This window comes from Muribacter muris (assembly GCF_001038205.1).
Lineage (GTDB): Bacteria > Pseudomonadota > Gammaproteobacteria > Enterobacterales > Pasteurellaceae > Muribacter > Muribacter muris.
The window spans coordinates 1-57,671 of the sequence record NZ_JWIZ01000002.1; the positions used below are offsets into that span (position 1 = coordinate 1).

At 44.8% G+C, this 57,671-nt stretch carries 54 protein-coding genes and 2 pseudogenes (1 of these 56 running past the window's edge); 29 read left to right on the forward strand and 27 right to left on the reverse strand.

Annotated elements, in window-relative coordinates:
• Positions 1-22: 22 nt before the first annotated feature.
• The gene (gene asd / locus RO21_RS00250) at positions 23-913 is read right to left on the reverse strand and encodes an archaetidylserine decarboxylase (protein ID WP_047975796.1); all 891 of its coding nucleotides are present in this window, start codon (positions 911-913) and stop codon (positions 23-25) included.
• A 186-nt stretch (positions 914-1,099) separates the two neighbouring features.
• Positions 1,100-2,581 (reverse strand): ketol-acid reductoisomerase, encoded by a 1,482-nt coding sequence (ilvC, locus tag RO21_RS00255; protein WP_047975797.1) that lies wholly within the window; start codon positions 2,579-2,581, stop codon positions 1,100-1,102.
• A 228-nt stretch (positions 2,582-2,809) separates the two neighbouring features.
• Here ilvC and ppa point away from each other — a divergent pair, with 228 nt between their 5' ends.
• The 5 genes from ppa to qseC all read left to right on the forward strand — a co-directional run bounded on the left by ppa (position 2,810) and on the right by qseC (position 6,813).
• Positions 2,810-3,337 carry an inorganic diphosphatase gene (gene ppa, locus RO21_RS00260; RefSeq protein WP_047975798.1) on the forward strand — a complete coding sequence of 176 codons (528 nt, stop codon included), beginning with the start codon at positions 2,810-2,812 and terminating at the stop codon, positions 3,335-3,337.
• A gap of 73 nt (positions 3,338-3,410) precedes the next feature.
• A complete protein-coding gene (locus RO21_RS00265) occupies positions 3,411-4,190 on the forward strand; it encodes a M48 family metallopeptidase (protein WP_047975799.1) in 780 nt (259 codons plus the stop codon).
• A gap of 163 nt (positions 4,191-4,353) precedes the next feature.
• On the forward strand, positions 4,354-4,725 hold the full coding sequence (locus RO21_RS00270; protein WP_047975800.1) for a YgiW/YdeI family stress tolerance OB fold protein: 372 nt from the start codon (positions 4,354-4,356) through the stop codon (positions 4,723-4,725).
• Positions 4,726-4,781: 56 nt separating this feature from the next.
• On the forward strand, positions 4,782-5,453 hold the full coding sequence (locus RO21_RS00275; RefSeq protein WP_047975801.1) for a response regulator: 672 nt from the start codon (positions 4,782-4,784) through the stop codon (positions 5,451-5,453).
• Positions 5,440-6,813, forward strand: a complete 1,374-nt coding sequence (gene qseC / locus RO21_RS00280; protein WP_047975802.1) for a quorum sensing histidine kinase QseC — start codon at positions 5,440-5,442, stop codon at positions 6,811-6,813. Before RO21_RS00275 ends, qseC begins: the two co-directional genes overlap by 14 nt.
• Before the next feature lie 95 nt (positions 6,814-6,908).
• On the opposite strand, the gene RO21_RS00285 is transcribed toward qseC, so the two are convergent.
• From RO21_RS00285 to RO21_RS00325, 9 genes and pseudogenes are all read right to left on the reverse strand, one after another.
• A complete protein-coding gene (locus RO21_RS00285) occupies positions 6,909-7,256 on the reverse strand; it encodes a helix-turn-helix domain-containing protein (protein ID WP_047975803.1) in 348 nt (115 codons plus the stop codon).
• Entirely contained in the window at positions 7,240-7,494 is a 255-nt protein-coding gene (locus tag RO21_RS00290; RefSeq protein ID WP_047975804.1) for a type II toxin-antitoxin system RelE family toxin, read from the reverse strand. Before RO21_RS00290 ends, RO21_RS00285 begins: the two co-directional genes overlap by 17 nt.
• Positions 7,495-7,698: 204 nt before the next feature.
• Positions 7,699-8,196, reverse strand: a complete 498-nt coding sequence (locus tag RO21_RS00295) for a YbhB/YbcL family Raf kinase inhibitor-like protein (RefSeq protein WP_047975805.1) — start codon at positions 8,194-8,196, stop codon at positions 7,699-7,701.
• Between the two features lie 250 nt (positions 8,197-8,446).
• The gene (locus RO21_RS12045) at positions 8,447-9,403 is read right to left on the reverse strand and encodes an SMI1/KNR4 family protein (RefSeq protein ID WP_053067688.1); all 957 of its coding nucleotides are present in this window, start codon (positions 9,401-9,403) and stop codon (positions 8,447-8,449) included.
• Positions 9,404-9,652: 249 nt separating this feature from the next.
• Positions 9,653-12,466 carry a valine--tRNA ligase gene (locus RO21_RS00310; protein ID WP_047975806.1) on the reverse strand — a complete coding sequence of 938 codons (2,814 nt, stop codon included), beginning with the start codon at positions 12,464-12,466 and terminating at the stop codon, positions 9,653-9,655.
• A gap of 602 nt (positions 12,467-13,068) precedes the next feature.
• Positions 13,069-13,650, reverse strand: a pseudogene (locus tag RO21_RS13290) (ATPase); the annotation flags it as partial.
• Entirely contained in the window at positions 13,640-13,810 is a 171-nt protein-coding gene (locus RO21_RS13195) for a hypothetical protein (protein ID WP_167740722.1), read from the reverse strand. The gene RO21_RS13195 and the pseudogene RO21_RS13290, both read right to left, overlap by 11 nt.
• Positions 13,811-14,070: 260 nt before the next feature.
• On the reverse strand, positions 14,071-14,508 hold the full coding sequence (locus RO21_RS00320; protein WP_047975863.1) for a DNA polymerase III subunit chi: 438 nt from the start codon (positions 14,506-14,508) through the stop codon (positions 14,071-14,073).
• A 309-nt stretch (positions 14,509-14,817) separates the two neighbouring features.
• Positions 14,818-15,270, reverse strand: coding sequence for a DIP1984 family protein (locus RO21_RS00325; protein ID WP_047975807.1), 453 nt, complete (start codon positions 15,268-15,270; stop codon positions 14,818-14,820).
• 104 nt (positions 15,271-15,374) lie between these two features.
• Between RO21_RS00325 and lysM the strand changes: the two genes are divergently transcribed.
• The 6 genes from lysM to cysE all read left to right on the forward strand — a co-directional run bounded on the left by lysM (position 15,375) and on the right by cysE (position 20,322).
• Positions 15,375-15,818, forward strand: coding sequence for a peptidoglycan-binding protein LysM (gene lysM / locus RO21_RS00330; RefSeq protein ID WP_047975808.1), 444 nt, complete (start codon positions 15,375-15,377; stop codon positions 15,816-15,818).
• Between the two features lie 202 nt (positions 15,819-16,020).
• Positions 16,021-17,319, forward strand: a complete 1,299-nt coding sequence (gene tig / locus RO21_RS00335; RefSeq protein ID WP_047975809.1) for a trigger factor — start codon at positions 16,021-16,023, stop codon at positions 17,317-17,319.
• A gap of 128 nt (positions 17,320-17,447) precedes the next feature.
• A complete protein-coding gene (locus RO21_RS00340) occupies positions 17,448-17,900 on the forward strand; it encodes a rhodanese-like domain-containing protein (RefSeq protein WP_047975810.1) in 453 nt (150 codons plus the stop codon).
• Between the two features lie 24 nt (positions 17,901-17,924).
• A complete protein-coding gene (secB, locus tag RO21_RS00345) occupies positions 17,925-18,428 on the forward strand; it encodes a protein-export chaperone SecB (RefSeq protein ID WP_047975811.1) in 504 nt (167 codons plus the stop codon).
• A 63-nt stretch (positions 18,429-18,491) separates the two neighbouring features.
• The gene (gene gpsA / locus RO21_RS00350) at positions 18,492-19,502 is read left to right on the forward strand and encodes an NAD(P)H-dependent glycerol-3-phosphate dehydrogenase (RefSeq protein WP_047975812.1); all 1,011 of its coding nucleotides are present in this window, start codon (positions 18,492-18,494) and stop codon (positions 19,500-19,502) included.
• Between the two features lies 1 nt (position 19,503).
• The gene (gene cysE, locus RO21_RS00355) at positions 19,504-20,322 is read left to right on the forward strand and encodes a serine O-acetyltransferase (protein ID WP_047975813.1); all 819 of its coding nucleotides are present in this window, start codon (positions 19,504-19,506) and stop codon (positions 20,320-20,322) included.
• Positions 20,323-20,490: 168 nt separating this feature from the next.
• Here cysE and rpe read toward each other — a convergent pair whose 3' ends face one another.
• From rpe to RO21_RS00405, 10 genes and pseudogenes are all read right to left on the reverse strand, one after another.
• Entirely contained in the window at positions 20,491-21,168 is a 678-nt protein-coding gene (gene rpe, locus RO21_RS00360) for a ribulose-phosphate 3-epimerase (RefSeq protein ID WP_047975814.1), read from the reverse strand.
• Positions 21,169-21,284: 116 nt separating this feature from the next.
• Positions 21,285-21,883 (reverse strand): annotated as a pseudogene (locus RO21_RS00365) (HI_0552 family protein).
• A gap of 82 nt (positions 21,884-21,965) precedes the next feature.
• Positions 21,966-23,117 carry a porin OmpA gene (gene ompA / locus RO21_RS00370; RefSeq protein ID WP_047975815.1) on the reverse strand — a complete coding sequence of 384 codons (1,152 nt, stop codon included), beginning with the start codon at positions 23,115-23,117 and terminating at the stop codon, positions 21,966-21,968.
• A gap of 223 nt (positions 23,118-23,340) precedes the next feature.
• Positions 23,341-27,624: a DNA-directed RNA polymerase subunit beta' gene (gene rpoC, locus RO21_RS00375; RefSeq protein ID WP_047975816.1), complete on the reverse strand. Its 4,284-nt coding sequence runs from the start codon at positions 27,622-27,624 to the stop codon at positions 23,341-23,343.
• A 152-nt stretch (positions 27,625-27,776) separates the two neighbouring features.
• On the reverse strand, positions 27,777-31,805 hold the full coding sequence (gene rpoB, locus RO21_RS00380; protein WP_047975817.1) for a DNA-directed RNA polymerase subunit beta: 4,029 nt from the start codon (positions 31,803-31,805) through the stop codon (positions 27,777-27,779).
• 329 nt (positions 31,806-32,134) lie between these two features.
• Entirely contained in the window at positions 32,135-32,503 is a 369-nt protein-coding gene (gene rplL / locus RO21_RS00385) for a 50S ribosomal protein L7/L12 (protein ID WP_047975818.1), read from the reverse strand.
• A gap of 54 nt (positions 32,504-32,557) precedes the next feature.
• Complete coding sequence (gene rplJ, locus RO21_RS00390) at positions 32,558-33,049, reverse strand: 50S ribosomal protein L10 (RefSeq protein WP_047975819.1); 492 nt, start codon at positions 33,047-33,049, stop codon at positions 32,558-32,560.
• A gap of 440 nt (positions 33,050-33,489) precedes the next feature.
• Positions 33,490-34,212, reverse strand: coding sequence for a 1-acylglycerol-3-phosphate O-acyltransferase (locus RO21_RS00395; RefSeq protein ID WP_047975820.1), 723 nt, complete (start codon positions 34,210-34,212; stop codon positions 33,490-33,492).
• A 10-nt stretch (positions 34,213-34,222) separates the two neighbouring features.
• The gene (hemB, locus tag RO21_RS00400; protein ID WP_047975821.1) at positions 34,223-35,248 is read right to left on the reverse strand and encodes a porphobilinogen synthase; all 1,026 of its coding nucleotides are present in this window, start codon (positions 35,246-35,248) and stop codon (positions 34,223-34,225) included.
• A gap of 79 nt (positions 35,249-35,327) precedes the next feature.
• Positions 35,328-36,971, reverse strand: a complete 1,644-nt coding sequence (locus RO21_RS00405; protein WP_084724220.1) for a ShlB/FhaC/HecB family hemolysin secretion/activation protein — start codon at positions 36,969-36,971, stop codon at positions 35,328-35,330.
• 155 nt (positions 36,972-37,126) lie between these two features.
• Between RO21_RS00405 and lptM the strand changes: the two genes are divergently transcribed.
• The 5 genes from lptM (at position 37,127) to hflX (ending at position 41,312) form a co-directional block, all read left to right on the forward strand.
• Complete coding sequence (gene lptM / locus RO21_RS12355) at positions 37,127-37,240, forward strand: LPS translocon maturation chaperone LptM (RefSeq protein ID WP_047975822.1); 114 nt, start codon at positions 37,127-37,129, stop codon at positions 37,238-37,240.
• A 69-nt stretch (positions 37,241-37,309) separates the two neighbouring features.
• Positions 37,310-38,566, forward strand: a complete 1,257-nt coding sequence (lysA, locus tag RO21_RS00415) for a diaminopimelate decarboxylase (RefSeq protein ID WP_047975823.1) — start codon at positions 37,310-37,312, stop codon at positions 38,564-38,566.
• A gap of 79 nt (positions 38,567-38,645) precedes the next feature.
• Positions 38,646-39,620: a tRNA (adenosine(37)-N6)-dimethylallyltransferase MiaA gene (gene miaA, locus RO21_RS00420; RefSeq protein WP_241482338.1), complete on the forward strand. Its 975-nt coding sequence runs from the start codon at positions 38,646-38,648 to the stop codon at positions 39,618-39,620.
• A 32-nt stretch (positions 39,621-39,652) separates the two neighbouring features.
• The gene (gene hfq, locus RO21_RS00425; RefSeq protein WP_047975825.1) at positions 39,653-39,934 is read left to right on the forward strand and encodes an RNA chaperone Hfq; all 282 of its coding nucleotides are present in this window, start codon (positions 39,653-39,655) and stop codon (positions 39,932-39,934) included.
• 22 nt (positions 39,935-39,956) lie between these two features.
• Positions 39,957-41,312, forward strand: coding sequence for a ribosome rescue GTPase HflX (hflX, locus tag RO21_RS00430; RefSeq protein ID WP_084724221.1), 1,356 nt, complete (start codon positions 39,957-39,959; stop codon positions 41,310-41,312).
• A 40-nt stretch (positions 41,313-41,352) separates the two neighbouring features.
• Here hflX and hutZ read toward each other — a convergent pair whose 3' ends face one another.
• A complete protein-coding gene (gene hutZ / locus RO21_RS00435; protein WP_047975826.1) occupies positions 41,353-41,877 on the reverse strand; it encodes a heme utilization protein HutZ in 525 nt (174 codons plus the stop codon).
• A 14-nt stretch (positions 41,878-41,891) separates the two neighbouring features.
• Complete coding sequence (gene hutX / locus RO21_RS00440; RefSeq protein ID WP_047975827.1) at positions 41,892-42,383, reverse strand: heme utilization cystosolic carrier protein HutX; 492 nt, start codon at positions 42,381-42,383, stop codon at positions 41,892-41,894.
• Positions 42,384-42,612: 229 nt separating this feature from the next.
• Between hutX and secE the strand changes: the two genes are divergently transcribed.
• On the forward strand, positions 42,613-43,023 hold the full coding sequence (secE, locus tag RO21_RS00445) for a preprotein translocase subunit SecE (RefSeq protein ID WP_047975828.1): 411 nt from the start codon (positions 42,613-42,615) through the stop codon (positions 43,021-43,023).
• Position 43,024: 1 nt separating this feature from the next.
• The gene (gene nusG, locus RO21_RS00450; protein ID WP_047975829.1) at positions 43,025-43,606 is read left to right on the forward strand and encodes a transcription termination/antitermination protein NusG; all 582 of its coding nucleotides are present in this window, start codon (positions 43,025-43,027) and stop codon (positions 43,604-43,606) included.
• A gap of 60 nt (positions 43,607-43,666) precedes the next feature.
• Here nusG and RO21_RS00455 read toward each other — a convergent pair whose 3' ends face one another.
• Positions 43,667-44,101 (reverse strand): helix-turn-helix domain-containing protein, encoded by a 435-nt coding sequence (locus RO21_RS00455; protein ID WP_047975830.1) that lies wholly within the window; start codon positions 44,099-44,101, stop codon positions 43,667-43,669.
• A gap of 130 nt (positions 44,102-44,231) precedes the next feature.
• Here RO21_RS00455 and RO21_RS00460 point away from each other — a divergent pair, with 130 nt between their 5' ends.
• The 8 genes from RO21_RS00460 to trkA all read left to right on the forward strand — a co-directional run bounded on the left by RO21_RS00460 (position 44,232) and on the right by trkA (position 51,527).
• A complete protein-coding gene (locus RO21_RS00460; protein ID WP_047975831.1) occupies positions 44,232-44,999 on the forward strand; it encodes a YaaW family protein in 768 nt (255 codons plus the stop codon).
• 96 nt (positions 45,000-45,095) lie between these two features.
• A complete protein-coding gene (locus RO21_RS00465; RefSeq protein WP_047975832.1) occupies positions 45,096-45,419 on the forward strand; it encodes a hypothetical protein in 324 nt (107 codons plus the stop codon).
• 22 nt (positions 45,420-45,441) lie between these two features.
• Positions 45,442-46,347 (forward strand): DUF6892 domain-containing protein, encoded by a 906-nt coding sequence (locus tag RO21_RS00470; protein WP_047975833.1) that lies wholly within the window; start codon positions 45,442-45,444, stop codon positions 46,345-46,347.
• Positions 46,348-46,541: 194 nt separating this feature from the next.
• The gene (gene rplK / locus RO21_RS00475; protein WP_047975834.1) at positions 46,542-46,970 is read left to right on the forward strand and encodes a 50S ribosomal protein L11; all 429 of its coding nucleotides are present in this window, start codon (positions 46,542-46,544) and stop codon (positions 46,968-46,970) included.
• Between the two features lie 4 nt (positions 46,971-46,974).
• A complete protein-coding gene (gene rplA, locus RO21_RS00480; protein WP_047975835.1) occupies positions 46,975-47,664 on the forward strand; it encodes a 50S ribosomal protein L1 in 690 nt (229 codons plus the stop codon).
• Positions 47,665-47,905: 241 nt separating this feature from the next.
• A complete protein-coding gene (gene fmt / locus RO21_RS00485; RefSeq protein ID WP_047975836.1) occupies positions 47,906-48,859 on the forward strand; it encodes a methionyl-tRNA formyltransferase in 954 nt (317 codons plus the stop codon).
• On the forward strand, positions 48,856-50,154 hold the full coding sequence (gene rsmB, locus RO21_RS00490; RefSeq protein ID WP_047975837.1) for a 16S rRNA (cytosine(967)-C(5))-methyltransferase RsmB: 1,299 nt from the start codon (positions 48,856-48,858) through the stop codon (positions 50,152-50,154). Before fmt ends, rsmB begins: the two co-directional genes overlap by 4 nt.
• Positions 50,151-51,527, forward strand: coding sequence for a Trk system potassium transporter TrkA (gene trkA, locus RO21_RS00495; protein ID WP_047975838.1), 1,377 nt, complete (start codon positions 50,151-50,153; stop codon positions 51,525-51,527). Before rsmB ends, trkA begins: the two co-directional genes overlap by 4 nt.
• 36 nt (positions 51,528-51,563) lie before the next feature.
• Here the strand turns inward: trkA and RO21_RS00500 are convergent, their stop codons facing one another.
• Positions 51,564-52,073, reverse strand: coding sequence for a hypothetical protein (locus RO21_RS00500; RefSeq protein ID WP_047975839.1), 510 nt, complete (start codon positions 52,071-52,073; stop codon positions 51,564-51,566).
• Between the two features lie 117 nt (positions 52,074-52,190).
• On the opposite strand from RO21_RS00500, the gene folP reads away from it, so the two are divergent.
• Positions 52,191-53,039 carry a dihydropteroate synthase gene (folP, locus tag RO21_RS00505; RefSeq protein WP_047975840.1) on the forward strand — a complete coding sequence of 283 codons (849 nt, stop codon included), beginning with the start codon at positions 52,191-52,193 and terminating at the stop codon, positions 53,037-53,039.
• Between the two features lie 70 nt (positions 53,040-53,109).
• Here the strand turns inward: folP and RO21_RS00510 are convergent, their stop codons facing one another.
• Positions 53,110-54,042: a DMT family transporter gene (locus RO21_RS00510; RefSeq protein ID WP_047975841.1), complete on the reverse strand. Its 933-nt coding sequence runs from the start codon at positions 54,040-54,042 to the stop codon at positions 53,110-53,112.
• A 131-nt stretch (positions 54,043-54,173) separates the two neighbouring features.
• On the opposite strand from RO21_RS00510, the gene RO21_RS00515 reads away from it, so the two are divergent.
• Positions 54,174-54,536 (forward strand): MmcQ/YjbR family DNA-binding protein, encoded by a 363-nt coding sequence (locus RO21_RS00515; protein ID WP_047975842.1) that lies wholly within the window; start codon positions 54,174-54,176, stop codon positions 54,534-54,536.
• 48 nt (positions 54,537-54,584) lie between these two features.
• On the opposite strand, the gene ompA (RO21_RS00520) is transcribed toward RO21_RS00515, so the two are convergent.
• Positions 54,585-55,703, reverse strand: a complete 1,119-nt coding sequence (gene ompA / locus RO21_RS00520) for a porin OmpA (protein WP_047975843.1) — start codon at positions 55,701-55,703, stop codon at positions 54,585-54,587.
• Between the two features lie 428 nt (positions 55,704-56,131).
• Between ompA (RO21_RS00520) and ydiJ the strand changes: the two genes are divergently transcribed.
• Positions 56,132-57,671, forward strand: partial view of a D-2-hydroxyglutarate dehydrogenase YdiJ gene (gene ydiJ / locus RO21_RS00525; RefSeq protein WP_047975844.1) — the start only. 1,565 nt of this gene lie beyond the right edge of the window; 1,540 of the gene's 3,105 nt are visible here — the first part of the coding sequence; it begins with the start codon at positions 56,132-56,134; the stop codon falls past the right edge of the window.

Sequence of the window (57,671 nt, forward strand, 5' to 3'; positions counted from 1 at the left end):
ATTGCCCTATTGCCCGCTGCGGTCAGTTAAGTGTCGCAAAAAGTTCGCCCATACGGGTCGGCTCACCGGCGGTTAAATGCGGTGCAAGCTCCACCGCCCCTTTCGGAAATAAGTTAATCACCGTTGAACCTAACCGGAATGCGCCCATCTCCTGCCCTTTTTTCAGATGAACAGCGGTTTCACCTTCTGGCAAATAATCGTACTGTACCACCTCTTTGGCACGGGGCGGATTGATCACCCCCGCCCAAACAGTACTGATGCTGGCGGTAATAGTCGCACCAACGAGAATTTGCACCATTGGGCCAAACGCCGTGTCAAACACACAAATCACCCGTTCATTACGGGCAAATAAATTTGGCACGTGTTGCGCCAAAAACGGATTCACCGAAAATAACTCACCCGGTACATAAATCATCTTGCGCAAGGTCGCATCACACGGCATATGCACACGGTGATAATCACGGGGCGATAAATAAGTAGTCATAAATGTCCCGTGTTTAAATTGTTGCGCCAATGCCAGATCATTTGCAAGCAAGGTCTCAAGAGTGAAATAATGCCCTTTCGCCTGCAATAGGCGGTTATCGTTAATCTGCCCTGCTTCGCTAACGCAACCGTCCGCCGGCAAGCATAACGCCTGCGCATCGGCATTGATCGGGCGGGCATTCTCTTTTAATTTGCGAATAAAAAACGCATTGAAAGAGGCATAATCGGCAGGCTGCGATTTTTCCGCTTCCGCCCAATTCACTTGGTATTTTTTCGCAAACAGTTTAATAATGAAATGGCTCACCGCCCCCCATTCACGCTCAGCCAACCAACCGGCTGCACGGGTTAGCCCCAGTTGTGGCATTAAATATTGAAATGCAATTTTCGCTCGCGCCAAATAGGTTGGACGCGGATAAGTTTCTAACGGCATAATCACCCTTTTATTACGGATTTAAATTCAACAAAAGGAATATAGTATCAGTTTCAGATAGGCATAGACAAGGAAAGAAAGGGAGAGCAAGCGGTCAAGTTGCCGATGATTTTTGCAAAAGATCACGCTGAACCTACCGCTTGACGTAAAAAAACCAACCTTTCGGCTGGTTTTATTTTATCCGATTTAACCTTGTGAGGAAATGCGTTTCATATCCGTCATATAGCCGCGTAATTCTTGACCGATAAGTTCAATCGGGTGGTTACGGATCGCATCGTTTACATCACGCAACGTAACATTGTCGATCTCTGCCGCTGGGGTCGGTTCGCCCAAATCGCCTTTTTGTAGCGTTGGGATAATCTCTTTGGCTAAAATCGGGGTGGCTACGTTGGCAAATAAGTAGTTACCATACTCCGCCGTGTCGGAAATCACTACGTTCATTTCATACAAGCGTTTACGGGCAATAGTATTGGCAATCAATGGTAACTCGTGTAAAGACTCATAATATGCCGATTCTTCGTAAATACCGCTTGCCACCATTGTGTCGAATGCTAATTCAACGCCGGCTTTGACCATTGCGACCATTAACACGCCGTTGTCGAAATATTCTTGTTCGCTAATCCGGATACCCTCGCCGTTCGGCGCATTTTCAAAGGCGGTTTTGCCGGTTTCTTCACGCCATTTAAGTAAGTTGGCATCGTTATTTGCCCAGTCTGCCATCATTGTGGCAGAAAACTCGCCACTGATAATGTCGTCCATATGTTTTTCAAACAAGAACGCCAATTTTTCTTTAATTTGTTCGGCAAGCTCGAAAGCACGCAATTTAGCACTGTTGGAGAGGCGATCCATCATTAACGTAATACCGCCTTGTTTTAACGCTTCGGTAATGGTTTCCCAGCCGTATTGGATCAATTTGCCTGCGTATGCCGGATCTTTGCCTTCCGCCACTAATTTATCGTAGCAAACGATAGAACCGGCCTGTAACATTCCGCATAAAATGGTTTGCTCGCCCATTAAGTCGGATTTCACTTCCGCCACGAAAGAGGATTCCAACACGCCGGCACGATGACCGCCCGTTGCCGCCGCCCACGCTTTGGCAATCTCTAACCCTTCGCCTTTCGGGTCGTTTTCAGGGTGAACGGCGATCAGGGTCGGTACGCCAAAGCCACGTTTATACTCTTCACGCACTTCCGTCCCCGGACATTTCGGTGCAACCATCACTACAGTAATATCTTTGCGGATTTGCTCGCCGACTTCGACAATATTCAAACCGTGAGAATAGCCTAACGCTGCGCCCTGTTTGATTAGCGGCATTACGTCCGCCACCACTTTTGAGTGCTGTTTGTCCGGCGTTAAATTGATCACTAAATCAGCCGTTGGAATCAACTCTTGATATGTACCGACTTTAAAGCCGTTCTCTGTCGCACGCACGAAAGAGGCGCGTTTTTCCGCAATCGCTTCCGGACGCAATGCGTAAGCAATATCCAAGCCGCTATCACGCATATTTAAGCCTTGGTTTAGCCCTTGCGCACCGCAGCCGACAATCACGATTTTTTTGCCTTTTAGGAAATCCGCTTCGCTTGCAAACTCGTTGCGATCCATAAAACGGCAACGCCCTAATTGGTCTAATTGCTGACGTAAGTTTAACGTATTGAAATAATTCGCCATTGTGTATTCCTTTCAAAAGATGTTGTGAATTGACGTGAGCCAGTATAGCCAATCTTTTAGATTGCGAAAAGTGATATTATTGAAATTTGTTATTGTGAAATATGCAATTATACTCTCCGTCATATTTTGCAAATTCTGCACGTAATCTTACCGCTTGCTTTCAGATCTGATATGAATCGGCTATAATTCCCCATATTTTCACCTCTTATTCAACAGAAGGAAACCAAAATGGGCTTAGAAAACGTACCAGCCGGTAAAGCATTACCGGACGATATTTATGTTGTGATTGAAATTCCGGCAAATTCTGATCCGATCAAATACGAAGTGGATAAAGAAAGCGGCGCGTTATTCGTTGATCGCTTTATGGCAACGGCAATGTTCTATCCGGCAAACTACGGTTATGTAAACAATACGCTCTCTTTAGACGGCGATCCGGTTGATGTATTAGTGCCAACCCCTTACCCGCTCCAACCGGGTTCGGTCATTCGTTGTCGTCCGGTCGGCGTGTTAAAAATGACAGATGAATCCGGTCAAGATGCGAAAGTGATTGCCGTACCGCACACAAAATTAAGCAAAGAGTACGATCATATTCAAGATGTCGGCGATATTCCGGCGTTACTCAAAGCCCAAATCCAACACTTCTTCGAAAGCTACAAAGCCTTAGAAGCGGGAAAATGGGTGAAAGTGGACGGCTGGGAAGGCGTTGAAGCCGCTCGTCAAGAAATTTTAGACTCTTTTGAACGTGCTAAAAAATAATGCAAGAATGAACTAATACGAAATGCCAAAGCCAAATCTGTTGCTTTGGCATTTTTATTTCAAGGACACCAAAATGATCTTAAAACCTCTCCGTACCCTTGCATTGATTGCAAGTTTTTCGACCCTACTGACCGCTTGCGTAACCACTGCCTCCATCAATAATGATGCGGCACACAACTACGCCCAAGTTAAGCAACAAGCCCAAGCACAAAATGCAGTGGATACCAGCTCCACTACGGCAAAACGCATTCACACCGTCTTCAATCAAATGAAACCCTATGCGGAAAAAGCCAATAAAACCGGCGTGCCGTTTCAATGGGAAATTACCGTGCTAAAATCCAACGAACGTAATGCGTGGGCAATGCCCGGCGGCAAAATGGCATTTTACACCGGCTTAGTTGATGCACTTAACTTAACTAATGACGAAATCGCCGTGGTAATGGGGCACGAAATGGCACACGCACTGGAAGAACACGGGAAATCGAACCGCACCTTTAGCACCGTAACCGGCGTACTGGCACAAGTAGGATCAATCGCATTACAAACACAAGGGATTCAAACCAACTACGGCGGCGTCGATCTTGTCGGTACATTGGCAGATTTAGGCTTAAATAAACCCTTCTCCCGCAGCCAAGAAACCGAAGCAGACGAAGTCGGCTTAATGCTAATGGCACAAGCCGGCTATAATCCGGAAGCCGCCCCAACATTGTGGGAAAAAATGAGCAAAGCCAAAGGCACATCGGACAGCGGATTAGCCAGCCTTGCCTCCACCCACCCAAGCAACGCCAGCCGTCAGGAAAACCTCGCCCGCCTCGTCCCAAAAGCGAAAGCCATTTATCAGGCTCGGCAATAATAACGGACAAGCGGGCAGTTCAGGACGCTTTTTTTGCAAAACCTTTGGGATTTCCAAAGGTTTTTTATTCTTAAGGCTTTTTTAAGATTTATTTGCTTTAATAACCTCAACCAAGCAATAATGCTGAGGTAATTTCAATTTATCACTCTAAAGGAAAGTTATTATGAAAAAGGTTTTTACACTCGTCTCTTTATTTGCCCTATCTTCTTTCGCTAATGCCGGTTTTAACGGAAATCAAGCAGCCGGCGGCGGTTTTTCTCAAGACGGTAAAACGTTACCGAGTGCCATCACCACAGTTGCACAAGCGCTAAAAGCACAGGATGATGCACCGGTACAATTAACCGGCTATATCACCCGCCAAATTGATAACGATGAATTTATGTTCAAAGATAGCAGCGGCGAAATCAAAATTGATGTTGAAGATGAAGCGTGGCAGGGGCAAAATATCACCCCAAAAAACAAAATCACTATCTACGGCAAAGTCGATAAAGATTGGCACAATTCGGTAGATGTTTACCGCATTCAAAAACACTAAACAGATGAAGTGGCAGCAATGCCACTTTTCATTTTTATCACAAACGGAACAGTTTAATGCGCATTTTATTGATTGAAGATGATTCACTCATCGGCGAAGGTCTTAAAATCGGTCTAACCAAAAACGGATTTAGCGTGGATTGGTTCAGCGACGGTAAAACCGGTCTGAATGCACTCACGTCTGCCCCCTATGACGCCGTAGTGCTGGATCTCACCCTACCGAAAATGGACGGTCTGGATATTCTCAAGCAGTGGCGAGGCGCAAACCAAGATGTACCGGTGCTGATTTTAACCGCACGGGATACCCTAGACGAACGCATTGCCGGCTTACAACGGGGCGCTGACGACTACCTCTGCAAACCTTTTGCCCTTGCCGAAGTCGTTGCCCGCCTACAAGCTCTTATTCGCCGACGCTACAGTCAGCTCAATCCAATCATTGAACATAGTTCGGTTAAATTTGATCCTAACCAACGTAAAGTCTATCTCAACGAGCAAGAAATTGCTCTCACCACCAAAGAATACACGCTGCTCGAACTCTTTATGCTCAATAAAGAACGGGTGCTCACCCGCAACACCATTGAAGAAAAACTCAATAGCTGGGACGAGGAAATGAGCAGCAACGCTCTGGAAGTGCATATTTACAATCTGCGCAAAAAGCTCGGTAAACAATTTATTCGCACGGTACACGGTATCGGCTACGCATTAGGGCAAACCGATGACACTGATTAAAAATGCCAGCCTGCGTTTTCGCTTAATTGTCGTTATCTCATTGACAGCGTTGATAATTTGGACGATCTCCACGACTGTTGCGTGGTTTCAAGCCCGCCAAGAGATCAACACGGTATTTGACGCTCAACAAATCTTATTTGCCAAGCGGCTGGCATCGTCTAATCTACACACTCTACTTACTGATCACCCTCCAACCCATAAAATCAAAAAACCGAAAAAGCGGAAACGCCACCTCGATTTTGACGATGATGCGTTGGCATTTGCCGTCTTTACTGAAGATGGCGAAAAGGTGCTGAGCGATGGACATAGCGGCAATTATTTTAATTATGCCAGTTACACCCCTGAAAATGATTTTTCGATCGCCCGCTTAGACGGCGATGATGACGACTGGCGGATTTTTTGGCTACCAACTGCCGATCACCTTGTCATTGCCGTCGGGCAAGAAATTGATTATCGAGATGATATGGTCGAAGAAATGGTACTCAGCCAAATGTGGATTTGGTTTGCCAGTTTACCGTTACTGATTGGGTTGGTAATTTGGATTATCAATCGGGAACTGCACAGCCTCAAACAAGTGAGCCAACAGTTGCAGCAACGCACACCGGAAGATAACCAAGCGCTCTCAACAGATGTGCCGACTGAAATTCTGCCATTGGTACAAAATCTCAACCGCTTTTTCGATCGCACCGCAACAATGCTCTTGCGGGAACGGCGTTTTACGTCCGATGCCGCCCACGAGCTGCGTAGCCCCTTGGCTGCGTTAAAAATCCAAACGGAAATTGCTCAAATTGCCGGTGATGACACACTTCTACGGGAAAAAGCCCTCAACAACCTCACTCAAGGGATTAACCGAGCAAGCCAACTAATCGAGCAACTGCTGACCCTATCTCGACTGGATAATCTCACTGAATTAGACGGGCTGGAAGCAATCCATTGGGAAAAACTCCTGCCTTCACTACTGGGCGAACTCTATTTCAACGCACAAAAACGCCATATCGATCTTGCCTTTGAGCCGCTTGCCGCCCCGAAAACACAACAAGGACAACCGTTACTTTTAGCTTTGATGGTACGAAATCTAGTCGAAAATGCGATCAAATATTGCCCCGAAGGGACGCAAGTGTGCCTTTTTCTCGAAAAGGATAAACTAATCATTGCAGACAACGGCGGTGGCGTGGACGAGCGGGATCTCACCAAACTCGGACAACGCTTCTTCCGTCCGGCAGGGCAAAATGAAAAAGGCAGCGGGTTAGGGTTATCCATTGTTCACCGCATTGCCGAGCTTCACCATTATCAACTCAAAATCGAAAACGGTTATGAAATTAATGGACAAAAAGGCTTAAAAATCACCCTTTTTTTCTAAAAGCAAGTGGTGATTTGAAGCGACAATTCGATATGCGAGAGAATTTTACTCCTAATGGTGATCCACAAGACGAGCTTATCCATATTCAAACTAAACTAAAAATCAAGTTGATCGGGGTGTAGCCCAAGAGCCGCTGCAATTTTCTCACGGCTTTTTTTGCGCAATGTTTGCGCACTTTCCTGCTGACTGTAGGCGGATTGGCTAATACCCAGCCGCTGTGCAACTTCTGCTTGAGTTAAACCTAAATGCTCACGCCACGCACGCACAGCGGAGTAATTGTTATCAAGCGTAATAGCAGCAACGCTATCGGGTATGCCTGTTTCAAGCGGGTTATTAAAACCCGCTTTCTGTTTGAGCCATTCTAACGTTGCGATCGGCATAACAGCAAATTCAGGCATACCGTTTGAGCCGTTGATATATTGGACATTAGTAAGTGCGTTCATCTCGTTTTTTTACCTCTTCAACGGAAATAATGTTCATTGTTTGTCCGACCAAGTTAAACATAACACGGTAGTTCCCTACCCGAAAGCGATACATATATTGGTGATTCACCAGTGGCTTGACATTCTGACAAAACGGAAATTTACCCAATTCCTCACTGCATTTACGGCGAATATCTGCCCCTGTTGGGATTTTTCTAAGCTGTTTTAAGGCTTTCTTCTGAAAAATGATCGCTTTCATTAGGCATATCTATATTAGTTTTAATGACTTTATTATAAGTTATTTTATAAGTTTTTAAAGGTTTTTATATGAGTATTGTGCGTGAATTAGTCACGAAGCCGACTTATGCCTACAATAATTCGGGGTTAAAAAATTTGTCGCTGAAGCCAAGCGAGCTAGAAAGACCATTTAAACCAACGTAGCTAATATAGATAGAAAGCAATATTACACATCATAGCACCCCATTACACTGGCTTGGGCGAGTATATGCCCTTGCATTGCGAAATGGAGATCGTTAAAGCGAAAGCCCTGCGCTAAATCCAATTTGGTATCTAAGGCATAGACGATCAACTCATAACGGTGCAAACAGTTTGGGGGCGCCATTCCACCATAGCTGGACGCTTCCGCCACATCGAATTTACCCAACACACTCGCCCAACTGTTTGCCCCTTGCAGATAATCGGCTGCGGTTAAACTTTCATTTTCTTGCACCGAAGTACGCTCTAGGTTAGCAATCAGCCAGTGAATCCACACAAAACCGCTGGCGGTAATTGCATCTTTATCTTCCAATACCACTGCAAAGGATTTTGTCCCTTCCGGCGCATTTTGAATTTCAAAGGGAATGGAATAGGTCGGCATACCATTCGGGCTAAATTGCGAACCTCGCTTGCCGTATTTATCCTCAAACACCCCGTTTTGAATTGCAGAACTGGTAACAATCATCATAGACTCCTTACTGGTTAAAATTAAAATACGTGGCTATCATACCTTGCAAGCGGTGAGTTTATCACTTTTTCTTGCAAAATTATCAAAATAAGAGCTGAGCGATCCGCCATTTAAAATTTGATGAAAAAGAAATAGCATTAATATAAAACTTAACTTTATAAATTCAAATATAATTAGGTAATTTGATAATCTCCTAATATAAGTCGTTGAGCTTTTTGATTAATGTTATAGTTGCATATTTTTCTCATTAACTAACCGCTTGTTTAACATCTTTTTTATTATCAATTCGTTTATTTAATCTATTTAAAGCAGATTCAGCAACATCTTTATGCTTATCATTGGCTAATCTTTCTAAAATATGTATTGGGCATTTTGCATTTATTGCTATCCTTTGCCGAACAGTATAATTCTTATCATTAGATAATAATTCAAAGGTGTCTAATAAAATTCGGCGTTTTGTAGCAACTTCGTAACGAATATCATCATCTTGACTATATGCTAATTTTGCCAGAACGAAAGGAGGGACAAAATATTGAACAATAACATATTCTAATTCAGGATATTTATCAATAATATCCAACCAAATCTGCTCATCATCTATTTCTACTTTGGGGAAATGGGGTAAATCAAGACTTTCATCCCATATCCTTTTAAAATCTTCAGCACTTTCTACTCTGTTATCTCTATCTTCTGTTAAACGCTCTAACAACTCGGTGAAACTGTTGCAGACAAGTTCCAAAGGTTCGCCTTCATAGTAGGGTATTTCGTGGTCGAAAAAATAGATTTTGCCATCGGGGGATAGTACGATAAAATTTCCACCAACCGTAGTTGCAATAGGAAGTCCGTAATATTTGATTTCTTCCAGAATTTCAACATCTGTGTTTGAATAAATATCAACTAAAGAGGCAGATTTATCTTCCGATTTAAAACAAAGAAAATAGCTAATAACATCTAATTCGCTAATACAGGGTTTTGAGGGAACGCCACCATTAAATTTAAGTAGAAACTGTACATAATCAATAGGTAGTTTATAGCCGATCACACATTCAAAATCAGCTATTTCCTGCTCACTTGCTCGGTAGTTGCTCTCATAGGCTCGTATTAAGATTTTCTTCGTTTTCTTATCAAGCCGAATAAAATGTTTTCCCATCATTTCAATCTCTTCGGGCGATAAACCGTATTTTTTGAAAGTTAATTCTGACATTATTTTCTCCTCCAATTAAGTGAAGTATATCTATAAAGCGTTCAATCTATTTCTCGTTTTTAATGAGTGAATTATGCATATCATTAAAAACAAGAAAAAGAATGAATATTATCAATGAAACAATAAATTTTGATATATAAGTAATAGTCTAAAACACCCTGTAAGATTTATTTTGTATTCTTAAGTTAAATACGCATATAACATTAGAAAAAATGCGAACATATTTTACTATGTTCGCATTTCGCTTTATTAAAGTGCCTCAATCGCTCGGTATTGAGTCTGCAATTTCTCAAGTCCCGCTTGATATTCTGCCATTTTTTCACGCTCTTTGTTGATTACCGCTTCCGGTGCTTTGGCAACAAAGGCTTCGTTACCGAGTTTACCCTCAATGCGTTTAACCTCGTTGGTGAGCTTGTCGATCTCTTTGGTTAAACGGGCAAGCTCTGCCTCTTTGTTGATAAAGCCCGCCATTGGTACTAACACTTCCATATTGCCGACCAATTTGGCAACGGAAAGCGGCGCTTCCGAACTAGCCGGAATGGCTTGAACATTTTCTAACTTCGCCATTGCTTTTAGCAAGCGGTCATTTTCCGCCAAAATTTTGCAATCGCTCTCTTGGGCGTTACGGATCAACAATTCTAACGGTTTACTCGGTGCAATATTGCTTTCGGCACGAATATTCCGTACCGCCACAATCACCTCTTTCAACCAGCCGATTTGCGCCAGTGCGGTCGGATTTTCAAGGGCTTCGTCATATTGCGGGAACGGCTGCAACATAATAGTGTCGCCTTCCACGCCGGCAAAGCCTTTCACTTTCTGCCAAATTTCTTCGGTAATAAACGGAATAATCGGGTGAGCCAAACGCAACAGTTTTTCCAATACATTGATTAACGTGTCGCACGCCCCACGCTTTTCTGCCGCTGAACCTTGCGCAAATACCGGTTTGGTCAGCTCTAAGTACCAGTCGCAGAATTGATTCCAAGTAAATTCATACAGGGCGTTGGCTGCCATATCGAAACGGTATTGGCTAAGTGCCTCACGAAAAGTTTTCACCGTATTGTTAAATTCCGCCTGAATCCAGCAATCCGCCAAGCTAAAGGTTTTCTCGCCCTCGCCCAATTCGAGCGCATTCATATTCATCAGCACATAGCGGCTCGCGTTCCACAATTTGTTGCAGAAATTGCGGTAGCCCTCAAGGCGTTTCATATCCCAGTTGATGTCCCGACCGTTGCTCGCTAACGCAGCCAAGGTAAAGCGTAACGCGTCCGTGCCGTGCGGCGCGATCCCCTCTGGGAACTGCTTAGTGGTGGACTTGGCAATTTTTTCCGCCAATTGCGGCTGCATCATATTACCGGTGCGTTTTTCCAATAACGCCTCAAGGCTGATACCGTCAATCATATCAATCGGGTCAAGCACGTTCCCCTTAGACTTCGACATTTTCTGTCCTTGTTCATCACGGATTAACCCCGTTACATAGACGGTTTTGAACGGCACTTGCGGCTTACCGTTTTCGTCCTTAATGAAGTGCATCGTGAACATAATCATTCGGGCAACCCAGAAGAAAATGATGTCAAAGCCGGTGATTAACACATCGGTCGGGTGGAACATTTTCAGTTCTTTAGTTTGTTCCGGCCAACCGAGGGTGGAGAACGTCCATAGCCCCGATGAGAACCACGTGTCCAACACGTCTTCATCTTGGGTTAAAGGTAAATCCGCCGGCAGATTATGTTTTTGACGGGCTTCCTCTTCACTACGGGCAACGTAGATATTACCCGCTTCGTCATACCACGCCGGAATACGATGCCCCCACCATAACTGGCGAGAAATACACCAATCTTGAATATCTCTCATCCACGAGAAGTAGAGATTTTCGTACTGCTTCGGCACAAATTGAATTTCGCCGTCTTCCACCGCTTTAGTCGCCACTTCCGCAAGCGGTTTGACGCTCACATACCATTGATCCGTTAAATACGGCTCAATTACTACGCCGGAGCGGTCGCCGTAAGGGCGTTTTAATTCGTGCGGTTCGATTTTTTCTAAATAGCCTTCCGCCTCTAAATCTGCCACGATTCTTTTGCGCGCCTCAAAGCGATCTAAACCGCGATAACGCTCAGGGGCATTGTCGTTTAAGGTCGCATCAGGGTTCATTAAATTGATGATTTCAATATCGTGGCGTTTGCCCACTTCGTAGTCGTTGAAATCGTGCGCTGGTGTGATTTTCACACAGCCCGTCCCAAATTCAGGGTCTGGGTAAGGGTCGGCAACCACCGGAATGATACGGTCGGTCATCGGGACGTGTACCATTTTACCGATCACATCTTTGTAACGCTCATCGTCAGGGTGAACCGCCAAACAGCCGTCTGCTAAAATTGTTTCCGGACGGGTGGTCGCAATGTGCATATAACCGCCGCCAAAGGTTTCGGATTTATCCACAAACGGATAGCGAACGTGGTACATAAAGCCTTTTTCATCACGATTTTCCACTTCCAAATCGGAAATAGCAGTGCGAAGTTTCGGATCCCAGTTTACCAAGCGTTTACCACGGTAAATCAGCCCCTCTTCGTGCAGGCGGACAAAGACCTCTTTTACCGCATTGGATAAACCTTCGTCCATTGTAAAACGTTCACGATCCCAATCAATCGAGTTACCTAACCGGCGCATTTGCTGGCTGATTGTCCCGCCTGAATAGGCTTTCCAATCCCAGATTTTGTCGATAAACGCCTCACGCCCGTAATCGTGGCGGGTTTTGCCCTCTTCGGCAGCGATTTTACGCTCCACCACCATTTGTGTGGCGATACCTGCGTGGTCAGTACCCGACTGCCACAGGGTATTATGCCCTTCCATACGGTTAAAACGGATTAAGGTATCCATTAAGGTTTGCTGGAATGCGTGCCCCATATGCAAGCTGCCCGTTACATTCGGTGGCGGAATCGCAATACAGTAACTCGGCACATTCGGATTTTCAGTCGGTTTAAAATAACCTTGTTCTTCCCAGTGTTTATACAGGGCTTGTTCTACCGCAGACGCCTCAAAGCGATCTACCATTTCAAAGGTTTTTGTCATTGGGGTTTCTCTTTGTTTACAAATCTAATTAAATTAATTATGGAATTTAATGTCTTTTCTATGCTATTTGCAATTATAGGTTTTAGATGCTTTGTATCTAGATATACAGGATACGGATATTCACCCAAGAATATTGCATTACTTACATATTTTAGACTATCTTGTAAGGCTTGTTTGCCCATTTCTGTCTTTTTTCTTCCAAACATTTTTGGAGATAATGTATAGCACAGAGTAATTCTTTTTCTATTCTTAGATAAATTTTTACAAAAATCTGGTATATTTAAAGAACCAAAAAATTCACCACCAAATTCTGAAACTATTATAATATCGGAAAAATCATCTAGTGATGAATATAATCTCTCTTGATATACATTATTTATATTTAAACAATACCAATAATGAGCATTAAAAGGTTCATAACAAAAATTATCTTCTAAATTAATAAGAGTTATTTTTCCAAAATTAGATAACCAATACTCATTACCGAAAAAAAGATAAGGATAATTTATAGCAAAAAACTCAATATCTTTATTATTCATAGTAAAGACAAAAGGAAAATCTACCATAAGTATTGCTATTTTTTTATCCATTATATCCCCACTGTAATCTAATACCAAAAGCTCATTCCGTAAATTTTCACACCACTCAGGGAATTTTTCTGCTATCTGCGTAATTTTTCCATTTTCAATATGAAAAACGACTTCTGGCATTTCGGCAGAGTTGTCGTAAATTAACACTTCATCGCAAAACGAAAGTGCGGTAATTAAATTTTTTCGGCTAATTTCAAATCGTTGGCGGATTGTTTGTTCATCAATAAAATGCCCGCCAGCTTGCACTCGTGCTTTAACACGATCTAAATTAATGGAAACTTTATTTACACCAACATAATTTAATCGAACAAAAAAGCCCTGCTCTTTTGCCTGTTTCATGCGATGTAGAACAGATTTACCCGAAAGGGTAGATTCCATTGAAAAAGAGATCTGATTTTTCAATGCAAACTTAAATAACTCAACGGCTTTTCTACCCGCCTCAATATCAACAAGGCGTGGATTCCTCGGATTGATTTCCATTGCGATATGATCTGAATCAATCACAATTTGAACAGTATCCCTATTAAAACCACGTAATGTTGTTTTACCTGCACCGTTTGTACCACAATAGAAAATAGCCAAATTATTTTGCATATTCAATAATTTCTTCGTGTCCGTCTGGATAATGGCGAACAATATTCCCATTCGGCCGCATAAACGTCAGCACCTCGCGTTTTTTCTTATCGTCCATCCACGCCCTAAATTGAATCTGTAATTGGCGTTGATGTTCTTTAATCTGTTCGATTTTGGTCATTTTATTTCCCCTAATGACGCTCGACTCCATCGAATACCTTAATTTAGTTCCTACCAAAACCACTTTTATCATTTCGCTTACAGATTTTCGCAGAAATCTGATCGCTTGTAATCCACTCACAGCAAACCGTACGCAGTTACGATCAGCCTTCTTCGGCTAAGTGAACCACTTATAGCTCTCTATTATCTTCTAAGTACGTAATTTATAAATTTCAAATAGCTCAAGCGTAGATAATTCAGTAAAAGATTTTGATTACCATATCATCGTTGCTCCATCCCTAACTGCCAACCCAACTGTCTATACTGTTTATAACGCTCTCGTGCTTGGGCTTTGGCGGTGTCTTCCACAGGGACAAAATCAATAATGTGGTTAAAACTGTTGATAAATTCCGGCAGCTCCGTTTGTAAGGTAATCAGCACATCTCGGCGTTGGGCGTTGCGTTTGCCTTTCCACGCAATTTCTATCGGCGTGGCGTAAGTAGTTACTTCGCCGCTCAAATTGTGCGGGACGAAATCGTCTGCGTCCCTCGCCCAAAGGGCTTCATCTAATTTGAGTGCCTGTTGTTCCGTTTCACAACTCACGATCACCCGTTTGCCCTGCCGCCACAGTTGTGCGGCGAGATCGCAGGCAAGGGCTTCTGCGGCGGTCAGTTCGCCGTCATCGGTTTGGTTGAGTAGATAAAACTGAACCTGTTTCACGCTGTCCTCAATTAAAGCGGGCAAATAAACGACTAATTCTAGCCTAATCTGCTCTAAATGAAAAATGCAAGCGGTCGGTTTTGCTAATTTTTTTGCAAATCCAACCGCTTGCGTTGTCGAAAACCCCAAGCCCACCCTCGTTTTCAGGTTAATCAATACCCTGGTGCTACCTTATACAATGTATGAATACGCAATGAACAGTACGGGGCGACACAGTATCGGGTGAAACTGCCCTTCGTTTCTATCATTGGTGTGCTTGTTACGCTAAGCGAGCGTGGTATTCGCCTTAACCTGAAAACGCCTAATACATTATAAATTGTTCAGCCAGTTTGCCTGCTGAATTTGAGTATCCAGTAGGCGATGCTGCTTAGCAACCTCGTCTGCCCGTTGGCGAATTTGCTTAATATTGACAGCGGCGAGGGATTTAATTTCACTGCGGCTATAACGGGATTGCTCCGGCATTGCGGCATTGGCGAGGCTGATTAAGGTGGAATGATAGGCTTTGAGGCGATCCCGTTCCGCCAATGCCGCCACCATCATTGTACCGTCTTCAAGCTGAATGCGGTTGTTGGCAAGGTTGATTTTAACAATCAACGCAGAGAGCTGTGCCGCCGCTGTTGAATATTCATCAAGCAATATTGCTGGATCTTCGGCGGGCTGCTCGCCCTCCTGGTATTGTGCATTTTGTTGCAACCGTTGATTGAGTTGTGCCAATCGGCGTTGTAAGTCTGCCCGTTCTATCAGGGCTTCGGCAAGTTTCATTGATTTTCTCTTTGTGAACTTCTTTATAATCGGTTACTCTAATGCACGGATTGGGCAATTTCAATCTAAAAAACGACTATTTACATTTATAAGAGGAGTTTAAAATGGGTTTATTTGATTTCGTGGCAGACATCGGTCGCAAAGTGTTTAACAAGCCGGAAGAGGCATCAAAAGCTGTTACCGAGCATTTGGCAGAAGATAATCCGGGCGTGCAAGACGTGAATGTCGTGGTTGAAAACGGCACGGCAACGATCAGCGGTGTTGCCTCCAGTGCAGCGGCGGTTGAAAAAGCGGTACTTATGGCAGGCAACATTGCCGGCATCAATAACGTCAATATTGACGGTGTAGAAATTGCCAACGGCGAACAAGTTGCAGGCGAAGATGAGTTTTATGTGATCGAAAAAGGCGATACTTTATGGAAAATCGCCGAGAAAGCCTACGGTAACGGTGCAAAATACACGGCGATCGTTGAGGCAAACAAAGAAGTGATTAAAGACGCAGACAAAATTTTCCCGGGTCAAAAAATTCGTATCCCGAAAAGCCTTTAATCTGAATTGATCGCCAAGTGGAAAGCGGAATCTATTCCCTTTCCACTTTTTATTTTCAAAAGCGAGTGAAATTTAAGCATAACCGTCAAGAATAATGCGCTTTCCGCACCAGCATACCAAAAGCACTCGACAGAAAGCTGACGGAACGTTACAATTTCTGCCTATTTTTTATCTGAATACTATAATCTAATCGAGGTTTAGAATGTCATTTTCTCTTGAAACATTAGAAGGCTTACAACGCCGTGCCACTCTTACTGTTGCAGCCGACAAAATTGAAGCGGCTTACAAAGAACAACTAAAAGGCTATGCCAAAAACGCCCGTGTTGACGGTTTCCGCAAAGGTAAAGTGCCGCACAGCATCATTGAACAACGTTTCGGTTTAAGCGCACGCCAAGATGTGTTATCCGATGAAATGCAACGTGCATTTTTTGAAGCGGTGATCGGCGAAAAAATCAACCTTGCCGGTCGTCCGACTTTCACCCCAAATAACTATCAGCCGGGTCAAGATTTCACATTCACGGCGACCTTTGAAGTCTTCCCTGAAGTTGAATTAAAAGGCTTAGAAAATATTGAAGTGGAAAAACCAGTTGTCGAGATCACCGAAGCAGATTTGGACAAAATGGTTGATGTGTTACGCAAACAACAAGCCACTTGGGCGGAATCACAAGAAGCGGCGAAAGCCGATGATCGTGTAACTATCGACTTTGTGGGTTCTGTGGACGGTGAAGAATTTGAAGGCGGCAAAGCAAGCGATTTCGTCTTAGCGATGGGTCAAGGCAGAATGATTCCGGGCTTTGAAGACGGTATCATCGGACATAAAGCCGGCGAGCAATTTGATATTGATGTAACGTTCCCGGCAGAATACCACGCTGAAAATTTAAAAGGTAAAGCAGCGAAATTTGCGATTACCTTGAAGAACGTCGAAAATATGGTATTGCCTGAATTAACCGAAGAATTTGTGAAAAAATTCGGTAATGCAAAATCCATTGAAGAATTGCGTGCGGAAATCAAGAAAAATATGCAACGTGAGTTGAAAAATGCGGTAACTAACCGTGTGAAAACCCAAGTAATCAACGGCTTACTGGCACAAAATGAAATCGACGTACCGGCAGCAGCCGTTGCAGAAGAGATCGAAGTATTACGCAACCAAGCGGTACAACGCTTCGGCGGTAAACCGGAAATGGCGGCGCAATTACCGGCAGAATTATTTGAAGCGGACGCTAAACGCCGTGTTCAAGTCGGCTTATTACTTTCCAGCGTCATCGGCACAAACGAATTAAAAGTCGATGAAAAACGTGTGGAAGAGACTATCGCTGAAATCGCTTCCGCTTACGAACAGCCGGCAGAAGTGGTTGCTCACTATGCGAAAAACCGCCAATTAACCGACAATATCCGCAATGTTGTGTTAGAAGAACAAGCGGTTGAAGCGGTATTGGCAAAAGCGAAAGTAACGGAGAAAACCGCCTCTTTCGATGAAATTATGGCACAACAAGCTGCCTAATTAAGTGTATTATCGGGCGTTAAGCCCGATAATCGTGTCTTTGATTTAATGCAAGCGCTCGGTTCTCAGCATACATTTGCAAATTATGGCTAACGACTGACCGCTTGCTTACCCACAGCGAGCATATGATGGAAGATCTTACATTCGCTCAACAAATTCAGCAATTCGCTGCCAATCACACAATTATGGTGGTGGCGTGGGTGGCTTTATTTGTGGCGGTCATCATCAATATCTACAAAGGTATCACCAGTAAAATCAGCATCATTGATAACACACGGGCAACCCTGCTCATCAATAAAGAAGATGCGGTAGTGCTTGATGTCCGTTCCGATGATGAATTTAAACACGGGCATATTATTGAGAGCGTGCATCTATTGCCGAGCGATATTAAAACCAACAAGTTGCAAGCGATTGAAAAATATAGAGATCGCGCGGTTATCATTGCCGATAACAACGGTTTTAGCGCGGCAAGTTTGGCAAATGCGTTGGCAAAACAAGGCTTTAGCAACGTCTATGCCCTCAAAGAAGGGATTGCCGGTTGGCGTGGTGCGAACCTCCCTTTAGTCAAAAAACATAAATAAACTTCATTCAATCAAGGATTTATTATGGCAGAAGAAAATCAAGCAGCAGCTCCAGAGGCAACCGAACAAACGCCTTTTGAACTACAAATCCAACGTATTTACGTCAAAGACGTGTCATTTGAAGCCCCAAATTTACCGCATATTTTCCACCAAGAGTGGAAACCGCAATTAGGCTTTGAGTTAGACACGCAAACCTCGCAAATCAATGAAGAGACCTATGAAGTGGTGCTGCACATTAACGTGCAAACCACCCTTGAAGACAGCAACGATGTTGCCTTTATTTGCGAAGTGAAGCAAGCCGGTGTCTTTACAATCAAAGGCTTAGAAGGCGTACAATTAGCTCACTGCCTTGCGGCACAATGCCCGAACATTCTTTACCCTTACGCGCGTGAATTGATTGCCAGCTTAGTAAACCGTGGCACATTCCCTGCGTTAAATCTCTCACCGGTTAATTTTGATGCGCTTTTCTTGGATTATTTAGAGCGTCAGCAAGCGGAAGAAAATGCCGCTGCCCCAACGGTGAACTGATTGATTTAAAACAATAAGCTAGGTATGCTAAGGCATACCTATTTTTTTAGCTGAGAAAAGAGAATGACTGCAAGCTACACTGCGCCCGTTAGCGTGCTAGGTGCCGGCTCTTACGGCACGGCTCTTGCCATTGCCCTTGCACGCAATGGGCATCCGACTTATTTGTGGGGACATAATCCGCAAAAAATGGCGGTTATTGCCGAAATGCGTATGAACCCGGATTTCTTACCGGATATTCCCTTTCCAAGTGCATTATCGATTGAAAGCGATTTAGCGCAAGCCTTAGCCAAGGCGAAGGATATTTTAATTGTCGTTCCCAGCCACGTTTTTGCGGAGGTTTTGACCCAAATTCAGCCGCTCCTCCGCCCCGATCATCGCATTATGTGGGCAACCAAAGGGTTAGAACGGGATACAGGGCGGCTACTGCAAGAGGTCGCTTTGCAAATTTTAGGGCATAATCACCCGCTTGCCGTGCTGTCCGGCCCAACCTTTGCCAAAGAGTTAGCCCAAGGCTTGCCAACGGCAATTTCCCTTGCTTCAACCGATCCGCAATTTGCCGATGAAATGCAACAACGTATTCATTGTGCCAAAGCGTTTCGGGTCTATCTCAATCCGGATATGATCGGCGTGCAATTAGGCGGTGCAATCAAAAACGTCATCGCGATTGGGGCGGGCATCTCTGACGGAATGGGCTTTGGGGCAAACGCTCGCACCGCTTTAATCACACGGGGATTGGCGGAAATCAGCCGCTTGGGCGTTTCTCTCGGTGCAAATGCCAATACCTTTATGGGAATGGCGGGCTTGGGCGATTTAGTGCTGACCTGCACCGACAACCAATCCCGCAATCGGCGCTTCGGGCTAATGCTTGGGCAAGGCAAAAATGCACAAGAGGCAATGCAATCTATCGGGCAGGTCGTGGAAGGGTTTCACAATACCAAAGAGGCTTACTTACTCGCCCAAAAACAGGGGGTGGAAATGCCGATCGTTGAGCAAATTTACCAAATATTATTTTGCGGGAAACAAGCACACGATGTAGTTGCCACGCTACTGGGACGTGAACGAAAAGGAGAATAAAATGCAAGCCGATACACTCGAACACATTTGGCAACATATCCGTACCGAAGCCGAGTCATTGGCAAAGTGCGAGCCGATGTTAGCTAGCTTTTTTCACGCGACTATTTTAAAACACCACAACCTCGGCGGTGCATTAAGTTATATTTTGGCAAACAAACTGGCAAATCCGATTATGCCCGCCATTGCGCTTAAAGAAATTATTGAGGAAGCCTACCACGCCGATCCGAATATTATTTGCAGTGCTGCTTCGGATATTGAAGCGGTACGAACTCGTGATCCGGCGGTGGATAAATGGAGTACACCTCTGCTCTATTTAAAAGGCTACCACGCCTTACAGAGCTATCGTGTAACCCATTATTTATGGCAGCAGGGGCGGCAAGCGCTCGCCATTTATTTACAAAATGAGATTTCGGTCGCATTTGATGTTGATATTCACCCGGCAGCAAGGGTGGGTTGCGGTATTATGCTTGATCACGCCACCGGTATTGTCGTGGGTGAAACGGCGGTGATTGAAGATGATGTCTCGATATTACAAGGCGTTACCCTCGGCGGAACAGGTAAAGAACACGGCGATCGCCACCCGAAAATTCGAGAGGGGGTAATGATCGGCGCCGGGGCAAAAATCCTCGGAAACATTGAGATTGGACGTTACTCAAAAATCGGCGCAAACTCGGTGGTGTTACAACCGATCCCGGAATACGCCACCGCCGCCGGCGTACCGGCTCGGATTATCGGACAATCCCAAAGCCAAAAACCTGCCTTTGAGATGAACCAATATTTCGGTGATATGCACCAAGGGCTAAATGGTGAGGGGATTTAGCCCCTCTACAAGATATTATCTTACAAGTACGCATTGATTCGGAGCAAATCTCTGATAATCGCTTGAAATGCTTATTGCTCATTGCGGGTACGGTCATCTTACAACAAGGTCGGTTTAGCAAGGTCTATCTTATTGCAAAGAACGGCAGAAAACCGACCGCTTGCTTGGCTATCTCACATCAGCCAATTCCGCACGCATTTGGTCAATCACCGCTTTGTAGTCAGGTTGATCGAAAATTGCCGAGCCAGCTACAAACATATCCGCACCGGCTTTGGCAATTTCGGCGATATTATTGATTTTTACTCCACCGTCCACTTCTAAACGGATATTATAACCGCTTGCGTCAATCCGCTTACGCACTTCGGTGAGTTTATTCAATGTTGCCGGAATAAAGGCTTGCCCGCCAAAACCGGGATTAACCGACATTAGCAAGATGACATCGATTTTATCCATCACATAATCCAAATAGCTCAGCGGTGTTGCCGGATTAAACACTAAACCGGCTTTGCAACCGTGATCACGAATAAGCTGTAACGAACGATCGATATGTTCGCTCGCTTCAGGGTGGAAAGTGATGATATTAGCGCCGGCTTTGGCAAAATCGGGGATAATGCGATCCACCGGTTTCACCATCAGATGTACGTCAATCGGGCATTGCACTCCATAGTCCCGTAATGCTTGGCAAATTGCCGGCCCGAAGGTCAAATTCGGCACATAGTGATTATCCATTACATCAAAATGAATTAAATCCGCCCCCGCAGCCAGTACGTTTTGCACGTCTTCGCCTAAGCGGGCTAAATCGGCGGAAAGAATGGACGGCGCAATTAAAAAAGGTTGTTTAGACACAATGAGTTCCTTATGGCTTATTCAAATATGGATGCTAGCCTAGCATATTTACGGTAAAAATTCGGCGATCAAGATCGCAATTTTGCAAATTTTCCGACAAAATCGACCGCTTGTCATTATCGGTGGCAGCTTTCATATAGCTCGGTTAATTCACAAATCGCCTGATAAATAAACGCCACACTATCAATTGTTTCTAACGCCGATTTCTCAATATTTTTCCCAATACGGAAAAAATCCTGCGCATCTTCAAGCATTAAATCGGCTTCGCTCAATACCTTTAATGGACGAAAATTCGCATATTCACTCTCCCGCCCCCGCCATATATCAAACTCTTGATACCGTTTATGATCCATTAACTCAAGCCACTGATTATACTTTGATAATGAAATTTTAGACCGTTCTGCTCGATAGCGATGCCAGTCCAAACTGACAGATAAACGACGCCGATTTAAAATCACCGATAAAATCGCAGCCGAGTCTTGATAATAGACATACTTATAATAGGCAAAAAAATGCGCTCTTACCTGCCAACCATTACACCATTTTTCAATATGTGGCGGCGCAAACGGCTGCCCGAGTTGTTGCGAAACCGTAAGATGCAACGCTTTCCAGATTGTCCAATGCTGTTTATATTTTGCCTTGATCAGCGGAATATCTTCTGGGCAAACTGAAAAAAGGGCAAATTAAATAAATCACAACTACTTTCCGTCAGCATAACATCATATCAACCATAAATAACGTAAAAGGGCTAAGTTCTGTGAACTTAGCCCTTCCTAATAGTTAGCTAACAAGCGCTATTACATAACCACTTGTTTTGAACCTTGTACTTGTACTTCTACACGACGATCCGGTGCTAAACACGCGATTAACGCTTTACGACCTTTCACCGCATCACAAGTGTTGCCTGTTACCGGGTTCGCTTTACCGTAACCTACCGCTGTTACTGTCTCCGGGTTTACACCTTTAGACACGATGTAGTTTGCCACGGATTCCGCACGACGTTGAGAAAGTTTTAAGTTGTACGCTTCTTTACCGATACGGTCTGTGTAACCGTTCACTTGAATTGCCGGAGAAGCTAAACCTAAGTTAGCAATTTCTGCGTGTGCCGCATCTAATGCTTGTGCTGCCGCCGGTTTTAAGCTCGCTTTACCAAAGTCGAATAAGACGTCTGAGCTGAATGCGAAGTTTTTCGTTATCATTTGTGGCTCAGCTACCGGTGCTGCACCTTGACCGAAACGGTAAGTTAAACCTGCACTGACAGAGTGGAAATCCGGGCTATATTTGAAGTTAGTGCCTTCATAACCTGCTTTACGCGCAGCTTTGTCTAAGTTACCTACACGGCTTAACCATTGGTATTCAACACGTGCTGCTAATTCAGGAGTAATGGCGTACTCAACACCTGCACCTAATAATAGAGAGGTTTTTAAGTTGTGTGCTTTGATACGAGAATCGTGCTCAACATTTTTCTGTACATAGTAATCATTACGTACTAATGCCGCACCAACTTTACCGTAAACATCTAAACCTTGTGCCACTTCATAGCTTGGTTTTAAGCTGATATGCGTACCGTGAGCAACGTGTTTCGCTGCACGTTTATCTTTCTCTTCACCTTCAAAAGTGGTATTACCACGCACACGACCGAAGTAGTCATAACCTAACTCAACCGCTAGGTTATCTGCGATTTGGTAGCCGCCGAATACACCGTAGTTTACAGAATTACGGTTAATACCAAACAACTCTGGTGCCTCACTATTTTGATATGATTGCGTAAAGCCTGAACCATAACGTGCGTCATCTGCGTATTTAGAGTTGAATTGTTTCACCCCACCGTGAACGGTTGTCCAACCCGCTTTTGCACCCGCATAGAAAGTGTTTGCTTGTGGTGCCGCTTGTGCCGCAGTTGCTAAGGCTAAACCGGATACTGCTAATGCAATTACAGATTTTTTCATTTTGATGATCCTCTATTAATCGTCATCGAACCAAAGGAAGACGTTAATCAATAACGTCGATCTTTATCTTTTTTCTCTATCCTGAGAAAAAGCGTTATAAAGGTCGCTATTATAACCCATAAAGTATAAAAAATAGCAACCTTTTTTAGTTTTTAGGTTCTATAACCTATTATTTTTTAATCAATTCACAGAAGCAGGGGTTTCCCTACTTCTTATGCAAAGATTACTCCTCGTCCATCTCGATACCGGCATTTAACAATGCCGCAAGATTTTGTGTCGCTTCATCAGCAATCACATTTTGCGTTTCCGCTTCAATCTCTTGTGCAGTGGCAAAAGCCGATGCAGAAGACACCACAGGTGTTTCAATCTTCATTGATTCGCCGGAAAGTCGTTTTTTCGCACGAGCTTGATGGTAGGCAAAACCTGTCCCTGCCGGAATGAGACGACCCACGATAACATTCTCTTTTAAGCCTCGCAGTTCATCACGCTTACCGGCTACCGCCGCTTCAGTGAGTACACGGGTCGTTTCTTGGAACGATGCCGCCGAAATAAAGGATTCCGTTGCAAGAGAAGCTTTGGTAATCCCCAGTAATTCACGTTCAAATTCCACTAACGGTTTGCCTTCTGCCGCACGCTTACGGTTAGCGATTTTAATGCGGGCAACCTCAACTTGCTCACCTTCTAAGAACTCAGAATCGTAAGCATTGGTGATAATCGCTTTACGCAACATTTGGCGGACAATCACTTCGATATGCTTATCGTTAATTTTTACCCCTTGTAAGCGGTAAACTTCTTGCACTTCGTTCACAATGTAATCGGTTACTGCGTGTACACCACGTAAACGCAGAATATCGTGTGGTGTTTCCGCACCGTCTGAGATCACATCGCCACGTTCCACCATTTCACCTTCAAAGACGTTAAGCTGACGCCATTTCGGGATCATCTCTTCGTAAGTTTCACCTTCTGCCGGTGTGATCAACAAGCGGCGTTTTCCTTTGGTTTCTTTACCAAACGACACAATCCCTGAAATTTCCGCCAAGATAGCCGGCTCTTTCGGTTTACGAGCTTCAAATAAATCGGCAACCCGTGGTAAACCACCGGTAATATCTTTAGTCGCTGTTGACTCTTGCGGAATACGGGCAAGGGCCTCACCGACTGCGATTTCCACGCCGTCATTTAAGGTTACAATCGCTTTACCCGGTAAGAAATACTGTGCCGGCACATCGGTATTGTTAAGCAGAATATCGTTACCTTGCGCATCCACTAATTTTAACGCCGGACGTAAATCTTTACCTGCGGTTGCACGCTCACCCACATCTTGCACCACAATAGATGAAAGACCGGTTAATTCATCGGTTTGGCGAGTAACGGTTAAACCGTCCACAATATCGCTGAATTTGATGAAACCGCTTACCTCTGAGATGATCGGCATTGTATGCGGATCCCAGTTTGCCACGATTTCACCGGCATTCACCTCTTCACCGTCGCCTTTTGACAGCACTGCACCGTAAGGTACTTTATAGTTCTCTTTGGTACGACCAAACGCATCTACTACGGTTAATTCGGTATTACGGGAGGTCAAGACAATTTTGCCGTCTTTATTTGTAACAAATTTTGCATTCGTTAATTTAAGCGTACCGGTATTTTTGACTTGAATGCTGGACTCTTTAGCCGCCGCAGATGCCGCACCACCAATATGGAATGTACGCATCGTTAACTGTGTACCCGGCTCACCGATAGATTGTGCTGCAATAACCCCGACTGCTTCCCCTTGGTTGATCAAATGACCACGGGCAAGATCACGACCGTAACATTTCGCACACACACCGAAATCGGTATCACAGGTTACAACGGAACGGACTTTGATAACATCGACAGATTCCGCATCAATCACATCACACAATTTCTCATCAATTAAGGTATTGCGTGGGATAAGTACCTCTTCCGTACCCGGTTTGAATACATCTTCTGCTGCGACACGCCCTAAGACACGATCACGCAACGGCTCTTTCACATCACCACCTTCAATAAGCGGTGTCATTACGATACCTTCGTGCGTACCACAATCGTCCTCAACAATCACCAAATCTTGTGCCACATCTACAAGACGGCGGGTCAAGTAACCGGAGTTCGCCGTTTTTAATGCGGTATCCGCCAAACCTTTACGCGCACCGTGGGTTGAAATAAAGTACTGAAGAACGTTCAAACCTTCACGGAAGTTTGCCGTAATCGGCGTTTCAATGATTGAGCCGTCCGGACGTGCCATCAAACCACGCATACCGGCAAGCTGACGAATCTGTGCCGCAGAACCCCGCGCCCCGGAATCCGCCATCATAAAGATACTGTTGAATGACGCTTGTTTTTCCGGCTCGCCGTGACGGTTAATCACCTCTTCGGTTGAAAGGTTTTCCATCATCGCTTTTGCAACACGCTCGTTCGCCGCCGCCCAAATATCGATCACTTTGTTATAACGTTCACCGGCAGTTACCAAACCTTGATTAAACTGCTCTTGGATTTCCGCTACTTCAGCTTCCGCCGCTTCAATAATCTCATATTTCTGCTGCGGGATAACCATATCGTCAATACCGACCGAAGAACCGGAACGTGCCGCATAAGCAAAACCGGTATACATAATTTGGTCAGCAAAGATAACCGCCTCTTTCAAACCTAAACGGCGATAGGCTTCGTTAATCAATTTTGAAATCGCTTTTTTGCCTAGTGTTTGGTTAAACAGTTTAAACGGCATTCCTTTTGGCGAGATCATCCATAAAATAGCACGACCAACGGTGGTATCAACCAACGCCGTTGAACCGACAAACTCGCCAGCCTCGTTTTTCTCATATTCGGTTACCCGCACTTTAACCCGTGCGTGCAATTCCGCTTGACCGGTGCGATAGGCTTTTTCCGCTTCACGCGGGTCAAGGAAGTACATTCCCTCGCCTTTGCCTTTCACCTTATCCCGTGTCATATAGTAAAGCCCCAATACAACGTCTTGAGACGGCACGATGATTGGATCACCGTTAGCAGGCGATAACACGTTATTGGTGGACATCATCAACGCACGGGCTTCTAGCTGCGCTTCAAGGGTTAATGGCACGTGTACCGCCATTTGGTCGCCATCAAAGTCGGCGTTGAACGCCGCACACACGAGCGGGTGTAACTGAATCGCTTTACCTTCAATCAATAACGGTTCAAAGGCTTGAATACCCAAACGGTGAAGGGTCGGCGCACGGTTTAGTAGAATCGGGTGTTCACGAATCACTTCCGCCAAGATATCCCATACGATCGGATCTTCACGCTCAACCATTTTCTTCGCCGCTTTAATGGTTGAAGCGATACCACGGCTTTCTAATTTTGAATAGATGAACGGACGGAACAACTCCAACGCCATTTTTTTCGGCAAACCGCACTGGTGTAGGTGGAGGTAAGGCCCGACAGTAATCACCGAACGACCGGAGTAATCCACACGTTTACCTAATAAGTTTTGACGGAAACGACCTTGTTTACCCTTAATCATATCCGCAAGGGATTTTAACGGGCGTTTGTTTGAACCGGTAATCGCACGACCACGACGACCGTTATCTAATAACGCATCGACCGATTCTTGCAACATCCGTTTTTCGTTACGCACGATAATATCCGGTGCAACCAAATCCAATAAGCGTTTTAAACGGTTGTTACGGTTAATGACACGGCGGTATAAATCGTTTAAGTCAGAAGTCGCAAAACGACCGCCATCAAGCGGCACTAACGGGCGTAAATCCGGTGGTAATACCGGTAATACGGTCATTACCATCCATTCCGGTTTGTTGCCGGATTGAAGGAAAGCCTCTAATAATTTCAAACGTTTCGTGATTTTTTTGCGTTTAGTTTCAGAGTTAGTTTCTTGTAATTCTTCACGCAACAGTTCACATTGGTGCTCAAGTTGTAAATCTTTCAACAGGGCTTGGATACCTTCCGCCCCCATTTTCGCTTCAAACTCATCGCCCCAGCGCTCTTCCGCTTCCCAATACTGTTCTTCCGTTAATAACTGATTTTTCTCAAGATCGGTCATTCCCGGCTCAATCACCACGTAAGATTCAAAATACAGCACACGTTCAATATCACGTAATGGCATATCTAAAATCAAGCCGATACGGGACGGCAGTGATTTTAAGAACCAAATATGCGCAACCGGGCAAGCAAGCTCAATATGCCCCATACGATCACGGCGTACTTTGGTTTGGGTAACTTCAACACCGCATTTTTCACAGATCACGCCACGGTGTTTTAAGCGTTTATATTTACCGCATAGACATTCATAATCTTTCACCGGTCCGAAAATTCTGGCGCAGAATAACCCATCACGCTCCGGCTTGAAGGTGCGGTAGTTAATCGTTTCCGGCTTTTTCACTTCGCCAAATGACCACGAGCGGATTTTATCCGGTGATGCTAAGCCGATTTTAATCACATCAAAATCATCGTTTGATTTAGATTGTGCTTTTAAAAACTTTACTAAGTCTTTCACGTTTTTGCCCCTGAGTTGAGGTTGTTTTGTTTGGCAAGCAGATGCCTACCCTACGAATTTTATTGCGGATAACAAGCGGTCTGTTTTGCAACATTTTTTGCAAATCCGACCGCTTGCGAGATTCCCCTGCATTAACAGGGATAAGCAAGGAATTAGGCTTCGTCCAATTCCATATCAATCGCTAATGCACGAATCTCTTTCGTAATCACGTTGAAGGATTCCGGCATTCCCGGTTCCATATAATGCGTGCCGTCCACGATGTTTTTATACATTGTGGTACGTCCGCTCACATCATCAGATTTCACCGTGAGCATCTCTTGTAAGGTATAAGCCGCACCGTATGCTTCCAATGCCCACACCTCCATTTCACCGAAACGCTGACCACCGAATTGTGCTTTACCGCCCAACGGCTGTTGCGTGACCAAACTGTACGAGCCGGTTGAACGGGCGTGCATTTTGTCATCAACCAAGTGGTTCAATTTGAGCATATACATATAGCCGACAGTAACTGGACGCTCAAATTTCTCGCCGGTACGTCCATCATATAAGGTGATCTGACCTGAAGTCGGCAAGCCGCCAAGCTCAAGTAAGCCTTTGATCTCACTTTCGTGCGCACCGTCAAACACCGGGGTCGCAAGCGGTAAGCCTTTGCGTAAATTTTGTGCTAAACGCATCACCTCTTCATCGCTAAACGTGCTTAAATCCACGCTTTGCGCACCGTGCCCTAAATCGTAGGCTTTTTGGATATATTCACGCAACTTAGCAATAGATTTTTGCTGTTTGATCATTGCGTTAATTTGATCACCAATGCCTTTCGCCGCTAAACCTAAGTGGGTTTCGAGGATCTGACCGATGTTCATACGAGACGGAACGCCCAACGGGTTCAATACGATTTCTACCGGCTGACCGTTTTCATCGTACGGCATATCTTCTACAGGGTTAATTTTTGAGATAACCCCTTTGTTACCGTGGCGACCCGCCATTTTATCACCCGGCTGGATTTGACGTTTCACCGCCAAATAGACTTTCACTACTTTCAATACGCCCGGTGCAAGATCGTCCCCTTGAATAATCTTGTTACGTTTGATCTCAAGTTTACGCTCAAACTCTTTGCGTAGCTCTTCGTGCTGCTCGGCAAGCTGCTCAAGCTGATTTTGCTTCGCTTCGTCTTCGAGGGTTTGCTCTAGCCATTTTTCACGTGCTAACTTATCCAGAGTCTCTTCTTTCACACCGCCGTCAAGCAATAGGCTGCGTACACGGGTAAATAAGCCGGCTTCTAAGATTTGCAACTCTTCAACAAGGTCTTTCTTCGCCTCTTTAAGCTGCATTTCTTCAATTTCTTTCGCCCGTTTATCTTTTTCGACACCATCACGGGTAAATACTTGTACGTCAATAACCGTACCCGATGTTCCGTTCGGCACACGTAGGGAAGAATCTTTTACGTCAGAGGCTTTTTCACCAAAGATTGCCCGTAATAATTTCTCTTCCGGCGTTAATTGGGTTTCCCCTTTCGGGGTTACTTTACCGACAAGAATATCGCCGCCTTTCACTTCCGCACCGATGTAAACAATACCGGATTCGTCCAACTTGCTCAGTGCCGATTCACCCACATTTGGAATATCGGCAGTGATCTCTTCCGCACCGAGTTTGGTATCACGAGCCACGCAGGATAACTCTTGAATGTGAATGGTGGTGAAACGATCTTCTTGTACGACACGCTCGGAAACCAACATTGAGTCTTCAAAGTTATAACCGTTCCAAGGCATAAAGGCGACACGGATATTTTGACCGAGTGCCAATTCACCGAGATCCGTTGAAGGGCCGTCCGCTAAAATTTCGCCACGCTCCACCGGTTCGCCCAATTTCACACACGGAATTTGGTTGATACAGGTATTTTGGTTTGAGCGGGTATATTTGATTAAGTTATAAATATCAATCCCCGCTTCACCTGCCACGGTTTCGTCTTCGTTCACTTTCACCACGATACGTGAGGCATCAACATACTGGATTGTCCCACCACGTTTTGCCACGACCGCCACGCCGGAGTCAAGCGCAACCGCTTTTTCAATCCCTGTACCGACTAATGGTTTATCCGCTCGTAAGGTTGGTACTGCCTGACGTTGCATATTCGCCCCCATCAACGCACGGTTCGCATCGTCGTGCTCAAGGAACGGAATTAACGCTGCCGCCACAGAAACGACCTGCTGGGTTGAAACGTCCATATAGTGAATTTCTTCCGGACGATATAAACCGGATTCACCGTGTTCACCACGACAGGTAACATAAGTGTCGGTAAAGCGGAAGTCGGCATCTAAGTTTGAGTTTGCCTGTGCGATCACGAAGTTGCCTTCTTCAATCGCAGAAAGATACTCGATCTCTTCGGTAACTTGTCCGTCAACGACTTTACGATACGGCGTTTCTAAGAAACCGTAATCGTTAGTACGGGCATAAACGGAAAGAGAGTTGATCAAACCGATGTTCGGCCCTTCCGGCGTTTCAATCGGACAAACACGACCATAGTGGGTAGCGTGAACATCTCGCACTTCAAAGCCGGCACGCTCACGAGTTAAGCCGCCCGGGCCTAATGCCGAAATACGTCGCTTGTGAGTTACCTCTGAAAGCGGGTTGTTTTGGTCCATAAATTGCGAAAGTTGCGAAGAGCCGAAGAACTCTTTCACCGCTGCCGAGATTGGTTTGGCATTGATTAAATCTTGCGGCGTTACGCCGTCTAAATCGCCTAATGACAGACGCTCACGCACCGCACGCTCAACACGCACTAAACCGATACGGAATTGGTTTTCTGCCATCTCGCCCACTGAACGGATACGACGGTTACCTAAATGGTCAATATCGTCCACTTCGCCACGGCCGTTACGGATTTCGATCAGTTTCTTCATCACACCGATGATGTCATCGTTGCTTAGTACCCCTGACCCAACGCCTTCCGGAATTTCTAACGAACGATTGAACTTCATCCGACCGACCGCTGAAAGATCGTAACGGTCTGTGGAGAAGAACATATTGTCGAACAAGCCTTCCGCCGCTTCTTTTGTCGGTGGCTCGCCCGGACGCATCATACGGTAAATTTCAACTAATGCGCTCAAACGGTCATAGGTCGGATCAATACGTAGGGTTTCGGAAATATAAGGACCGTGATCAAGATCATTAGTAAACAGCACCTCAATTTCGTTGTAACCCGCTTGTGCTAATTTGGCTAAGGTCTCTAACGAAATTTCCGTATTGGAAGGGCAGAGAATTTCCCCTGTGGATAAATCAACGTAATCTTTCGCCGTAACACGACCGACAATATACTCGGTCGGCACTTCAATTTGGGTAATATTATCTTTTTCTAATGCACGGGTATGACGTCTAGTAATACGGCGACCGTTCTCAACATACACTTTACCGTTCGCCTCAATATCAAAGGCAGCGGTTTCACCGACCAAACGCTCCGGCACTAAGGTCATCAATAATTTATTGTCTTGAATATTAAAGACAATTTTGTCGAAGAACATATTAAGAATGTCTTCGGTTGTGTAACCTAATGCACGCAAAATAATGGTTGCCGGCAATTTACGGCGGCGGTCGATACGGGCATACAGGTTATCTTTCGGATCAAATTCAAAATCCAACCAAGAACCACGATAAGGAATAATGCGTGCGTTATACAGCACTTTACCGGAAGCGTGGGTTTTACCTTTGTCGGAATCGAAGAAAACACCCGGACTACGATGTAATTGCGAAACGATAACCCGCTCCGTCCCATTGATCACAAAAGTACCGTTATCGGTCATCAACGGAATTTCGCCCATATAGACGTTTTGTTCTTTAATATCTTTCACCGTGCCGGCTGCCGCCTCACGATCAAAGGAAACTAAGCGCAATTTAACACGCAAAGGGGCAGCATAGGTCGTACCGCGAATTTGACATTCACGCACATCAAAAACCGGCTCGCCTAATTCATAAGAAACGTATTGTAATTCAGTCGCCCCGTTACTGCTGACAATCGGAAACACTGAACGGAATGCCGCTTCTAAACCTTGTTGTCCTTCAGGATCTCTTTGAATAAATTTATCGAAAGAATCAAGCTGAATGGTTAGTAGATAAGGTACGTTCAGAACTTGCGGACGTTTACCAAAGCTCTTACGGATACGCTTTTTCTCGGAATATGAATATGCCATTATAAGATAGCCTTCTGATTTTTATTTGGTTGAATTTTCACAATCCGCCTAAAGACTCGGCAGGAAGTGGCATTAAAAATAGGATACGAGATGTCGTCTTCCAATCAGGGAACAGGGGTCAAAAATCACTACCGCACTGGCGTTTGATTGGGTTAGGAAAGTGGTTTGCAAACTTTGCTCAACAACAAACCGCTTGTTAATTGATTTAAAATCAATAAGTTAGAATAAAATAAAACGACACAAATTTATTCTAAACTTTAAGCAGAAAATGGCTGATGGGAAATCCACCAGCCATCAAGTCTTAGCTAGACTAACAGTTTAATCAAAAATTATTTGATTTCAACTTTCGCACCAGCTTCTTCTAATTCTTTCTTAAGCGCTTCAGCTTCAGGTTTAGAGATACCTTCTTTTAATGCTGCCGGTGCAGACTCAACTAAGTCTTTCGCTTCTTTTAAGCCTAAGCCGGTTGCACCACGTACTGCTTTGATAACAGCGACTTTGTTTGCGCCAGCTTCTGCAAGGATAACATCAAATTCAGTTTTCTCTTCTGCTGCTGCGCCGCCTGCTGCCGGAGCTGCTGCTACTGCTGCCGCTGCTGAAACACCGAATTTTTCTTCCATCGCAGTGATTAATTCAACGATTTCTGATACTGATTTAGAAGCAATCGCTTCAATGATTTGTTCGTTAGTTAATGACATAACAATCAATTCCTAAAGTAAATAAGTTAAACGAGTGAAGAATACGGCGGAAAATTATGCCGCTTCTTGTAATTTGTCGCGTAATGCTGCAAGAGTGCGAACAAGTTTGCCTGCCGCAGCTTCTTTCATTGTGCCCATTAAACGTGCAATTGCTTCTTCGTAAGTTGGTAATGTTGCCAAGAATTCAACATCTTGGATTTTACCTTCAAAGGCTGCACCTTTAAGTTCAAACTCTTTATTTGCTTTTGCAAATTCAGTGAATAAACGAGCCGCTGCGCCCGGATGTTCATTTGAAAACGCAATCAGAGTCGGACCGGTAAACGTATCTGTCAAGCACTCAAAATCAGTGCCTTCAACCGCACGGCGTAATAAAGTATTACGCACAACACGCATTGTTACACCCGCTTCACGGGCAGATTTACGTAACTCAGTCATTTTCTCTACTGTTACACCGCGAGAATCCGCAACCACAGCAGAAAGGGCACCTTTGGCAGCTTCGTTTACTTCAGCAACAATTGCTTGCTTGTCTTGAAGATTTAATGCCATTGGTTTTAGCTCCTGATACACTCTGCACAAGGCAGAATTTACAAAAAAATCTCAAAAAAATCACCGCTTGTTAGGCATCTTTTTGAGGCTAAGGTGTACAGAAGCAGAAAAATCTGTCTGTTCACCATCTACGTAGGTTTTCAATTAAGAAACTGTTCACACAGGTTCACCTACGGTCTTGGACGGGGCTTAAATGGTAAGCACCATCAACATTTGTGCATTGCACAAAAAGAGTGCGAATTATACGTTGGTTTCGATGATATGTAAAGCACATAGATAAAAAGTCCAACATAATTTAAAAATAAAATACCTAGGCTGCCCACACATACGGAAAACTAATTTTACTTCTAGCATTATTCCCTTAATTCATATACTTAGTTAATTTCCCTTCCTAATCTAGTTAAAGACTCATAAGAAATTGACGGCGGGAAAGGTTCATATTATTGACGCTCTAATTCTGCAACTTGTTGATCCAATTCGTCAATTTTGGCTTGCATTACGGCGTGGCATTTTTCGATAAGATCTTTTAAATTATCACGGTTATAGCCTGTGGTGTCGATTGGATCAAGGGTTTCGCAAATCACCACGCCATTGTTCCAGCGGTTTAAATCCACTTTGTTATGTAACGTTGAGCAGACTACCGGCACAATCGGTACGCCGGCGGCAATCGCCGTATGAAATGCGCCGGTTTTGAACGGCAGCAAGCCTCGCCCTCGGCTGCGAGTGCCTTCCGGAAACATCCAAATGGAGATCTGTTGTTGGCGGATAATTTCACCCACTTTATTCATTGTGCTGATGGCACTGCTGCGTTTTTCCCGATGAATCAGCACATTGCCCGTTGCCCAGTACACCAACCCGAAAAACGGAATCCAAATTAGGCTGCGTTTGCCCACGCTCACCGTTCTTGGCGGTACCATTGCCGCAATGGTGAGCATATCGTAGTTATTTTGGTGATTGCCGATATAAATGGCAGGCTGATTAAAGGTCGGCTTAGGGCGGGTTATCACGGTTAAGCCGACCAATTTATGCAGTGAGCCGAACATTCTTGCCACCACGCCGACACTACTCGGGTGTCGAAAACGTGCCAACGCATACAGCGTGCCGACCAAGCAAATGATTATGGCACACACCACTACGGCAATTACACGCAAAAGTTTTAACATCATTTCAATCCTATTCTTTTCCGAAACGTTCTTGATAGAGCCACTCCGCCACCTGTTTGGCAAAATAGGTTAAGATACCGTCAGCACCGGCACGTTTAAAGCAGAGCAGCGATTCCATTACACAGGCTTTTTCTTGTAACCAGCCGTTTTGAATGGCGGCTTGGTGCATCGCATATTCGCCGGAGACTTGGTAGGCAAAGGTAGGCACGCCGAAGGTCTGTTTCACACGGTAAACCAAATCCAAATACGGCATTCCCGGCTTAACCATTACCATATCCGCCCCTTCTTGAATATCAAGAGCCACTTCGTGCAAGCCCTCATTGCTATTTGCCGGATCGAGCTGGTAAGTCTTTTTATCGCCGCCTTTTAAGTTCGCTGCCGAGCCGACGGCATCACGGAACGGACCGTAATAGTGGGAGGCATATTTCGCCGAGTACGCCATAATTTGCGTGTTGATAAAGCCGTTTGCCTCCAATGCGGCACGGATTGCGCCGATGCGACCGTCCATCATATCACTCGGAGCAACAATATCTGCACCGGCTTCAGCGTGAGAGAGTGCCTGCTTGACCAACACTTCCGTTGTAATGTCGTTTAGCACATAGCCTTTATCGTCAATAATGCCGTCTTGCCCGTGAGTCGTGAACGGATCTAACGCCACATCGGTAATCACGCCCAATTCAGGGTAAGCCTGTTTTAACGCCCGCACTGCACGTTGTGCTAATCCGTCCGGATTATAGGCTTCCTCCGCCATTAGCGATTTTTTCGCCTCGCCGACCACCGGAAACAGCGCAATTGCCGGCACACCGTATTTCACCAATAAACCGGCTTCCACCAGCAGTTGATCAATGGTTAAACGTTCCACCTTAGGCATTGACGGCACTGGCACACGTTGGTTTTCGCCCTCAATCACAAATACCGGATAAATTAAATCATCGGCGGTGAGTTTATGCTCGGCAACCAAACGGCGACTAAAATCGTGTTTACGCAAACGGCGTAAACGGCGGTGTGGAAATGAGGCTGAAAGATACTGGGTCATACATCGTCCTTATCAAACGGAATCAGAAAATGGCGGCAGTATAGCACAACCGCCAATGACTTACCCGTTGGTTAAAGTGTTAGAATGTGAAGCTCGCATTCGCATTGATACTGCGCTCTTGCTCAACGCCCTGACGTTGATATAACCGCCCTGTCGCCCATTCTAGTTGCAGTTGCCAGCGAGGGTGAACCGTTTTAATCCCTAACGCATAACCCAACGCCTGCTGGCTGTTCGCACCAATCGCGGTCGTTTTTTGCAACCCGACATCCAGCGCCACATAAGGCTCAATCTGCCATTGATGCCGTTGGTACAACCAACCGAACTGATTTTGTAGCACAATGCTGCGTTCTGCGGATTGTGAAATATCATTAAAGCCTCGCACGGCATAACGACCGAGTAAATCCGCCTGTTTAATCGCCGGCAAATAATTTTGGCTATATTGCCCGATCAAGCGGTGAGATTGACGAAAAATTTGCGATTTTAGCTGATAAAAACGGTTAAATTGCAACTCGGCACGCCAGCGGTTAAATTGTCCCTCCGGCTGATCACGTCCCTGATTTGGCGTAGCATTCCACCACTTTAGCCCTCGTTCATAGTTGAGATCGGTAATCAGCGAGCCGTTTGGAAATAACTGTAAATGATTAAGACCGACTTGAACGGTCGTCAGTGCCGGACTTTGAAAGCCGATAATACTGTCTTGAAAATAGCTTTTACTTTTAATCCGCTCTAACTGCCCATAGATACTGGAAATCGAATTGGCATCACGCCGAAAAGTGTAATCGGTGCGTAATGCCGCCTGCCAAGTATGACCCTTCTGCTGAACGGTATTATGTTGCAACGGAACCGTTGATTTAAACGCCGAGAATGAACCAAAGGTACTAAACGTCCAGTAACCGTAAGGAATCGTATGGAACAACGAGATCGAGCGATTAAAATTATGGCGGTAAGATTTCAGCGTATGAGCGGCATTAAGATAGAGCGTATCGGATAATCCGAGCGGGCTGTCGATATTTACTCCGCCCTTTGCCTGCCAACGCCCCGTGCGTTTTGACGCATAATTATCCAGCCCGATAAAGCCGGTGATACGGGATTTTTCTTCATTGACAAAAGCAAGCTCAATCTCGCCGTTTTTTGCCGGCAGCACATCAACAGTTACCTTACTCCCCAGCATTTTATTTGCCTGATCCAAAGCTTGGTCGAGATCACGAATATTCAACGGCTTGCCTAATTGATTTGGTAAAAGTGTGGCAAAATTCAACCGCTTGCTCTCGCCGGAAAAGCGGCTAATCCGCCCTTCCGTAACCCGCATTATGAGCTTGCCCGACTGATCGTCCTCAAACTGAAACGGATTATACACATAGCCCAACGCTAAATAGGCAGCGGTAATGTCCTGACTGAGACGATTTAATCGCACTTCGTTTAAACACTCACCCGCTTTTGGCGCAAGCGGTGCCGGATCAATCAAATGAAAGCCAACAAAATGGATTTCACTATAAGGCAAGCAGACTTGCGATAAATCTTGGGCAGTTTGGGCAACATCAGCCTGTTGGTACTGATGTTGAGCAACCCAACGCTGTTGCTGGGTTTGCTGGCGTTGCTCGTTTTGTGCTTTCGTTTGCTGTTGGAAGCGGTTAAATTCATTTTGTACCGGCGTTGGCGCAGGTTGCTGATTTGCCACTGCCAACAACGGCAGGCAAGCGAATAAGGTGGGGAGGTGTTTCATAACGGTATCCTAGCATCAATTCATTGTCGCATCATACCGCATAATCGGCAGAGTACGAAGATTAAACGACAAAATCCTACGGGCTTTTTCTTTGCTTGCACCGCACTTCTTCGGTACAATCTCACCGTATTTTACCGATCAAATAAGGAAACAAAATGAAAAAATACGGTTTAATTTTTGCCATTCTTTGCCTCGGTTTGACCGCTTGCGGGGTTAAAGGGCCGCTCTATTATCCGGAAAACGCCCCGCAGCAGACCGACTCTAAATAGCAAGCGGTCAGTTTCTCGCAAAAATTTGCGATCTCATAACGAAAACGTGCAACACAACAGGATGTCAAAATGGATCATTTCAACTATCACAATCAGCAACTGTTCGCCGAAGAGGTTGCCGTGAGCGAGATTATCGCCCAGTACGGCACACCGGCGTATATTTATTCCCGTGCCACCCTAGAACGCCATTGGCACGCGTTTAACAACGCATTGGGCGATCACCCTCATCTGATTTGCTTTGCGGTGAAATCCAACGCCAATATTGCGTTACTGAATGTGATGGCAAAACTGGGGTCGGGCTTTGATATTGTCTCCCAAGGCGAGCTGGAACGGGTGCTAGCCGCCGGCGGCGATCCGGCAAAAATTGTCTTTTCCGGCGTGGCAAAATCCCACCAAGAAATTGCCCGTGCGTTAGAGGTCGGCATTCGCTGCTTTAACGTAGAATCGGTTGCCGAGCTGCAACGGATTAACCAAGTTGCCGGCGAACTGGGCAAAACTGCCCCGATTTCCCTGCGGGTGAACCCCGATGTTGATGCCCATACTCACCCCTACATTTCGACCGGCTTGAAAGAGAACAAATTTGGCATCAGCGTCAATGAAGCCCGTGAGGTGTACCGACTCGCCAAAACGCTGCCGCATATCGCCATTCACGGAATGGATTGCCATATCGGTTCGCAACTCACTGAATTACAACCGTTTTTAGATGCAACCGACCGCCTGATTATCTTAATGGAGCAGCTCAAACAAGACGGCATTCACCTAACCCACCTCGATTTAGGCGGTGGTTTGGGCGTGCCTTATCACGATGAAACACCGCCGCACCCGACGGAATACGCTGCCGCATTACTGGCGAAATTAAAAGATTACCCCGATCTCGAAATTATCTTAGAGCCGGGACGTGCCATTACCGCCAATGCAGGCATTTTGGTCACGAAAGTGGAATACCTAAAGCATAACGAAGATCGCCGTTTTGCGATTGTTGATACCGGAATGAACGATATGATCCGACCGGCACTGTACGATGCCTATATGCAACTTGTTGAAGTCGATCGCCGCCTTGAACGCCCGTCCGCCGTCTATGATGTGGTCGGCCCTATCTGCGAAACCGCCGATTTCTTAGGCAAACAGCGTACACTGGCGATTGCCGAAGGGGATCTCATCGCCCTGCGTTCCGCCGGTGCGTACGGGGCAACGATGTCCTCTACCTACAATTCCCGCCCGCAAGCGGTGGAAATAATGGTGGACGGCAGCCAAGCTCACCTCATCAAAGCCCGTGCCGACTTTGCGGATTTGTGGCGGCTAGAAGCGTTACTGCCAAATAATTAACTTATCAAGCGGTCGGTTACGCCCCATTTTTTGCAATTTTTCTCCGTTATCCGACCGCTTGCCAACAATGAAAAAACGAATGCAAAAACCTCTCGCAATTTTTTTAATGGGCCCGACCGCCTCCGGCAAAACGGATTTAGCCATTCGGCTACGTCAAACCTTGCCGGTTGAAATTATCAGCGTTGATTCCGCGTTAATTTATCGCGGAATGGACATCGGCACCGCAAAACCGAGCCAAGCGGAGCTGACCCTCGCCCCCCACCGCTTGATTGATATACGCGATCCGGCAGAAAGCTACTCGGTCGCCAATTTCCGTGAAGATGCTCTGCGGGAAATGGCAGATATTCAAGCCGCAGGAAAAATCCCCCTGTTAGTCGGCGGTACAATGCTCTATTACAAAGGCTTGCAGGAAGGGCTTTCACCGTTGCCGAGTGCCGATCCTGTACTACGCACGGAAATTGAAGCGAAAGCAGCACAGCACGGCTGGGCGGCATTACATCAAGAGCTAGCCGTTATCGATCCCGTGGCGGCACAACGGATTAACCCGAACGATAGCCAACGGATCAACCGTGCGCTAGAAGTGTTTTACCTTTCTGGCAAAACAATGACGGCGTTAACCGCTCAACAAGGGGAAGCGCTCCCTTACAATATCGTACAATTTGCGATTGCCCCTCACGAACGGGCGGCTTTACACCAACGGATTGAACAACGTTTCGAGAAAATGATCGCTCTCGGCTTTGAACAAGAAGTGCGGGCATTATTCGAGCGAGGCGATTTACACGCCGATTTACCTTCTATCCGTTGTGTCGGCTATCGGCAAATGTGGACATATCTCAAGGGCGAAATTAGCTTTGATGAAGCGATTTACAAAGGCATTTGCGCAACCCGCCAACTTGCCAAGCGCCAAATCACTTGGCTAAGAGGTTGGACGAGTGGGCTAGAGTGGCTTGATAGCTTGGATCCGGACGGGTCGTTTGCAAAAATGATCGAAAAAATTGAGCAAAAGCAAAATGACTGTGGTAATATCAGCAACGCCTTTGGCAACATAAATTAGAAGACTATTATAATATAAGAGGGAACAAAGCAATGGCAAAAGGTCAATCTTTGCAAGATCCATATTTAAACGCATTACGCCGTGAGCGTATTCCTGTTTCAATTTATCTCGTGAATGGCATCAAATTACAAGGACAAATTGAGTCATTCGATCAATTCGTGATTCTACTGAAAAATACGGTCAGCCAAATGGTGTATAAGCACGCAATCTCGACCGTTGTGCCGGCTCGTGCTATTTCGCACAACAATAATGCAAACCACGCTCAACACAGTGCACCACAAGCCCCTGTTGAAGCAGCCGAAAAAGCGGAATAATCCTATCAGCTTATCTGCACCGATGATCTCTCAACCAAGCACAGACAATGTGTTTGGTTTGGCTCAATCTGGAAAAGCCCCTACCTCTGCCCAAACAGAGCGTGCGATTTTAGTTCATCTCTATCTGTCGCAAGTAAAAGATACCGAAAACCTGTTGGAATTTCAGACCTTAGCTCAGTCTGCCGGTGTTGAAATTGCTGCTGTCTTAACCGGTAGCCGCCAGACGCCCCATATCAAATATTATGTCGGGCAAGGGAAAGCACAGGAAATTGCGCAGGCGGTCGAAACCTTTAATGCTGCCGTTATCTTGGTTAATCACGCATTGAGTCCGGCACAAAATCGCAATTTATCCCAATTATGTGGCTGTCGAGTAGTAGATCGCACCGGTTTAATTTTGGATATTTTTGCCCAGCGGGCAAGATCGCACGAGGGTAAATTACAGGTGGAACTCGCCCAACTGCGCCATTTATCCAGCCGTTTGGTTCGCCGCTTAGGTCATCAGGATCAACAAAAAGGCGGGGCGGTCGGCCTCAGAGGACCGGGCGAAACCCAGCTTGAAACGGACAAGCGGTTAATTAAGCTGAAAATTTTGCAACTGCAAAACCGTTTAGAAAAAGTGCATAAACAGCGTAGCCAAAATCGCAAAACACGGCAGAAAGCGGATATTCCGACCATCTCGCTGGTCGGCTATACCAATGCAGGCAAATCAACCCTGTTTAACCGCCTCACTAATGCCAATGTGTATGCGGCGGATCAACTGTTTGCCACTCTCGATCCGACATTACGCCGCTTATCGCTCCAAGACGTTGGCACCGCGATTTTGGCGGATACGGTCGGCTTTATCCGCTTTTTACCGCACGATTTGGTGTCCGCCTTTAAATCCACCCTGCAAGAAACCAGCGAAGCCGATTTGCTGCTGCACGTTATTGATGCCGCAGACAGTCGCCGTGATGAGAATATCGCCGCCGTTAATCAAGTATTGGAAAACATTCAAGCACACGATGTGCCAAGTTTATTGGTCTTCAACAAAATCGATCGCTTAGAGGGCGTTGCTCCGCATATTACTTACGATGATGAAGGATCACCGACCGCCGTTTATCTTGCTGCCGAAACCGAGCAAGGCATCGACCTGCTTTTGCACGCCATCAGTGCAAAGCTAAAAAACGAGCTGACCCGTCAAACGCTATTATTGCCGGTAACAAGCGGTCGGATCTACGCCAAATTTTACCAACAACAATGTATCCTTTCAGAGCAACTCACCCCATTTGGCGACCGATTAATTGACATTGAGGTCGATCACATTCAATGGCAAAAATGGCTCAAACAGTACCCTGAATTGAATGAATTTGCCGAACTCGCCAAATGGGAACAGGCATAACGGTCGTGTGGCACAAACGTCTCACACCAATGACACAACACTAATCCACACCCTTTTTATGCCCCTCATCAATATGGACTAAATCCGCCGCACCGCCCGCATCAATATGAAAGGCTTTCCCGAACCCTTTCACAAATAATCCGTTATGCACCTTGAAAGAGAACAATTTGAAATCCCCTAGTTCAATTAGCTTCTCGACCAATGCGCCGTGGCGTGCCTTTAGCTTGTCAATCCCCGTTTGCCACTCGGCACTATCACGCGCTATCATTCGTGCTGTCGCATCAAAGGTTAAACGGTGGCGGGCGAAAATCTCACTGCTCGCAGCTTCATCTTCAATCAACATTAACGAGAGCTTGGGCATCTGCATTAAATTGCGGGCGTGGCGGGCAACTGTGGAAATCAATACCTGATATTCACCATTGTCGATCACAAAAGGGGCATAACTCACATTCGGCACACCCTGTTCATCCACTGTGGCAAGCGCCAACGTTTTAATTTGTTGCTTAAATGTCTCAATTTCCGTGACTAAGCGGTTCTGCCACATTGCTTGACGTGCATCTGTCATTACATTTCTCCTTTTTACTGAAACTGTTTAAATCGGGCGACTTGCTCAGGCAATAATCTCCGCTGCTCATCCCGACCAAGATAAACCTTAAACATAACCTGACCGTCATTCGCAATAAAGGCAATGTGGTAACTCTCTTTGCCCCGAAACGGTAAACTGACAAAGACGATTTTCGCTATATTCGTCAATTTTAAATGCCCGTGTAACGCCCCTTCCTGCCCTTTCATATTCAAGTTGTAATAGCCCCGCCCAATAGACCCGCTGGGAAAACGATCTTTAATCTCAAAAATTGAGCCGGCTTTCTCAATAATCGTGGTAAATGTGCCCCACTCGCTAATGGTTGTCAGCAGACTTTCCGCCCGTTCCGGCGGGAAAACACGGATAAATTCCGCCGGCAATGCGCACAAAACCTCGCCTTCCGGGCACTGCAACATTTCTGCCATTTCAAGCGGAATCAAATTTGGGTTCTGAGCAAGTAATTCAGCTACTTTCTCGGTTAATGCCATTTTCTTTCCTATTTTTTGATAATAATTATCAACATCATATTAAAAGAATTGTACGGAAATGCAAGTCATTTACTCAAACACTTTTATCCTACTCAAGATTTTCGCCACTCGACCAACCAGCAAATTTGCGAAATTTATGAAAAGATCGTAGAAAGGCACAACGACAAATGCTAGAATTGAATGCTTTAAAAAATTGAACGTTCATATTTGTAAAAATTTTAGGTTGTCTATGGCTAAAGAAATGCAAAAAAGCTCGGAAAAAACGGAACAAAACGGGCTAAAAAGTAAAGGCGTAAACGGCACATTATGGGCAGTTTCTCTCGCCTTATTCGCAACAGCGGTGATTGGAAATACCTATTTCAGCACGCATTTTGCGTTAATCGTCCGAGTATTGTTATTAGTAGTATTGATCATCGCTGCTGTCGGGTTGGCGGCAATCACAAACCAAGGGCAAAAAGCGATCGGTTTCATTAAGGACTCCCGTCAAGAGTTACGCAAAATCATTTGGCCGACCCGCCAAGAAACCACACAAACCACACTGATTGTCGCGGCAATGTGTGTTCTCGTCGCACTCGCACTATGGGGGATTGATTCCCTGATCGTTACCGTGATTAATTTCCTAACCAGTTTGAGATTCTAAAATGAGCGAAACAGTAGTAGAAGAATTAACAACCGAAACCAAGCCGACCAGAATGCGTTGGTATGTCTTGCAAGCTTTCTCCGGCTTTGAAGCCAGGGTAGCAATGACATTGCGTGAATACATCAAATTGCACAATATGCAGGATCAATTCGGCGAAGTGCTTGTTCCTACCGAAGAAGTGGTCGAAAACGTGGGCAGAAAACGTCGCAAAACCGAACGTAAATTCTTCCCGGGTTACGTCCTTGTGCAAATGGAAATGAATGACGACACTTGGCACTTGGTGAAAAGTGTACCGCGCGTGATGGGCTTTATAGGCGGTACGGCGGATAAACCTGCACCTATCTCGCAGCGTGAAGCGGATCGTATCCTCAACCGAGTTCAAGAGACCAGCGAAAAACCACGCCACAGAAAAGAGTTCCAACCGGGCGAAGAAGTGCGCGTTACCGAAGGGCCTTTCGCCGACTTTACCGGTACGGTAGAAGATGTGGACTACGAAAAAGGCCGCTTAAAAGTGTCTGTCTCTATTTTTGGCCGAGCAACCCCTGTCGAGCTTGAATTCGGTCAGGTAGAAAAAAGTTCATAATTTATAAGCATACCAATTTAAATAAGGGGTATATATAAATACCCCTTATTTACTCATTTATCACTTACCCTTTTCTAGAGTGTCAACCAATTTTTGCAATGCACTAATCTGCTGCTTAAGTGATTCAATTTCACGCTCTCTTGCATCAAGCAGTTCATTTTTGGCAAGAACAATATAGTTTAGATGTTTAATTTCGGCTTCAAGGGCGGGATTTCCAAGTGCAATACTGAAATTCGTAGAATTACTGAAATTGTCGTTTGAATGATTAAATACAACCACGCCTTCATTATTACTTGCCATTAAGTCAAAAATATCCACTTCAAGCACTTTTGCGATACGGTGTAGCCTATCAATACTGATATTCGTCTCACCCCGTTCTAATTTTGCATAACCCGTTACCGACATAGACAAACGCTCTGCCATATCAGCTTGAGTCAGGCATTTATCTTCTCGAATATCACGAATATTTTGACGAATTTGGTCTTGTTTATTCATAACTGCTCTTTTTCGGTAGGTAAATGTAATGAATTGGGTATTCTACTGCAACTAAACGATGATTGTATCAACATTTAGCAAAAAATAGAATAACGCTGTTTTTACAACCACATAAACAAAGGAGCAATTGATGGCTTATAGATACGATCCAGATTTAGAATTTTTAGGCACATTGAAGTCGGAGGAACTAGACAATCTCGTTAATATACTTACCAAAGATAAAAAAGGAGAAAGTTTATTAACAGAGACATTAACTAGCGAACGTAATTATATTCGTTATTATCCTGATCATCAAAAATACTGGAAAGAAATTGCGCAAGAATTACAGCTTTTTGGTGGAAATACCTTTATGAATCTTATTAAAGGCGGTAAAGGCGTGTTATATAAAGAAGTGCTGTGTGATGTTTGCGATAAAATGAAAGTGAACTACAACAAATCCTCATCTGTAAAGCGGATTGAAGAAAATCTTCTAATGAAAATTTTGCAAACGACATTAGAGAAAATGACACCGGAGGAATTAAAAAAACTTGCCATTGAGATGGGATTGAAAAATGTTGAGGAATTTAATCCGCAAAAAATAGCCGCTGCATTTATTTGTATGTTTAATTTGGGTGGTTTTACATCTTATAAAATCACTCTAATTATAGTTAATGCAGTTATGAAGGCGTTATTTGGCCATGGACTTAAATTGGCAGCAAATGCCGCATTAGCTAGATGGGTTTCTATCCTTACAGGGCCTGTTGGAGTAGCAATTACATCAATCTGGACTCTGATTGACATTGCTGGACCAGCTTATCGTGTAACTATTCCTGCTGTCATTCAAATCGCTTATTTAAGATCCCTTTCAGAGTTTCGGGATGAGATTGACCAGGAACAGGAATGGGAACTGAAATTATAAAATTGTGATTGAACTATTTTTAATTTAAGAACAATTTAGCAAGTAATGATGAATAAATGCGATCAATTTTAACGGCACTCTTCAAAAGGAAAAAAGATGTTAATCCCTTATAATGAATATTATCCACAATTTCGTACTCTAATTGATAAACGAGAAAATTTTGAGATTGTTGGCGTACCCAAAAGCGATATGTATGCAGTGTGTGAAATTCTCGAAAAATATATTGAAAGCCAACATCTGAAATGTCGAATTTATACACAAAAGCGAATAGTGAGTAGTATCGCTGGTTTCGTTAATCCCGTGGTTGGTGTGGCTGCACTCGCTGGAATTGGGATTCACAATGTGATGACTTGGAATCCTGATTTTGAGATTTCTCGTGATCTCGCTAATAACAGGATTGCGGTTGAATATAAAAAATAAGTTTTTACTAAAGGAGAATAGTATGCCAAATATTTTTGAAACATTAAAAACAAATCAGCTATTCGACATTCTTGAAGAAGAAAGAGATGACGCTTTTGAAAATGAGGAATTTTTTCAGGGATTGAAAGATCTTCTACACTTATCTAAAAATTGGGATCTTAAGAAAAAAATACAGTTCGTTAGCAGTGTACTGTCTAGTTTTGAAGGTATGGCAGGTTGGTTTTATATTTACTGCGACGGCTGGGATACCATTTTTGGTTTGGCTGGCGAGAAAAACGAAAGAAAACTGGAGGGTCTAAAATTAATATCAAAAGCCTTTTCCGATATTGATGAACCCGTTACTCATCAGCTACGTTATATTATTTCTGAGGCGGAGCGTATTAAGTTGCGCAGACTTCATCCGATTTATAATTTAAATCAAACACCTAAAATTATTTTTAAAGATTTTGGATTTAAATTGGCTGTAATTAATCAGCTGATGTATAAAAAGAAAATATTAAGACCTAGTTTTAATATTGCACTCTTTGCTGAAGAGTATATTGATGAAAGGACAGGCTATGGCATTAACCTTGACTGGTATCGTGCAAGTCAAGAGGCCGCAAGATATTTATGGAATTTAGATATCCCAGAATATTTGTTGAATAGCATTACCACACTTGAATTGGATCAAAACGCAGAAATTTATCGAGGTGTTGCATATCCAGGGCTATATATCAATCCAAAACTCTTGAGTGATGGATATAAACCTATCACAGATAATGCCATAGAAGATCTTGCTTTATTACCTAATTTAGAAAGTATTGTTCTTGGCGGAAGCATTAAATTTGAATGGGGAAAGGATGAATCTTATAGAGATGATCTCTCGACTAATTTTGTACAGGCGCTGAAAGCGAAAAGGATCAAATTGCGACGTAATAGGGCGATATAATTTCATTATAAATGAACATATAAGTAGGCGGTATTTTCTCTACAAAATGTTGCAAAACGTAAAATTTGCTTGAAAGGCATACAAAACTCTAGTAAAATTCGCACCCTTATTAACGAGTGAAATCTTTCACTCGTCTTTTTATGTCCACAGGGGAGCTGATTTCAGCGCTATCACCCATTTTAGAGGAAAAAACAATGGCAAAAAAAGTACAAGCCTACGTTAAGTTGCAAGTTGCAGCGGGTATGGCGAACCCATCACCACCAGTTGGTCCTGCATTAGGTCAACAAGGTGTGAACATTATGGAATTCTGTAAAGCATTCAATGCGCGTACCGAGAGCTTAGAAAAAGGCTTACCGATTCCGGTTGTTATCACCGTTTACGCAGACCGTTCTTTCACTTTCGTGACCAAAACACCACCAGCAGCTGTTTTACTCAAAAAAGCGGCAGGCATTAAATCCGGTTCAGGTAAACCGAACAAAGATAAAGTCGGTAAAGTAACGTTAGAGCAAATCCGTCAAATCGCTGAAACTAAAGCAGCCGATATGACCGGTGCAACGATCGAAACAAAAATGAAATCAATCGCAGGTACTGCTCTCTCAATGGGCTTAGTGGTGGAGGAATAATACGATGGCTAAATTGACTAAAAAAATGAAAGCAATCAAAGCTGGCGTAGATGCGACCAAAGTCTATGAAATCAACGAAGCAATCGCAGTATTAAAACAGTTCGCAACAGCGAAATTTGTTGAAAGCGTTGATGTCGCTGTAAACTTGGGTATCGACCCGCGTAAATCAGACCAAAACGTACGTGGCGCAACCGTACTTCCACACGGAACAGGTCGTACTGCCCGTGTTGCCGTATTCACACAAGGTGCTAATGCAGAAGCCGCAAAAGCAGCCGGTGCGGATTTAGTCGGTATGGAAGACCTTGCCGAATTAGTCAAAAAAGGCGAAATGAACTTTGACGTAGTTATCGCCTCACCGGATGCAATGCGTGTGGTAGGTCAATTAGGTCAAATCCTTGGTCCACGCGGCTTAATGCCAAACCCGAAAGTCGGTACAGTAACACCAAACGTAGCGGAAGCGGTTAAAAACGCAAAATCCGGTCAGATCCGTTATCGTAACGACAAAAACGGTATCATCCACACCACTATCGGTAAAGTAAACTTCTCTGAAGAACAACTAAAAGACAACCTTAACGCATTATTGGCTGCTTTAACTAAAGCAAAACCAACCACAGCAAAAGGTGTGTTCATCAAGAAAGTCAGCATCTCTACCACAATGGGTGCAGGTGTGGCGGTTGATCAATCTTCACTATAATTTAAGTCGTCTACTTAAAAAGTGATATACCATAAAGACTGAATTCAACATTTTATTGGATTCGGTCTTTTTTATTTAAGCAAAAATATCAATCCTCTCTCTTTTTCTTATATCTAAATATTGTACAAACTGAACTCAATAAAGCTAACAAACCATATCCCTATTGTTTTACACAAATTATAACAAATCGCATCAAGGCTCTGATAAAATACACTATTATCCATTTTTCAACCCAGTTCAAATGACAAAATTAAACATCATCTTTGCCGGCACGCCGGAGTTTGCCGCAACGCATTTACAGGCACTGCTCGACTCCAAGCACAATGTGGTGGCGGTCTATACTCAGCCGGATAAACCGGCAGGGCGAGGTAAAAAATTGCAAGCCAGTCCGGTTAAACAACTGGCGGAGCAACATCACCTCCCCGTTTACCAGCCAAAATCACTGCGTAATCCAAAGGCTCAAGCTGAATTTCAATCACTGAATGCCGATGTGATGGTTGTCGTTGCATACGGTTTAATTTTGCCGATTGAAATCCTGAATACTCCCCGTTTCGGTTGTCTGAATGTACACGGTTCACTGCTGCCCCGCTGGCGTGGTGCAGCACCAATTCAACGGGCAATCTGGGCGGGAGATAATGAAACCGGCATTACGATTATGCAAATGGACGCCGGATTAGACACCGGCGATATGCTCCACAAAGTTCATACGCCGATTGCCGCCGACGAAACCTCCGCCTCCCTCTATGCAAAATTGGCAGCCATCGCACCAAACGCATTATTGGCGGTGTTAGACGGTTTAACAAGCGGTCGGTTTAGCCCTGAAAAACAACAGGAAGATTTGGCAAACTATGCCGAAAAACTCACTAAGGCAGAGGCAAAGTTAGACTGGCAACTGACCGCCTGCCAGCTTGAACGCAACATTCGTGCCTTTAATCCGGCACCGATTGCCTATCTTACTCTCAACCTCAACGGCACAGAGGAACGGGTTAAGATTTATCAATCAGACGTACTGCCACACCAAAATCGTCCGGCAGGCACGGTGTTATCCGTGGACAAAAGCGGCATTCAGATTGCCACCCAGCAAGGCGTGCTGAATTTAACCCGGCTCCAACCGGCAGGTAAAAAGCCGATGACCGTGCAAGATTTTCTCAATGGTCGCAGCGATTGGTTTAAAGTTGGCGAGGTATTAGAATGAAAATGCTCCCGCCACGAGCTGCGGCGGCACAGATTATCTTAGAGGTATTGGATAACGGTAAATCCCTATCCAGCCTGATTCCCGCCGTTCAAGCGGAATTGGACGCAAAAGATCTGCCGCTCGTGCAAGAAATCAGCTTTGGTGTCTGCCGTGTTCTGCCCCGCTTGGAAGCGATTATCCGGCACTTAGTCGCAAAGCCCCTCAAGCATAAAACCCGCTTAGTACATTGCTTACTGCTGGTCGGGCTATATCAATTACTCTATTTGCGAGTGCCGACACACGCAGCGGTCAGCGAAGTGGTGAATGCGACTAAACCGTTGAAACTGGACAGTTTTCGAGGCTTGGTCAATGGCGTGTTACGCCGTTTCCTAAGAGAGCAAGAGGCCATTCTCGCTAAAGTCGATCAACACTGGCAAACATTACACCCCGAGTGGCTAGTGAATAAACTCAAGCACACCTACCCTAACTGGCGTGAGATTATTGAGGCAAATAATCAAAAACCGCCGATGTGGATTCGGGTCAATCCGCAATGTGCTGAAACGACAGACTACCGTCAGCAATTAGCCGATCTTGCAAAAAACGATCTCAATCCGAGCGCTTGTGTGCCGGATTGTGCGATTCGGTTAAATCACCCCGTTGCCGTCCACCAACTTCCACAGTTTGAAGAAGGCTGGGTAACGGTACAGGACGCCCACGCACAGTGGTCGGCAATTTTACTAGGGGCACAAAACGGCGAGCAGATTTTAGATGCCTGCGCCGCCCCCGGCGGTAAAACAACGCACATCTTGGAGCTTGCCCCCCACGCCAATGTGATCGCTTTAGACATTGAGGCTAACCGCTTAAAACGGGTACGGGAAAATCTGCAGCGGCTCAAACAAACTGCGACGGTGATTTGCGGCGATGCGAGCCGACCTGAACAGTGGCTGGAACAGGATATAATGTTCGACCGCATTTTGCTGGACGCCCCCTGCTCTGCCACCGGCGTTATCCGCCGCCACCCGGATATTAAATGGTTGCGTCAGGAAAGCGACATTGCTGAATTAGCGGCATTGCAGCAACGCATTTTAACGGCACTGTGGCAACGTTTAAAACCCAACGGCACGTTGCTTTATGCCACCTGCTCAATACTGGCGGAAGAAAATAGCGAGCAAATCGCCCGCTTTCTTGCACACACGCCGAACGCCCGCCTTGAGCCGCTGCAATTTCACACGGAAACGGTGCAATACAAACAGTTCCTACCGCAACAAGCGGGCGGCGATGGCTTCTTTTATGCAAAATTGAGAAAAGTAGAATGAAAATTATCATTTTAGGGGCAGGGCAAGTCGGCTCAACACTGGCTGAAAGCCTCGCGAACAATGAGAATGATATTACCATTATCGACAGTGATCAGAATCGCCTTGCGCCATTACAAAGCAAACACGATTTGCAAGTGATCAAGGGGAACGGCGCTTCACCCCGTATCCTAAGGGAAGCGGGCGCAAGCGATGCGGATTTATTAGTGGCGGTAACCAATAATGATGAATCCAATATGATCGCCTGCCAAATTGCTTACACCCTGTTCCATATTCCGACCAAAATCGCCCGTATTCGCAATGCAGATTATGTGCGGGAGCGGGATACACTGTTCAATGATAATGTGCTACCAATCGACCATATCATCGCGCCCGAACTGTTGGTCACTCAAGAAATCTTACGCTTGATAGACTATCCGGGGACGTTGCAAGTCGCACATTTTGCCGAGGATTTAGTCAGCCTAGTCAGCTTAAAAGCCTACTACGGCGGGCCATTGGTCGGCTACCCGATCTCTGCCTTAGCCGATCATCTGCCGCATATTGAGGCGAGAATTGTCTCGATTTTCCGCCAAGAGAAAAGTTTCGTGCCACAAGGCTCAACCATTATTGAAGCCGGTGATGAAGTCTTTTTCATCTGTGCCACCCAGCATATCAAAGCGGTGATGGCAGAATTACAACGCCTTGAGAAACCGCATAAGCGTGTGATGATCGTGGGCGGCGGCAATATCGGCACGGCATTGGCAAAAGCCTTGGAAGAAAAATGCAGTGTGAAGCTGATTGAACGCCACCCCGATCGTGCGGAAAAACTCGCCGAGAAACTCGCTAAGACCTTGGTACTGTGCGGCGATGCCTCCGACCAAGAATTACTGTTTGAAGAACATATCGAAAACATTGATCTGTTTTTAGCCCTCACCAGTGATGATGAAGCAAATATTATGTCCGCCTTGCTGGCAAAACGGCTTGGTGCTAAAAAAGCGATTGTGTTGGTACAGCGAATGGCCTATTTGCACCTCATTCAAGGCGGGACGATTGATATTGCCCTTTCGCCGCAACAAGCCACGATTTCTGCCCTCTCCAGCCACGTACGAAAAGGGGATATTGTCAAAGTCGCTTCATTCAAGCAGGGGCTAATGGAAGGGATTGAAGCGGTGGCACACGGTGATGAAAATTCATCTAAAGTCGTCGGGCGAAAAATCAGTGAGCTAAAATTACCGCAAGGTGTAGTGATCGGGGCGATTGTCCGTAATGAGCAAGTGATCATCGCCCATAAACCTACGCTAATCCAAGCGCAAGATCGGATCATTGTCTTTATCAACGACACCAAGCAAACCGCCGAAGTGGAAAAACTATTCCAAGTTGGTGCATTCTTTTTATAGCCAAATAAAAAGCCTTGAATTATCAAGGCTTTATCATTATTTAATTTCAATCACTTTCTTTGAGCTAAATTCCAAACGTTTTGCACCATTTACCACACTAATCTCCGCATTTGGATCGGCAATCACCGCTCTTGCCTGCTCCGGTATTTTATCGAACGGCAAATTAATATTCACCGTGATTTTTGACTTGGCTTTCAATGCAGGATCAAAATTCAGCGGAAAATCCTGTGCAAACAAAATCTGCTGATTATGGGAGTACCCACCAATCCAATGCACCGCCTTAATGCGCTGCTTACTCTTATTCTCCAGCTCATAAGTCGCTACAAACACCGGGTTGCCTGCCTCATCCTTGGTCATACTACGCCCGACTAAGCGAATACCAAATGCCTTGTTGAATTGCTTTAACGCTTGATCCGATTTGGTCGATTTTTTCGCCGCCACTGCTTTGTTATTTTCCGCTTTCTTAGTATTGGTTTCCGCATAAGCATTACCTGCGCCAAAAGCAACTAACAGTGAAATAGCAGCAATATGTTTCAATAATTTCATTCTTATCCTTCCGTTAATTAAAAAACAGCAAAATCATATAATTTCACTGCGCGATATACAAGCACAGTTTGATACAATGCTCAAATATATTCATATTTCCTTTTTATGAGTCCTAAAATGCAAATTTGTTTCAAAAATTTTCACGGATCCGACCGCTTGTTAGATCTCAGCCGACCTCAAATAATGGGGATTCTAAATTTTACCCCCGATTCTTTCTCTGACTCCGGTCAATTCTTCAGTTTAGATAAAGCCTTGCGCCAAGTCGAAAAAATGCTAGCGGAAGGGGCAAATATCATTGATATTGGAGGTGAATCGACCCGCCCGAACGCCGAACAGGTCAGCCTTGAGCAAGAGCTGGATCGGGTTGTTCCCCTCGTTGAAGCCGTTCACCAACGGTTTGACTGCTTTATCTCTGTCGATACCTCCAAAGCGGTAGTAATGCAAGAAGCCGCCCAAGCTGGCGCAGACATTATCAATGACATTCGAGCCTTACAAGAGCCGAATGCTCTTGAAACCGCTGCACAACTCAAACTGCCTGTATGTTTAATGCATATGCAAGGCTCACCCCAAACAATGCAGCAGCATCCGGCATACGACGATGTGCTGGAAGAAGTGGCTGATTTTCTTAATCAAAGAATTTTCGCTTGTCTAAATCACGGGATCGAAAAATCCCATATTTTGCTTGATGTCGGATTTGGCTTTGGTAAAACGGTACAACACAACTACCAGCTCTTAAAGCACCTCAAGGTATTCGCCCAATCGGGCTATCCTATACTGGCTGGGCTTTCCCGTAAATCAATGATAGGACATATTCTGAATAAACCCGTTGAACAACGCACTATCGGCAGCGTTACCGGCGCACTTATCGCCATACAAAACGGTGCTAACATTATCCGTGTTCACGATGTGGGCGAAACTGCCGATATGCTTAAAATTTGGCAGGCAATGCAAGAAAGCGACCTATAACATTACAACAAGCGGGCGGTTTAATCGTAGAATTTGCAAAAAATTATATTAAGCTAACCGCTTACCTACTTCACTTAATTAACTGAATCAACGCAACGCCGCAAATTAAGATGCCTAATCCAAGTAATTGGATAGGAAGAATGCGTTTTGGTATTGCACCTAATAAGCCGAATTTATCCACCAGTAAGCTACCGGAAATAAGCCCTAATAAGACTAGAACAATAGCACCGCCTGTACCGATTTGAGGCACAAGAATAATGCTACCGAAAATAAACAATGCCCCCAGTGTACCGCCAAACCAAATCCACCACGGTTTGCCTTTTCCTATACCGTTTTTAAGCCGATGAAAACTACGTTCATAAAGCATTACAACAAAAAATAACCCCGTACCGCCCACCAGAAAAGAGATAAACGCCGCTTGAATTGAGGCATTAAGTTCCCGTCCAAGCTCTGCATTGATCGCCGTTTGGCTCGCCATTAACATTCCCGCCCCAATACCAAACAACCGCCAAAACCAAATCGATCTATCCGTTGACATTATTCGATTGCTTTGTTTTAAGTTAGGTAATACAACCGCACAAAACATTCCGGCTAATACTAACCCTACTCCCGCTAGCCGGATTATGCTTAATTCAATATACGGCGATCCAAACCAGCCAAAACTATCGATCAATATCCCCATTAAGACTTGTCCCAATAATGGAATTATCGCGGTTTGCACGCCGCCTAATTTAGGGAAAAGTAGAATATTGGCAGTTAGGGCAACCATTCCCATTAGACCGCCAATCCATACCCACCAAGGTGCTTGGTGGATCATTTGCCAATCCGGTATCAAGGTATATCCTTGCCAATTAGCCAACAACGCTAAAAACAGTGTGCCGCCGGAAAACGACACTAAAGAAGATAAAAAAGGTACACCGAGATAGCTGCGTAAACGGGCGTTAATCGCCGTTTGAAAGCTAACCCCCATACCAATGCAGAAACCGATAAGAAGTGTAAACATATCATTTTTCCTTTTAAATAAATACAAGCGGTTACTTTAATGCTCTATTTTACAAAGCCAACCCCGGTATGAGTTGTCTTGGTTATCCCAAATAAAGCCGTTATACTTTCCTCATTTGGAGGAAAAAGAAAATGTCCCAACGCCAAGCTATTTTTGATTATGTGGCACAGCAATATGCCGTTGCTCCCGAATACCTGTGGGCAAAACTACCGAGCTATGCGGTACTCCGTCATTGCAATAAGAAAGGGAAATGGTTCGCTCTCATTGCCAACGTTTCCAAAACAAAACTTGGCTTAACAGGCGAAGGTACAGCTGATATTTTGAATATAAAATGCGAACCTGACGTAGTCAGCATTCTCCGACAGGATAAAAATGTGTTGCCCGCCTACCATATGAATAAACGGCGCTGGCTCACGATCGTGCTTGACAGTGATTTTGAATTAGATGAAATATATAAACTGCTAGACTGGAGCTATCGCTTAACCCTTAAATAGCCCCTAAAATAAATGCCCACGATGTGGGCATTCTGATAGATTGTGCTATTACATAGCTACTTGTTTTGAACCTTGTACTTGTACTTCTACACGACGATCCGGTGCTAAACACGCGATTAACGCTTTACGACCTTTCACCGCATCACAAGTGTTGCCTGTTACCGGGTTCGCTTTACCGTAACCTACCGCTGTTACTGTCTCTGGGTTTACACCTTTAGACACGATGTAGTTCGCCACAGATTCCGCACGACGTTGAGAAAGTTTTAAGTTGTACGCTTCTTTACCGATACGGTCTGTGTAACCGTTCACTTGGATTGCCGGAGAAGCTAAACCTAAGTTAGCAATTTCTGCGTGTGCCGCGTCTAACGCTTGTGCCGCTGCCGGTTTTAAGCTCGCTTTACCAAAGTCGAATAACACGTCTGAGCTGAATGCGAAGTTTTTCGTTATCATTTGTGGCTCAGCTACCGGTGCTGCACCTTGACCGAAACGGTAAGTTAAACCTGCGCTGACAGAGTGGAAATCCGGGCTATATTTGAAGTTAGTGCCTTCATAACCTGCTTTACGTGCTGCTTTGTCTAAGTTACCTACACGGCTTAACCATTGGTATTCAACACGTGCTGCTAATTCAGGGGTAATGGCGTACTCAACACCTGCACCCAATAATAAAGAGGTTTTTAAGTTGTGCGCTTTGATACGAGAATCGTGACGAACATCTTGTTGTACATAGTAATCATTACGTACTAATGCCGCACCAACTTTACCGTAAACATCTAAACCTTGTGCCACTTCATAGCTTGGTTTTAAGCTGATATGCGTACCGTGAGCAACGTGTTTCGCTGCACGTTTATCTTTCTCTTCACCTTCAAAAGTGGTATTACCACGCACACGACCGAAGTAGTCATAACCTAACTCAACCGCTAGGTTATCTGCGATTTGGTAACCGCCGAATACACCGTAGTTTACAGAGTTACGGTTGATACCGAAAGCGTTTGGACCGCTATAACGTACATCATCTGCGTATTTATAGTTAAATTGTTTCACCCCACCGTGAACGGTTGTCCAACCCGATTTTGCACCCGCATAAAAAGTGTTTGCTTGTGGTGCCGCTTGTGCCGCAGTTGCTAAGGCTAAACCGGATACTGCTAATGCAATTACAGATTTTTTCATTTTGATGATCCTCTAAATTTATTGTCATCGAAAGTTAAATATATTGCTCAATACGCCAGTTAAAAAGGAAGTATTGAAACTCTTAATTTATTCCTTATTCTAAAATAGAATAAACAGAGTACCTTATATTATTCTACCTAAAAAAGATAAAAACACAAGGCAACCTTTTGAAAATAAGTTTGTCGATATAGAACGCTCTTATTATTTTCCTTCCTGCACTTTAATGAAGTAAGCAATAAGAGCTTAACTATTATGTTGGCTCATTACCTAAAAATCAACGCTCTATCCCGTTTTTTATGTAATAATTTGCAAAGAAACTTTTTCAGTTTGTCCTTTTTTCTTTAATTTTTGTCAATTCTACGGCTATTTCTAATCGGCTCAAAACTTGCTAATATCCGCACTATTCCTATTTTATTTTAAATATAAAAATGATCCCTCGATTAGCAAACACGCCCGATCTTAACCCGACTGTTGCCGATTATTTAACGGCACTCAAAAACCAACATTTCAGCGGTGATATTGCCTCAAGCTACGCCGATCGCCTGTCTCTTGCCACAGACAACAGTGTCTATCAACAAATGCCGCAAGCGATTTTATTTCCCAAATCCATTGCCGATATCATTATCCTGACCAAACTTGCCCAACGGGAAGCCTTTCAATTCCTCACATTTACCCCCCGTGGGGGTGGCACCGGCACAAACGGGCAATCGCTTAATAACAATATTATTGTGGATCTCTCCCGCCATATGAACCACATTTTAGAGCTGAATGTGGCGGAACGCTGGGTGAGAGTGCAAGCCGGCGTGGTCAAAGATCAGCTTAACCAATTTCTCAAACCGCACGGGCTATTTTTTTCGCCGGAACTCTCCACCAGCAACCGTGCAACTTTAGGCGGAATGATCAACACCGATGCCTCAGGGCAAGGTTCGCTTAAATACGGCAAAACGTCTGATCATATTCTTGCCCTCAAATCCGTGCTGATTAACGGCGAAGTGCTTGACACCCAAGCGGTCGATTGCGATGATTTTTCTGCAAATCTTGATGCACTCAATTTGCTGAGCCGAGCCAAACAATTACACCAAACTATTTTCGATCGTTGCCGAACATTGCGACCGACCGTACTCACCTCATTGCCGCAGCTCAACCGCTTTCTGACCGGTTACGATCTGAAAAATGTGTTCAATGAGGCGGAAACCCAGTTCAATCTCAGCCGTATATTGACCGGTTCGGAAGGCTCACTCGCCTTTATCTGTGAAGCAAAGCTCAACTTACTGCCTATTCCGCAGCACCGCACCTTGATTAACGTCAAATACCGCTCATTTGATGCTGCTTTGCGTGCAGCGCCGATGATGCTTCAAGCCAACGCACTCTCCGTTGAAACGGTCGATTCCAAAGTGCTGAACCTCGCCAAACAGGACATCATCTGGCACTCCGTTTCCGATCTCTTAACCGAAGAGGCAGATGACCCGATTTTAGGGATCAACATTGTCGAATATGCCTCTAACGATCAAGCATTGAACGAACGCCAAGTTGCCGATCTGTGCCGAACCCTCGATCAACGCATTGCCGAACGTGCAAGCGGTCTGATCGGCTATCAAATTTGCAACGAGCCCGCCTCGATCGACAAAATCTATGCAATGCGCAAAAAAGCGGTCGGGTTGCTCGGTAACGCAAAAGGCTGGGCGAAGCCGATCGCCTTTGTGGAAGATACCTGCGTCCCGCCGGAGCATCTTGCCGATTACATCGGCGAATTTCGCCAACTGTTAGATGAACACGGCTTGGAATACGGAATGTTCGGGCACGTTGATGCGGGTGTGCTACACGTTCGCCCCGCGTTAGATTTGTGCGATCGTGAGCAAGTGCAGTGTTTCAAACAAATTTCCGACAGTGTGGTGGCACTGACCGCCAAATATGGCGGCTTAATTTGGGGCGAGCACGGTAAAGGAATGCGCTCTGCTTACGGCGAGC

Bases quoted from the DNA above. Each gene is read 5' to 3' on its own strand.
- asd (WP_047975796.1), bottom strand. From the start codon at position 913: ATGCCGTTAGAAACTTATCCGCGTCCAACCTATTTGGCGCGAGCGAAA.
- ilvC (WP_047975797.1), bottom strand. From the start codon at position 2,581: ATGGCGAATTATTTCAATACGTTAAACTTACGTCAGCAATTAGACCAA.
- ppa (WP_047975798.1), top strand. From the start codon at position 2,810: ATGGGCTTAGAAAACGTACCAGCCGGTAAAGCATTACCGGACGATATT.
- RO21_RS00265 (WP_047975799.1), top strand. From the start codon at position 3,411: ATGATCTTAAAACCTCTCCGTACCCTTGCATTGATTGCAAGTTTTTCG.
- RO21_RS00270 (WP_047975800.1), top strand. From the start codon at position 4,354: ATGAAAAAGGTTTTTACACTCGTCTCTTTATTTGCCCTATCTTCTTTC.
- RO21_RS00275 (WP_047975801.1), top strand. From the start codon at position 4,782: ATGCGCATTTTATTGATTGAAGATGATTCACTCATCGGCGAAGGTCTT.
- qseC (WP_047975802.1), top strand. From the start codon at position 5,440: ATGACACTGATTAAAAATGCCAGCCTGCGTTTTCGCTTAATTGTCGTT.
- RO21_RS00285 (WP_047975803.1), bottom strand. From the start codon at position 7,256: ATGAACGCACTTACTAATGTCCAATATATCAACGGCTCAAACGGTATG.
- RO21_RS00290 (WP_047975804.1), bottom strand. From the start codon at position 7,494: ATGAAAGCGATCATTTTTCAGAAGAAAGCCTTAAAACAGCTTAGAAAA.
- RO21_RS00295 (WP_047975805.1), bottom strand. From the start codon at position 8,196: ATGATTGTTACCAGTTCTGCAATTCAAAACGGGGTGTTTGAGGATAAA.
- RO21_RS12045 (WP_053067688.1), bottom strand. From the start codon at position 9,403: ATGTCAGAATTAACTTTCAAAAAATACGGTTTATCGCCCGAAGAGATT.
- RO21_RS00310 (WP_047975806.1), bottom strand. From the start codon at position 12,466: ATGACAAAAACCTTTGAAATGGTAGATCGCTTTGAGGCGTCTGCGGTA.
- RO21_RS13195 (WP_167740722.1), bottom strand. From the start codon at position 13,810: ATGACCAAAATCGAACAGATTAAAGAACATCAACGCCAATTACAGATT.
- RO21_RS00325 (WP_047975807.1), bottom strand. From the start codon at position 15,270: ATGAAACTTGCCGAAGCCCTGATAGAACGGGCAGACTTACAACGCCGA.
- lysM (WP_047975808.1), top strand. From the start codon at position 15,375: ATGGGTTTATTTGATTTCGTGGCAGACATCGGTCGCAAAGTGTTTAAC.
- tig (WP_047975809.1), top strand. From the start codon at position 16,021: ATGTCATTTTCTCTTGAAACATTAGAAGGCTTACAACGCCGTGCCACT.
- RO21_RS00340 (WP_047975810.1), top strand. From the start codon at position 17,448: ATGGAAGATCTTACATTCGCTCAACAAATTCAGCAATTCGCTGCCAAT.
- secB (WP_047975811.1), top strand. From the start codon at position 17,925: ATGGCAGAAGAAAATCAAGCAGCAGCTCCAGAGGCAACCGAACAAACG.
- gpsA (WP_047975812.1), top strand. From the start codon at position 18,492: ATGACTGCAAGCTACACTGCGCCCGTTAGCGTGCTAGGTGCCGGCTCT.
- cysE (WP_047975813.1), top strand. From the start codon at position 19,504: ATGCAAGCCGATACACTCGAACACATTTGGCAACATATCCGTACCGAA.
- ompA (WP_047975815.1), bottom strand. From the start codon at position 23,117: ATGAAAAAATCTGTAATTGCATTAGCAGTATCCGGTTTAGCCTTAGCA.
- rpoB (WP_047975817.1), bottom strand. From the start codon at position 31,805: ATGGCATATTCATATTCCGAGAAAAAGCGTATCCGTAAGAGCTTTGGT.
- rplL (WP_047975818.1), bottom strand. From the start codon at position 32,503: ATGTCATTAACTAACGAACAAATCATTGAAGCGATTGCTTCTAAATCA.
- rplJ (WP_047975819.1), bottom strand. From the start codon at position 33,049: ATGGCATTAAATCTTCAAGACAAGCAAGCAATTGTTGCTGAAGTAAAC.
- RO21_RS00395 (WP_047975820.1), bottom strand. From the start codon at position 34,212: ATGTTAAAACTTTTGCGTGTAATTGCCGTAGTGGTGTGTGCCATAATC.
- hemB (WP_047975821.1), bottom strand. From the start codon at position 35,248: ATGACCCAGTATCTTTCAGCCTCATTTCCACACCGCCGTTTACGCCGT.
- RO21_RS00405 (WP_084724220.1), bottom strand. From the start codon at position 36,971: ATGAAACACCTCCCCACCTTATTCGCTTGCCTGCCGTTGTTGGCAGTG.
- lptM (WP_047975822.1), top strand. From the start codon at position 37,127: ATGAAAAAATACGGTTTAATTTTTGCCATTCTTTGCCTCGGTTTGACC.
- lysA (WP_047975823.1), top strand. From the start codon at position 37,310: ATGGATCATTTCAACTATCACAATCAGCAACTGTTCGCCGAAGAGGTT.
- miaA (WP_241482338.1), top strand. From the start codon at position 38,646: ATGCAAAAACCTCTCGCAATTTTTTTAATGGGCCCGACCGCCTCCGGC.
- hfq (WP_047975825.1), top strand. From the start codon at position 39,653: ATGGCAAAAGGTCAATCTTTGCAAGATCCATATTTAAACGCATTACGC.
- hflX (WP_084724221.1), top strand. From the start codon at position 39,957: ATGATCTCTCAACCAAGCACAGACAATGTGTTTGGTTTGGCTCAATCT.
- hutZ (WP_047975826.1), bottom strand. From the start codon at position 41,877: ATGACAGATGCACGTCAAGCAATGTGGCAGAACCGCTTAGTCACGGAA.
- hutX (WP_047975827.1), bottom strand. From the start codon at position 42,383: ATGGCATTAACCGAGAAAGTAGCTGAATTACTTGCTCAGAACCCAAAT.
- secE (WP_047975828.1), top strand. From the start codon at position 42,613: ATGGCTAAAGAAATGCAAAAAAGCTCGGAAAAAACGGAACAAAACGGG.
- nusG (WP_047975829.1), top strand. From the start codon at position 43,025: ATGAGCGAAACAGTAGTAGAAGAATTAACAACCGAAACCAAGCCGACC.
- RO21_RS00455 (WP_047975830.1), bottom strand. From the start codon at position 44,101: ATGAATAAACAAGACCAAATTCGTCAAAATATTCGTGATATTCGAGAA.
- RO21_RS00460 (WP_047975831.1), top strand. From the start codon at position 44,232: ATGGCTTATAGATACGATCCAGATTTAGAATTTTTAGGCACATTGAAG.
- RO21_RS00465 (WP_047975832.1), top strand. From the start codon at position 45,096: ATGTTAATCCCTTATAATGAATATTATCCACAATTTCGTACTCTAATT.
- RO21_RS00470 (WP_047975833.1), top strand. From the start codon at position 45,442: ATGCCAAATATTTTTGAAACATTAAAAACAAATCAGCTATTCGACATT.
- rplK (WP_047975834.1), top strand. From the start codon at position 46,542: ATGGCAAAAAAAGTACAAGCCTACGTTAAGTTGCAAGTTGCAGCGGGT.
- rplA (WP_047975835.1), top strand. From the start codon at position 46,975: ATGGCTAAATTGACTAAAAAAATGAAAGCAATCAAAGCTGGCGTAGAT.
- fmt (WP_047975836.1), top strand. From the start codon at position 47,906: ATGACAAAATTAAACATCATCTTTGCCGGCACGCCGGAGTTTGCCGCA.
- rsmB (WP_047975837.1), top strand. From the start codon at position 48,856: ATGAAAATGCTCCCGCCACGAGCTGCGGCGGCACAGATTATCTTAGAG.
- trkA (WP_047975838.1), top strand. From the start codon at position 50,151: ATGAAAATTATCATTTTAGGGGCAGGGCAAGTCGGCTCAACACTGGCT.
- RO21_RS00500 (WP_047975839.1), bottom strand. From the start codon at position 52,073: ATGAAATTATTGAAACATATTGCTGCTATTTCACTGTTAGTTGCTTTT.
- folP (WP_047975840.1), top strand. From the start codon at position 52,191: ATGCAAATTTGTTTCAAAAATTTTCACGGATCCGACCGCTTGTTAGAT.
- RO21_RS00510 (WP_047975841.1), bottom strand. From the start codon at position 54,042: ATGTTTACACTTCTTATCGGTTTCTGCATTGGTATGGGGGTTAGCTTT.
- RO21_RS00515 (WP_047975842.1), top strand. From the start codon at position 54,174: ATGTCCCAACGCCAAGCTATTTTTGATTATGTGGCACAGCAATATGCC.
- ompA (WP_047975843.1), bottom strand. From the start codon at position 55,703: ATGAAAAAATCTGTAATTGCATTAGCAGTATCCGGTTTAGCCTTAGCA.